General features: G+C 46.0%; 56 protein-coding genes and 2 pseudogenes (1 of these 58 running past the window's edge). 52 read left to right on the forward strand and 6 right to left on the reverse strand.

Annotated features, from left to right (window positions below; genetic code table 11):
* From Q0339_RS02690 to Q0339_RS02920, 47 genes and pseudogenes are all read left to right on the forward strand, one after another.
* Positions 1 to 475 (forward strand): annotated as a pseudogene (locus Q0339_RS02690) (restriction endonuclease); the annotation flags it as partial.
* Positions 476 to 683: 208 nt separating this feature from the next.
* The gene (locus Q0339_RS02695; RefSeq protein WP_246269769.1) at positions 684 to 788 is read left to right on the forward strand and encodes a putative holin-like toxin; all 105 of its coding nucleotides are present in this window, start codon (positions 684 to 686) and stop codon (positions 786 to 788) included.
* A 369-nt stretch (positions 789 to 1,157) separates the two neighbouring features.
* Positions 1,158 to 1,868 carry a hypothetical protein gene (locus Q0339_RS02700; RefSeq protein WP_298077251.1) on the forward strand — a complete coding sequence of 237 codons (711 nt, stop codon included), beginning with the start codon at positions 1,158 to 1,160 and terminating at the stop codon, positions 1,866 to 1,868.
* Positions 1,869 to 2,094: 226 nt separating this feature from the next.
* The gene (locus Q0339_RS02705; protein WP_298077252.1) at positions 2,095 to 3,942 is read left to right on the forward strand and encodes a PTS sugar transporter subunit IIA; all 1,848 of its coding nucleotides are present in this window, start codon (positions 2,095 to 2,097) and stop codon (positions 3,940 to 3,942) included.
* A 12-nt stretch (positions 3,943 to 3,954) separates the two neighbouring features.
* Complete coding sequence (gene ypdE, locus Q0339_RS02710; protein WP_298077253.1) at positions 3,955 to 4,995, forward strand: aminopeptidase; 1,041 nt, start codon at positions 3,955 to 3,957, stop codon at positions 4,993 to 4,995.
* Between the two features lie 13 nt (positions 4,996 to 5,008).
* Positions 5,009 to 5,314, forward strand: coding sequence for a PTS lactose/cellobiose transporter subunit IIA (locus tag Q0339_RS02715; protein ID WP_298077254.1), 306 nt, complete (start codon positions 5,009 to 5,011; stop codon positions 5,312 to 5,314).
* Positions 5,315 to 5,336: 22 nt separating this feature from the next.
* Positions 5,337 to 5,675, forward strand: a complete 339-nt coding sequence (locus Q0339_RS02720) for a PTS sugar transporter subunit IIB (RefSeq protein ID WP_298077256.1) — start codon at positions 5,337 to 5,339, stop codon at positions 5,673 to 5,675.
* A gap of 30 nt (positions 5,676 to 5,705) precedes the next feature.
* Positions 5,706 to 7,031 carry a PTS transporter subunit EIIC gene (locus Q0339_RS02725; protein ID WP_298077257.1) on the forward strand — a complete coding sequence of 442 codons (1,326 nt, stop codon included), beginning with the start codon at positions 5,706 to 5,708 and terminating at the stop codon, positions 7,029 to 7,031.
* Positions 7,032 to 7,040: 9 nt separating this feature from the next.
* Positions 7,041 to 8,096, forward strand: a complete 1,056-nt coding sequence (locus Q0339_RS02730; protein WP_298077259.1) for a Xaa-Pro peptidase family protein — start codon at positions 7,041 to 7,043, stop codon at positions 8,094 to 8,096.
* A 3-nt stretch (positions 8,097 to 8,099) separates the two neighbouring features.
* Positions 8,100 to 9,281 carry a PatB family C-S lyase gene (locus tag Q0339_RS02735; RefSeq protein WP_298077261.1) on the forward strand — a complete coding sequence of 394 codons (1,182 nt, stop codon included), beginning with the start codon at positions 8,100 to 8,102 and terminating at the stop codon, positions 9,279 to 9,281.
* Between the two features lie 494 nt (positions 9,282 to 9,775).
* The gene (locus Q0339_RS02740; RefSeq protein ID WP_298077262.1) at positions 9,776 to 10,567 is read left to right on the forward strand and encodes a hypothetical protein; all 792 of its coding nucleotides are present in this window, start codon (positions 9,776 to 9,778) and stop codon (positions 10,565 to 10,567) included.
* Positions 10,568 to 10,607: 40 nt separating this feature from the next.
* Positions 10,608 to 11,171, forward strand: a complete 564-nt coding sequence (locus Q0339_RS02745; protein ID WP_298077263.1) for an SLATT domain-containing protein — start codon at positions 10,608 to 10,610, stop codon at positions 11,169 to 11,171.
* Position 11,172: 1 nt separating this feature from the next.
* Positions 11,173 to 12,474 carry a nucleotidyltransferase gene (locus Q0339_RS02750; RefSeq protein ID WP_298077264.1) on the forward strand — a complete coding sequence of 434 codons (1,302 nt, stop codon included), beginning with the start codon at positions 11,173 to 11,175 and terminating at the stop codon, positions 12,472 to 12,474.
* Positions 12,475 to 13,048: 574 nt separating this feature from the next.
* Complete coding sequence (locus tag Q0339_RS02755; protein ID WP_268445280.1) at positions 13,049 to 13,354, forward strand: helix-turn-helix transcriptional regulator; 306 nt, start codon at positions 13,049 to 13,051, stop codon at positions 13,352 to 13,354.
* A gap of 169 nt (positions 13,355 to 13,523) precedes the next feature.
* Positions 13,524 to 14,681 (forward strand): hypothetical protein, encoded by a 1,158-nt coding sequence (locus Q0339_RS02760; RefSeq protein ID WP_298077265.1) that lies wholly within the window; start codon positions 13,524 to 13,526, stop codon positions 14,679 to 14,681.
* A gap of 17 nt (positions 14,682 to 14,698) precedes the next feature.
* On the forward strand, positions 14,699 to 15,142 hold the full coding sequence (locus Q0339_RS02765) for an ORF6C domain-containing protein (RefSeq protein ID WP_298077267.1): 444 nt from the start codon (positions 14,699 to 14,701) through the stop codon (positions 15,140 to 15,142).
* A gap of 24 nt (positions 15,143 to 15,166) precedes the next feature.
* The gene (locus Q0339_RS02770) at positions 15,167 to 15,700 is read left to right on the forward strand and encodes a hypothetical protein (protein ID WP_298077268.1); all 534 of its coding nucleotides are present in this window, start codon (positions 15,167 to 15,169) and stop codon (positions 15,698 to 15,700) included.
* A 156-nt stretch (positions 15,701 to 15,856) separates the two neighbouring features.
* Positions 15,857 to 16,054: a hypothetical protein gene (locus Q0339_RS02775; RefSeq protein WP_070755734.1), complete on the forward strand. Its 198-nt coding sequence runs from the start codon at positions 15,857 to 15,859 to the stop codon at positions 16,052 to 16,054.
* A gap of 42 nt (positions 16,055 to 16,096) precedes the next feature.
* Positions 16,097 to 16,336: a DUF2922 domain-containing protein gene (locus Q0339_RS02780; RefSeq protein ID WP_291431321.1), complete on the forward strand. Its 240-nt coding sequence runs from the start codon at positions 16,097 to 16,099 to the stop codon at positions 16,334 to 16,336.
* 572 nt (positions 16,337 to 16,908) lie between these two features.
* Positions 16,909 to 17,394, forward strand: coding sequence for a hypothetical protein (locus Q0339_RS02785; protein WP_298077269.1), 486 nt, complete (start codon positions 16,909 to 16,911; stop codon positions 17,392 to 17,394).
* Between the two features lie 40 nt (positions 17,395 to 17,434).
* Positions 17,435 to 17,668, forward strand: a complete 234-nt coding sequence (locus Q0339_RS02790; protein ID WP_298077270.1) for a phage holin — start codon at positions 17,435 to 17,437, stop codon at positions 17,666 to 17,668.
* A gap of 71 nt (positions 17,669 to 17,739) precedes the next feature.
* A complete protein-coding gene (locus Q0339_RS02795) occupies positions 17,740 to 18,420 on the forward strand; it encodes a CHAP domain-containing protein (RefSeq protein ID WP_298077271.1) in 681 nt (226 codons plus the stop codon).
* 1,248 nt (positions 18,421 to 19,668) lie between these two features.
* Positions 19,669 to 20,274, forward strand: coding sequence for a DUF488 domain-containing protein (locus Q0339_RS02800; protein WP_298077272.1), 606 nt, complete (start codon positions 19,669 to 19,671; stop codon positions 20,272 to 20,274).
* Complete coding sequence (locus Q0339_RS02805; RefSeq protein WP_298077274.1) at positions 20,271 to 20,708, forward strand: DUF488 domain-containing protein; 438 nt, start codon at positions 20,271 to 20,273, stop codon at positions 20,706 to 20,708. Before Q0339_RS02800 ends, Q0339_RS02805 begins: the two co-directional genes overlap by 4 nt.
* Positions 20,709 to 20,718: 10 nt before the next feature.
* Positions 20,719 to 21,039 (forward strand): hypothetical protein, encoded by a 321-nt coding sequence (locus tag Q0339_RS02810; RefSeq protein WP_298077275.1) that lies wholly within the window; start codon positions 20,719 to 20,721, stop codon positions 21,037 to 21,039.
* 65 nt (positions 21,040 to 21,104) lie between these two features.
* A complete protein-coding gene (locus Q0339_RS02815; RefSeq protein WP_298077277.1) occupies positions 21,105 to 21,377 on the forward strand; it encodes a hypothetical protein in 273 nt (90 codons plus the stop codon).
* Positions 21,378 to 21,458: 81 nt separating this feature from the next.
* Positions 21,459 to 24,440, forward strand: a complete 2,982-nt coding sequence (locus Q0339_RS02820) for a DEAD/DEAH box helicase (RefSeq protein ID WP_298077278.1) — start codon at positions 21,459 to 21,461, stop codon at positions 24,438 to 24,440.
* 437 nt (positions 24,441 to 24,877) lie between these two features.
* On the forward strand, positions 24,878 to 25,864 hold the full coding sequence (locus Q0339_RS02825) for an NERD domain-containing protein (protein ID WP_298077279.1): 987 nt from the start codon (positions 24,878 to 24,880) through the stop codon (positions 25,862 to 25,864).
* Between the two features lie 190 nt (positions 25,865 to 26,054).
* Positions 26,055 to 26,306 (forward strand): annotated as a pseudogene (locus Q0339_RS02830) (replisome organizer); the annotation flags it as partial.
* Between the two features lie 229 nt (positions 26,307 to 26,535).
* The gene (locus Q0339_RS02835) at positions 26,536 to 26,979 is read left to right on the forward strand and encodes a GNAT family N-acetyltransferase (protein ID WP_291454584.1); all 444 of its coding nucleotides are present in this window, start codon (positions 26,536 to 26,538) and stop codon (positions 26,977 to 26,979) included.
* 26 nt (positions 26,980 to 27,005) lie between these two features.
* Positions 27,006 to 27,410 (forward strand): nuclear transport factor 2 family protein, encoded by a 405-nt coding sequence (locus tag Q0339_RS02840; RefSeq protein ID WP_070755722.1) that lies wholly within the window; start codon positions 27,006 to 27,008, stop codon positions 27,408 to 27,410.
* A 99-nt stretch (positions 27,411 to 27,509) separates the two neighbouring features.
* Complete coding sequence (locus Q0339_RS02845; RefSeq protein ID WP_268445227.1) at positions 27,510 to 27,695, forward strand: transposon-encoded TnpW family protein; 186 nt, start codon at positions 27,510 to 27,512, stop codon at positions 27,693 to 27,695.
* Between the two features lie 224 nt (positions 27,696 to 27,919).
* Positions 27,920 to 28,375, forward strand: a complete 456-nt coding sequence (locus tag Q0339_RS02850; protein WP_291454663.1) for a hypothetical protein — start codon at positions 27,920 to 27,922, stop codon at positions 28,373 to 28,375.
* A gap of 421 nt (positions 28,376 to 28,796) precedes the next feature.
* On the forward strand, positions 28,797 to 30,125 hold the full coding sequence (locus Q0339_RS02855; protein ID WP_298077282.1) for an extracellular solute-binding protein: 1,329 nt from the start codon (positions 28,797 to 28,799) through the stop codon (positions 30,123 to 30,125).
* 115 nt (positions 30,126 to 30,240) lie between these two features.
* The gene (locus Q0339_RS02860) at positions 30,241 to 31,110 is read left to right on the forward strand and encodes a sugar ABC transporter permease (RefSeq protein ID WP_298077283.1); all 870 of its coding nucleotides are present in this window, start codon (positions 30,241 to 30,243) and stop codon (positions 31,108 to 31,110) included.
* Positions 31,107 to 31,928, forward strand: coding sequence for a carbohydrate ABC transporter permease (locus Q0339_RS02865; protein ID WP_023392404.1), 822 nt, complete (start codon positions 31,107 to 31,109; stop codon positions 31,926 to 31,928). Before Q0339_RS02860 ends, Q0339_RS02865 begins: the two co-directional genes overlap by 4 nt.
* Before the next feature lie 23 nt (positions 31,929 to 31,951).
* Complete coding sequence (locus Q0339_RS02870) at positions 31,952 to 32,992, forward strand: LacI family DNA-binding transcriptional regulator (RefSeq protein WP_298077284.1); 1,041 nt, start codon at positions 31,952 to 31,954, stop codon at positions 32,990 to 32,992.
* Complete coding sequence (locus Q0339_RS02875; protein WP_298077285.1) at positions 32,985 to 35,321, forward strand: glycoside hydrolase family 31 protein; 2,337 nt, start codon at positions 32,985 to 32,987, stop codon at positions 35,319 to 35,321. Before Q0339_RS02870 ends, Q0339_RS02875 begins: the two co-directional genes overlap by 8 nt.
* A gap of 89 nt (positions 35,322 to 35,410) precedes the next feature.
* Positions 35,411 to 35,725 (forward strand): hypothetical protein, encoded by a 315-nt coding sequence (locus Q0339_RS02880; RefSeq protein ID WP_298077286.1) that lies wholly within the window; start codon positions 35,411 to 35,413, stop codon positions 35,723 to 35,725.
* A 418-nt stretch (positions 35,726 to 36,143) separates the two neighbouring features.
* Positions 36,144 to 36,278: a hypothetical protein gene (locus Q0339_RS02885; protein WP_291429361.1), complete on the forward strand. Its 135-nt coding sequence runs from the start codon at positions 36,144 to 36,146 to the stop codon at positions 36,276 to 36,278.
* Positions 36,279 to 36,539: 261 nt separating this feature from the next.
* Positions 36,540 to 38,873, forward strand: coding sequence for a glycosyl hydrolase family 65 protein (locus Q0339_RS02890; RefSeq protein ID WP_298077287.1), 2,334 nt, complete (start codon positions 36,540 to 36,542; stop codon positions 38,871 to 38,873).
* Position 38,874: 1 nt separating this feature from the next.
* Positions 38,875 to 40,152: an extracellular solute-binding protein gene (locus Q0339_RS02895; protein ID WP_298077289.1), complete on the forward strand. Its 1,278-nt coding sequence runs from the start codon at positions 38,875 to 38,877 to the stop codon at positions 40,150 to 40,152.
* Positions 40,153 to 40,224: 72 nt separating this feature from the next.
* The gene (locus Q0339_RS02900) at positions 40,225 to 41,133 is read left to right on the forward strand and encodes a sugar ABC transporter permease (RefSeq protein ID WP_298077329.1); all 909 of its coding nucleotides are present in this window, start codon (positions 40,225 to 40,227) and stop codon (positions 41,131 to 41,133) included.
* Between the two features lie 12 nt (positions 41,134 to 41,145).
* On the forward strand, positions 41,146 to 41,973 hold the full coding sequence (locus Q0339_RS02905; protein ID WP_298077290.1) for a carbohydrate ABC transporter permease: 828 nt from the start codon (positions 41,146 to 41,148) through the stop codon (positions 41,971 to 41,973).
* Between the two features lie 60 nt (positions 41,974 to 42,033).
* The gene (locus tag Q0339_RS02910; protein ID WP_298077291.1) at positions 42,034 to 43,038 is read left to right on the forward strand and encodes a LacI family DNA-binding transcriptional regulator; all 1,005 of its coding nucleotides are present in this window, start codon (positions 42,034 to 42,036) and stop codon (positions 43,036 to 43,038) included.
* A gap of 17 nt (positions 43,039 to 43,055) precedes the next feature.
* Entirely contained in the window at positions 43,056 to 43,721 is a 666-nt protein-coding gene (gene pgmB / locus Q0339_RS02915) for a beta-phosphoglucomutase (RefSeq protein WP_298077292.1), read from the forward strand.
* Between the two features lie 6 nt (positions 43,722 to 43,727).
* Positions 43,728 to 45,401 (forward strand): alpha-glucosidase, encoded by a 1,674-nt coding sequence (locus tag Q0339_RS02920; RefSeq protein ID WP_298077294.1) that lies wholly within the window; start codon positions 43,728 to 43,730, stop codon positions 45,399 to 45,401.
* Between the two features lie 422 nt (positions 45,402 to 45,823).
* Here Q0339_RS02920 and Q0339_RS02925 read toward each other — a convergent pair whose 3' ends face one another.
* A complete protein-coding gene (locus tag Q0339_RS02925) occupies positions 45,824 to 47,263 on the reverse strand; it encodes an aspartate kinase (protein WP_298077295.1) in 1,440 nt (479 codons plus the stop codon).
* Between the two features lie 160 nt (positions 47,264 to 47,423).
* Between Q0339_RS02925 and Q0339_RS02930 the strand changes: the two genes are divergently transcribed.
* Positions 47,424 to 48,620 carry a homoserine dehydrogenase gene (locus tag Q0339_RS02930; RefSeq protein WP_298077296.1) on the forward strand — a complete coding sequence of 399 codons (1,197 nt, stop codon included), beginning with the start codon at positions 47,424 to 47,426 and terminating at the stop codon, positions 48,618 to 48,620.
* Positions 48,621 to 48,632: 12 nt separating this feature from the next.
* The gene (gene thrB / locus Q0339_RS02935) at positions 48,633 to 49,517 is read left to right on the forward strand and encodes a homoserine kinase (RefSeq protein WP_298077297.1); all 885 of its coding nucleotides are present in this window, start codon (positions 48,633 to 48,635) and stop codon (positions 49,515 to 49,517) included.
* A gap of 45 nt (positions 49,518 to 49,562) precedes the next feature.
* Here the strand turns inward: thrB and Q0339_RS02940 are convergent, their stop codons facing one another.
* Positions 49,563 to 50,150 carry a hypothetical protein gene (locus Q0339_RS02940; protein ID WP_298077298.1) on the reverse strand — a complete coding sequence of 196 codons (588 nt, stop codon included), beginning with the start codon at positions 50,148 to 50,150 and terminating at the stop codon, positions 49,563 to 49,565.
* Positions 50,151 to 50,175: 25 nt separating this feature from the next.
* Positions 50,176 to 51,195, reverse strand: coding sequence for a putative sulfate exporter family transporter (locus tag Q0339_RS02945; protein ID WP_298077299.1), 1,020 nt, complete (start codon positions 51,193 to 51,195; stop codon positions 50,176 to 50,178).
* A 146-nt stretch (positions 51,196 to 51,341) separates the two neighbouring features.
* On the opposite strand from Q0339_RS02945, the gene Q0339_RS02950 reads away from it, so the two are divergent.
* From Q0339_RS02950 to Q0339_RS02960, 3 genes are all read left to right on the forward strand, one after another.
* Positions 51,342 to 52,025 carry an NAD(P)H-dependent oxidoreductase gene (locus tag Q0339_RS02950; RefSeq protein ID WP_298077300.1) on the forward strand — a complete coding sequence of 228 codons (684 nt, stop codon included), beginning with the start codon at positions 51,342 to 51,344 and terminating at the stop codon, positions 52,023 to 52,025.
* A gap of 51 nt (positions 52,026 to 52,076) precedes the next feature.
* On the forward strand, positions 52,077 to 53,834 hold the full coding sequence (locus Q0339_RS02955) for a tannase (protein WP_298077301.1): 1,758 nt from the start codon (positions 52,077 to 52,079) through the stop codon (positions 53,832 to 53,834).
* Between the two features lie 122 nt (positions 53,835 to 53,956).
* Positions 53,957 to 55,048, forward strand: coding sequence for a hypothetical protein (locus tag Q0339_RS02960; protein ID WP_298077302.1), 1,092 nt, complete (start codon positions 53,957 to 53,959; stop codon positions 55,046 to 55,048).
* Between the two features lie 37 nt (positions 55,049 to 55,085).
* Here the strand turns inward: Q0339_RS02960 and Q0339_RS02965 are convergent, their stop codons facing one another.
* From Q0339_RS02965 to Q0339_RS02975, 3 genes are all read right to left on the reverse strand, one after another.
* Positions 55,086 to 56,123, reverse strand: a complete 1,038-nt coding sequence (locus tag Q0339_RS02965) for a HAMP domain-containing sensor histidine kinase (RefSeq protein WP_298077303.1) — start codon at positions 56,121 to 56,123, stop codon at positions 55,086 to 55,088.
* Complete coding sequence (locus Q0339_RS02970) at positions 56,120 to 56,815, reverse strand: response regulator transcription factor (protein ID WP_298077304.1); 696 nt, start codon at positions 56,813 to 56,815, stop codon at positions 56,120 to 56,122. Before Q0339_RS02970 ends, Q0339_RS02965 begins: the two co-directional genes overlap by 4 nt.
* A 162-nt stretch (positions 56,816 to 56,977) precedes the next feature.
* Positions 56,978 to 57,671 carry the 3' portion of a DM13 domain-containing protein gene (locus Q0339_RS02975; RefSeq protein WP_298077305.1) on the reverse strand. It continues 74 nt past the right edge of the window, so only the last 694 of its 768 coding nucleotides appear in the window; its start codon lies off the right edge, out of view — the gene reads right to left on this strand; the stop codon is at positions 56,978 to 56,980.

Consider the following 57,671-nt stretch of genomic DNA (forward strand, 5'->3'; position numbering starts at 1 on the left):
GGTGCTCGGTCTGATAAAAAATATCCGGAAGTATAAGTATATTAACAATAAGTATATCGAAGCCCATTCAAATCTAAAGAAATATAAAATAATTTTGCCAAAATCTAATGGGAGTGGAGCAATTGGAGATGCAGGTCCTACTCCTCTAATTGGAGAACCCCTAATTGGAGAACCATTAACTGGATATACCCAATCATTTATTTCTTTTGGAGCATTTGAGAAGTCTATAGATGCTAGCAATTGTCTCAAATACATTAAAACAAAATTTGTAAGAGCTTTGTTAGGAACTTTGAAAATTACTCAAGACAATAATAAAGATACTTGGAAAAATGTTCCGACCCAAAACTTTACAGCTAATTCCGATATTGATTGGTCACAATCTATTGCTGATATAGATCAACAGCTCTATAAAAAGTATGGGTTGAGCGAGTCAGAGATTGCCTTCATTGAAGAAAAAGTCCAAGCGATGGAATAAACTTTATATACACTCAGAGAGCCCGCCAATTGGTGGGCTCTATCCATGACAAAAAGCGAACTAAAGTTCGCGTCAACTCTTCCATAATCCTCCTAATAGGCGTATAATAGAGATTGTAGAGAAGTGAAGACGGTGGTGACTCCCACTCAGGAGGAGGTGGTGCCCTATGTGCATCCATCAAAATCTAGAGGGAAGGAGGACACTGAATTTGTCAGCTGAAGCTGTGGTAAGGCTTATCTTGGAATTTGGTACTTTTGTCATTGCCTTGATTGGGCTCTGCCACAAACTCTTCAATAAACACGACAAAAAATAGCCGTCCCCACTTTGACTCGCGGGACGGCTATTTCTAGTCAAAACCGCATCACCGTCTTATACGGCTCTGCATGGGAGTCGAGGGCTAACTCGACTCCTTCTATGTTTATTATACTGTACAGGTTTGGAAGAAGTCAAATCTCTTTCTCGTTTCCACGTCAAAAGGGTAAAACTACAATAAATCCTAAGAGGAGGAGAGGTCCGAGATAAGGTTATTAATGTATAGATCGACTGCTGAATATCGAAATTAGTTGGAGGTCTAGAGAGGGGGATAAGAGTTACAAGGTAAATTATGGGTAGAAGTAGCGAACGGTCAAATCAAATATATAGGTCAGATGAAAAAGTTCAAAGTTAAGAGAGGAGATATTGCATGAGTTATTTATACTATGAAATACGTAAGTTGTTCAAATGGGAAATGTTAGGGGCAGGAGTATTTTCTGCGATTTTTAAAATTGTTTCTCTAGCACTTGTATATTATTGTTTTTTTGATTTGAATAACCCCAAGGGTTTTGGATTTTTGCTAGTGCTCCTCATTGCATATACCATGTATTTCGGTGCAGATAATTTTTTTCTTGATAAGAGGAAGCGTGTAGTAACTGAATTGATGGAAAAAGAGCTAATTAATGAGCCTAATATAAGCAATCTCATTGATGAGATTGATAGTTCATTAGCTAAAACAACAAAATTTGCGCAATGGGTGTGTGGTTTCGTTGCGTCTATCACTCTTTTAATAGGAACAGGTATTGGTAGTGCAATCACCTTGTATACGGAAAAGAGATATAAATTATTGAGCTCTACTTCAGAAAAAATGAGAGCATTAGATGATTTCCAGAGACTTTTTGACACATTACTTGGGGAAACTGGACTTCAGCAAGTAGTCGCTATAATTTTACTTCTTATTTTACCTGTTACTATTAGCTATATTCTAATTCAGGGCTTCAGTTTTAGGAGAAGACAAATAAGACTCTATCTTTTAGACTGCAAATATGAATTAGATAGAAAAAATACCTATAAGCAATGTGGGCAAAATGAATGCGTTGAGGATGCTTCAAATAATGTCAGATCCATAGAGAAAATATAGTAGTGCTAGTCGTCTATATGAATCAGTATATTAGAGCTCGAGGTAGATAGTACCTCGAGCTCTTTCTATTATTGCATTCTCTCGGGGGGAGGAGTCCAAGTCTATTAGACTTTCTTATCCAACACTTTTTTCCACAAAAAAAGAAAAAGATAATCTTTTCCCTAAGAAAGCGCTGTTATATAATGAAGATAGATGATAGGACAGTTAATAAGAAGGGGGAGAATATATGAGGCGTAAGGAATTATTGAAGAAATTGAAGCAGGAAAGCTTCATTAAATTAGATGACTTAGCACAGACCTTTGATGTATCGACTCGGACCATTCGTGATGACGTGAAAGCACTAAACGATGAGTCGACTTCTTTCAGAATCGAACTGTCCCGTAAACGCGGCTATTATTTAGTTATTAGTGACGCTAATCAGTTTGAGGATTTCTTATCAGATTGGACAGAGGATGGCTACGAGACCAAGAACAAGCGAATGGAGACGCTCTTAGTTCATCTTCTATTACATTCCCAATATATCACTTACCGTCAACTAGCTGATTTATGCGGGATTAGTATTGCCCAGGTTAAGTTAGACTGTGGAGCTTTATCCAAGTTGCTTGAAGGCAGTGAAATTAAATTAGAAACGAAAGCTCATCACGGGATTCGGCTGCAAGGCAATCTTTACGATAAGATTAAACTGATTGACGCTTACTATATCAAAGGACAGCATTTAATATTGGATTACATTAGCCATTTGGTGACTAATCCAGACGATATCAGCCAAGGGGTGAGACTCATTTGTCAGGAGTATCGCCTAAGACCTGATGGTGATTCTGCGCGGATTTTACGGAGATGGCTAGAATTATTAATCTGCTACCATATATTGAATGTAGAGACTCAGTATCAGAGTCTTAATCTGTCCGATATGGAGCCTCTAAAAAAGATTCTTAACCAGTATGAGATAACGAGGGCTTGTCTTCCACATGCTCAAGTCATTTATCAGTTACTCTTAGAACACCAATCGATTAACTTAGTAACCCAGACTGCGTTGCGTAAATTTCTCTATCAAGTTTATACAGAGATTGATCAACAGTTCGATACACGATTTGTTGAAGATGTTGATTTCATGCGGATGATTCAGCTCCACGTTGCCGTGATGATGGAGAGTAATCATCTATCGGATAGTAGTAAGAGTAGTCTAATTGATTCGCTCTGCCGGGAGTTTCCGGCAATTATGAACTGTGCGCTACATCTAGTTAAGCGTCTCGAGCAAGAGTATCATATGACCATTACGGAAGAGGAAATCGTCTACCTCACTTCCCATATGGCGGTTTCTTATGAGCGTCAGAGCGATCGTAAGATACGGAGCTACTACCATATCGCCTTAGTTTCAAGTTCCGGTGGGGGATTGGCACAACTCATGGAGATGCGATTCTCTAAGATATTCCCATCTGCTAGAATCAAACTTTTTTCACTAGACCAGAAGACAGAGCTCTTAGCCTTTCGACCGAATCTAGTCTTTTCCATTAAACTTCTAGATTATCCGGTTGATTGTCCTGTAGTTCTAGTTAAGGAAGTTTTGGAGGAGCTAGATTATTTTAGTATCCAGAACAATTTGGAGTACTTAACTGAGATGGGGACACTCTTAGACGCCAATAAGGGTTTGTTGGAAATGATATCTCCCGATCTCTTCTCTATAGGTGACTATAATCAGTATCTAGATTTATTAGAAGACGTCGCGACTAAACTAGAGTCGTATACGCATAGTGAGAACTATGTCACCTCTATCTTGGAGCGGGAGTCTTATGTCTCAACCGTGTATGACAATGGCTTAGCCATTCCCCATCCCATGGAAATGAAACATTCAGAAAATTTAATTAGTGTTACCTTACTTCCTAAGGGGATCATCCACCAGGGGAAGACGGTCAAATTAGTCTTTATGTTAGCTCTTAAACCCAACCAAGTTGAAGTTCATCAGCATATCTCTAAGAAGCTATATGGGCTAATGCAACAAGCTTCAGTGGTTCAGGAATTAGCTAATTGTCAAAATTATCAAGAATTCATCAACTTATTAAGAATCTGCTTATAGGAGGCGAGGAAGATGGATTATGAATTGCTAGGGGCACTCTGCAATGCGGATGCTCTGGCTGCAGATGAGGAGGAAGTCCGACATGTGATTCGCTCGGAGCTTAGCCAGTTAGGTTGGGTAGAGCGAACGGACGGCTTAGGTAGCTTAATCTACAGCAAAGAGAGTCTGCAAAATAGTCAGAGTGTGATGCTATGTGGACATATGGATGAGGTAGGCTTCATGGTTCGGACAATTGATGAACTAGGCTTGATTCATCTCATGAAGGTAGGGGGTGTACAGACCTACGGGCAGTGCTATCAACATGTGCGTGTTACAACTCAAGACGGGCGAAAAGTGAAGGGTATGGCAATTGCTCAGTACCAAAATGAGACAGTGCAACGAGTGTTCTGCGATATTGGTGCTCAGTCGCGCGAAGAAGTTGAAGCTTTAGGCATTCAGACTGGCGACATGGTGACCTTCGATACAGACTTCAAGGCCTACCAAGTAGCCAATATCTATGCCGGTAAGGCTATGGATAATCGACTAGCCTGTTATATAATGTGTCAGTTAGCCAAGCGCTTGGATCAAGTTGATTTACCTTATAATTTACACCTAGCCTTCACTAGTAGTGAAGAAGTTGGCATTCGTGGCGCTCGGACAGCTGCCCAGATGATCGATCCCGATTCAGTCTTCGTTATTGATGTTGCGACTGCTCCTAACCAGTTGATTCGGGACCATACCAATCAGCGCCAAATGGGGCAAGGTCCTATCCTGACCTTCTTCGATCGAACACTGTCACCAAACCGCAAGATGACGCGATACATTCGTGACATCGCCAAGGATAAAGGCATCAAAATTCAGTGTGATATGTTTAATTCTGGTGGTACGGATGGTGGTGAAGCACATAAGGTCCATGACGGTAAGCCTACAGTCGTGACCATTGTGCCTGTTCGCTACGGTCACTGTACAGCTTCCTTAGTGAATAGCCGAGATGTGGACCAGATGACCGATATATTCCAAGCAATTCTCGAGTCCTTAGACTCAGCGAGATTGACACAATTCAGACAATTTTAGAGGGGGTGACAAGATGTCAGTGAAGGAACAAGATATTGTCAAGATCATTGCCAACTCAGGTGAAGGCAAAATGAAGGCCTTTGAAGCGCTCAAGTGTATCAAGACGAAGGACTTCAAGAAGGCCCGTGAACTACTGAAAGAATCGCGCCAGGTAGAGGTGGATGCCCATAATGCGCAGACCCAAATCATTGCTGACGCGCTAGATCCTGATAACAAAGAAGCTGTGACTTTACTCATGGTTCACGCGCAGGATCATTATATGACTTGTCAGTTAGCTCGCGATTTAATTGAGGCTTTAATTGATATATTTGAGGAATAAATAGAATAGAGGAGGAAGTATCATGAAAATTCTATTATGTTGTGCGGGTGGTTTCTCAACCAATATGCTGATGCAGAACATGAAGAAGGTTGTGAAGCAGAGTGAAAAACTGAATGAAGCAGATTTTGACTTCACTGCCATTCCCGCTGATTCACTTGAAGGAACTGTTGAGAATTGGGACATTGTTTTGGTAGGACCACAAATTGCGCATAAGATTGATTTTATCAAATCCATTCTAACCCCTCTCGATATACCCTATGCCATCATAGATAAGGACGTATATGGTGAGATGGATGGGGCGACAGTCATGAAGTTGGCCCTCGTGACCTATAAGAAACATCAACTCAGTAAACAAAAATAATGAGGACAAAGATTTAAAGGAGTGAGTAAAATGTTTGATAAGTTTGCCGAATTTATGAACCGTTTTTTCCTACCTTTAGCTCGTAAGGTAGATAACCAACGACACTTAAGTGCGATTAAGGCGGGTATGATGGCCCTAACCCCTTTCACGATTTTAGGGAGTTTTTTCGCCGTTATTCCAGCAATTCCCAATATGCTATCAGCAACTAACCCGGTAGCAGTTTTCATTAATGATAATGCGACTCTAATCGATTTGCCGGTGACTCTATCCATCGGCTTGATTGGCATGTATGCCTGTATGGCAATCTCCTATAACTTGGGGAAATATTATAAGCTCTATATCCCGGGTTGTGTTACCTTGTCGACTTTCTCCTTCCTCTTCATGGTAGCGACCTTTAATGATGAGGGACAGCTAATCTTGAAGAACCTAGGGGCACGCGGCCTCTTCACAGCCATGATCGTTGGCTTACTGACTGTAGAACTCTATAACTTCTGTAAAAAACGTAATATCACCATACGGATGCCAGAAGGGGTACCAGACTTTGTATCTCAATCCTTCGAGTTAATTCCAGTTACGCTGATTGTTGGGGGGACTTTTATCGTCCTGCGCTTTATCTTCCTTAACATTATTGGAGAATTACCACCAAGCTTATTAACTCGTTTCTTGACCCCGTTAGTAGGGAGTATGGATAACCCATGGGCTGTACTTATGCTTAACTTCGCTATCTGTACCATCTTCTTCTTCGGGATTCACTCATCCGTCTTCAGTCCAATTACGCGACCTATTATGGTGGCCTTCATTGCAGAAAACATTGCAGCCTTTCAAGCCGGAGAACCATTACCACACTTCTATACCGCAGGGACATCTAGCGCCTTCTTTGGATTTACAGGTTGTGGTATTAGTATTGGCTGTATTATCGCCTGCATGATGTCTAAGAACCAACGCTACAAACAAATTGGTCGGGTCTCTCTCTTCCCAGCCTTATTCGGGATTAATGAACCTATCTTGTTCGGGGCACCCATTATCTTGAACCCTATTATGTTTATCCCGCATGTTTTTGGGGGTGCCATTATTGGGACCTTCCCAATGTTCCTCATGCACTGGGGCTTGCTGAATAAGCCGGTTTTTGATCCGCCATATGTCGGGATTTTCTTAGAAGGATTCCTTACTAATGGGGACTGGCGGACTATTATCGCTTGCGCCATTCAATTGATTGCTTCCGTGGCAATTTACTGGCCATTCTTCAAAATTATGGAACGAAATGATGAATTACAAGCTGCACAAGCCAAGGCTGATAAGGCAATCTTCAATGCGGAAGATGAGGCTTTGTTAGCGGATCTAGACTTAGACTTCTAGGTGATTCTTATGGAACGAATTGAGAGATTGCAAGCCATGATGAGGGATCAAGGATTGGATGCCATCGTGGTAACTAACAAGATTACTAAGCAATACCTTGGTTTAGTAACAGGGAGTGGCTGTGTGCCGGTTGTCTTAGGTGATCGCGTCGTCCAATTTATGGACGGACGCTATCAGAACGAAAGCTATCGATTAAAGAGCGCAGAAAAAAAGGTCCTAGACAATCGGGACTACTATGGGGCCATTATCCCATTTTTAAAGGAGATGGGGTCTAAGGTTGTTGGTCTTGAAGATGAAGGAATCTCTGTAGCAAAATACCTAGAGATGAGAGAATTCTTCGAGATTCGTTCGGTAGGCGAATTGATTGTGACCATGAGAAGTATCAAAGATCAAGACGAGATTGCAAAGATTCGCACAGCTTGTCAGATGACTGATGAAATCTTCAATCGCCTACTTCCATGTATCCGAGCTGGTATGACGGAGAAGGAACTAGTAGCTTATCTCTACTTCGAATGCTTCAAGGCGGGAGCGGATCGAATGTCCTTTGAGCCAATCATAGCAAGTGGCTGGCGGGGCTCCTTACCTCATGGGCGTCCAAGTAACAAGGTGATTCAGGAAGGTGAGCTTGTAACCATTGACTTCGGGATTGTTTTCGAAGATTATATGTCAGATATGACACGGACTGTCGGTATCGGCCAGATTAAGCAAGAACTCTTGGATATTTATGAGGCCGTCCAACTCTCTCAGCAAGCAGCAGTAGAGGCCGTTCGGCCCCGTCTCATGGGCCAGGAAGTAGATGCTGTTGCTCGTCAAATCATCGAAGACAAGGGCTACGGCGCCTATTTCACGCATGGCCTAGGGCATGGAATTGGGATAGGAGGCGATTATCCTATGCTTAATCCGACCAGTAAGTTCTGCTTGGAGGCGAATATGGTCCTGACTTGCGAACCAGGTATTTATGTCCCGGAAGTTGGTGGCGTGCGAATTGAAGATGTCGTGCTAGTCACGTCGGTTGGCGGCGAAGCGCTGACCAAGACCGATAAGTCATTAATACTGGTGGGATGATTTATGGATAAATTTGATAAAGCATTCGACAGAAGCGCTATTGGAACACGCAAATGGGATCCAATCTTGTTGGAAGAGAAGATGCCAGGAGCGAAGGACGTGATTGCGATGGACTTAGCTGATATCGACTTCGAGTGTGCCCCGGCCATTCAACAAGCCCTTGTGGAGCGCGCTATGCAGGCCGATTATAGCTATACTTATGTGCCCGATAGCTTCTATCAAGCCGTTATCGATTGGAATCGTCGCTACTATGGGCTGGAGATAGAGAAGGATTGGATTCGATTAGTGTTTGGGACCGTCTCAGCCCTTCATAATATTGTGCAAGCTCTGACAGAAGAGAGCGAAGCCGTAATGATTCAGACACCGGCTTATGCCCCCTTTGCTGAAGCTGTGCAGCATAATGGGCGACGCTTAATCTGTAATGACCTTGAGATTCGAGACAATCGCTACTACATGAACTTTGAGCGTATGGAACGTGACATCCAACAAGAGGGCGTGAAATTATTCATCCTCTGTAATCCGCAGAACCCCTCAGGAAGGGTTTGGACCAAGGAGGAATTGTATCGACTCGCTCAAATCTGTCAACGCCATCAGGTCTGCCTTGTGTCAGATGAGATTCATCGCGATATCGTTTTTAGGAGTCAACACTTTACTAGCATATGGCAGGCTAATGAAGCCATTATGCAGAATAGTGTTTTATGCGTCTCTCCCAATAAGGGATTCAACCTTGGGGGGCTTAAGACCTCTTATATTGTCGTGCCTAATCCTCAAATAAGGGCTCAAATCTATGAGCGCCTATCAGCTAACTATGTCACTTCCCCCCATGTTTTTGCGGTGCCAGCTATTGTAGCCGCCTATAACAAGGAAAGACAGTGGCTAGAGGACATGGTAGCATATATTGAGGAAAATCATCGACTAGTAGAAACTTACGTCAAGGAGCATATGCCGAGATTCGAAGTAATGCCTGCCGAATCATCCTTCCTAGTTTGGGTGTGGGTTGGAGATCTACTTAAGGCAGAAAGTGAAGTGAAGGCATTCTTCAATGCTTGTTCACTTACGGTAGTGCTAGGGAGTTACTTCGTTCAGAATGGCGAAGGCTATGTCCGCTTGAATATAGGCATGCAGCGTGATAAGGTATCAGAGGCGCTAAGACGAATGCTTAGGGAATATAAATTGAGAACATAAGATACTATCAGCCACCTGTAATGGGTGGCTGATTTTTAATATGGGGAAGTGAGGTGAGGGGATATTGCCATATTAGATAGAGGCACGTCGTGTTGGGAGGCAGCCACGTCGCGTTGGAGGTCCAAAGCGACGTGGCTCGGTAAGGAAGCGAGTATTTTGAGGCAAAAAGTAAGAAAAAACGTGAGCCACGTCGTATTGGGAGGTAGCGATGACGCATTGGACCTCCAACACGACGTAGCTCAAAATGTAAGCTGGGCTTAAGCTGAAAAAGGTGAGGAAGAAACCCCAAAGTCGCGAATGGCGTGCTTTTTGGCGTATATAGGTGCAAGAAGGGGTCAAATTACTAAAATAGATAAACTATTGTTTAAAAATAATACTGTGCCATTATTGGAGAAGACAAAAGGCAAGAGTATAATGGAGTTAGTGGATTAATGCACAGGTTGGCGGTAACTTATGCAACCCCAAAATACCAAGAGAATGTTAGGAGTTTAAGTATGAAGTTTGGTTTACGAACCCCAAGTTTAAAAAAACGCCTCTCGGCCCGAACAAGTGGTGCGGCGAAACGAAAAATTAAAAGAGCTTTGATTCCCGGCTATGGGCGTAGGGGGAGAGGGTGGCTTACCAACCCTCGGAAAGCACTGTATAACAAAATCTATCGTAAAACGACATTTGGCTGCCTTTTACCTTTCCTGATTAGCGCTAGCCTAGTAATTGGTGGCACATCATTTATTGCTGCAACACCATCATCAGTGACCATAGAGGAACGTAGTAAACAATGGATAGATGAGCATCTAAAAGATCGAACACTCTCAGAATTTACGCAAGATTTAATTAAGCTAGAAGACGAGAAGCTCAAGGAAATAATCTTATTTGGGCACAAAAAAGGAACGCAATTGAAAGATGACTTCGATATCATTGGACGTGATGTAACAATCAAAGGGAAAGTGGTTGATATAGCGCGTCCACCTCAAAAACAGATGGATGGCAAGTATTTTGGCACCTATCTTGTCTATCTAGGAGATAAGCCAATTGAAGATTACCAGATTATTGAAGACCGCAGTAGTACTCGTAAAGATATGTCAAAAGAAGATTTCTTTCTAGGAAAATACCCGGAGGAGAAGATTCAATTGGTACTAATCGAGCATAAGTCTGATCAACCAATAGAAAAGGGAACAGAGCTAGAGGTATCCGGTATTTTGACTAACTATGTATTGAGAGCCAAGTTTGATGGGACAGTAGAGGAATTCTCTGCGCTAATAGTAACCAAAGATATGGCGAGTAGGTAAAAGATAAGATTAAGGAAGGATTAAAGGAGAGATAAATAGCATGTCACAGAGACAAAGGCAGCTTCACGAAGAAATTAAAAAGTTTATAGTTAATGTTTCTTGGACCCATAAAATCCAAGTTGTATATTCAGACATACTGGCTAGCTATGCGAAATGGGTTCGAGTAGGGGGGATAATACTTTCTGCTTTAGTTTCATCAGGCTTAATTTATATTTTGTTGAGTGATAAATACTGGGCAAAAGTCGTGACGGCAATAGCATCTATATTCGTTACCGTTCTAACTGCTCTAAGGAAAGAATTTGACTTTGAGGGAGCTAGTGAAAGAACAAAACGGGATGCAAATATGTTCTGGGAGCTTAGAGAAAAAGCTACACATTTGCTGTACATTTTAACCTATAACACAGCTAATTCTGAATCTGTAGCGACAGAATTTAATGAACTAGTTGAAACTCGCAATAAGAAAATGCCTGATCTTATTAACGCTCCACAAAAAGCGGTTAGGAAAGCTAGTGAGCTCCTGAAGTTGAGAAAAGACGATGATTATGAGGAAGATTATAAATATTTAATACCGTACAATCTAAAGGACATATTAGAGGAGGAATAGTGTGAATTTAGTTGAGCACTTTAGAGATTTTTGTGAAGATGAGCTTCCCGTTGAGAAACAGGAGCTTAATAGATGGCAAGACCGATTAAAAAAAATTACTAAGAAACTAAATAGAGAGTACTATCCTAATAACGATTTTGAGGATATAGAGAGCGATAACTGTTATATTGTTGGAAGTGTTGGCCGCGGGACAGCCATTGCAAAGACAAGTGATTTCGACTGTATTTTTAAGTTGCCTCAAACAGTCTATGATAGGTTCAATAAGCATTCTGGAAATGGGCAGTCTAAGCTTTTGCAAGAAGTTAAAGAGGTGATAGCTCAGACTTATCCGTCAACTAAAATAAAAGGTGATGGTCAAGTAGTCTCTATTACTTTTACAGCTTGTCCAGCTGGTATAATTGAATTAGTTCCAGCATTCGAACAATATAATGGGGATTTCAAATATCCTAACACGAATAACGGTGGGTCTTGGAAGATAACAAAACCAACTCCTGAAATAACTGAATGTTGTCGATTAAGTGATGAAACAAATGGTCATTTTATAAATTTCTGTATGCTTTTGAGAAAATGGAAAAACACAAATGGTTTTGCATTTAAAGGTCTACTTATCGATACTATGGTTTCAGACTATCTCGAAGATGAAGGAATAAGTTCATTTGGTTACTCTGACTATGAGAAACTCATACCAAATTTATTTAAGTATTTGTCTAAGCAAAATAAGGAGAGAAGCTACTGGCTAGCACTAGGTAGCAATCAACAGATAGAAAATAATGATAACGGAAAATTTGTAGATAAGGCTAAAGAGACATATAATCTGCTTAAAAACTCAAGTGATATTATTAAAGATTATAGGGCTACATTCGGAAATCGATTCGCTAAATCGGATCCTTCCATATCCAATATAAGAGCTCCCAAAGAACAATTCATCGAGGAAATGTTTCCAATTTACATACAGTATAATTTGGAGTTAGATTGCGACATAACTCAAAAAGGATTTCGAAAGAATTCATTGCGCCACTTTCTAAGTCGGGGATTTTGGCTAAATACTAGAAAGAGTTTGGATTTTTACATATTAAATATGAATACACTTAGTACTCTCAAGGGTGTTGAATATTTCTGGAAAGTAAGAAATGTAGGGGACGAGGCAATTAGGCGAAACTGTGAACGAGGGCAGATAATAAAAGGTAGTGCTAGAAAGCATGAAAATACGGATTTTAAAGGGTTGCATTATGTTGAGTGTTATGCTGTTCATGAAGGGATAGTTATTGCGAGAGGAAGAATTGAAGTTCCTATCGCCCCCTAGTCGAGTGTAATCTGAGGATATATCGTTTTTGGAGACATGAGTTAATTGACTATAAAAAAAATCACGACCAATAATCGCTATTTTCTGTTTGGTTTATAGAATTGCAAAAAATTTGATAGCTCAGACCGATATCCAATATTCAATCTGATGATTAAAAATCAGATTAGAGATATACAAAGATGCATCCCCTATATGAAACAATATATAGGTTCAGATACGCTAGCTTTGACTAGCGTTCTTTTGCTATTACTAAATTCCCCTATATCTCCGACGTCCTTATTGCTACTATAATCCATCAACACAACACCGTAATGTGCACAACCTCATTAGCATCTTCAATTGACAACAGCCCATCCCTAAGCTATTTCTTAGACTATAATATTGCTCAAAATGAATTTTGTTGCAAATTATGAAATCATTTAGTGAAGGGCTTTCTAGAATTTACAGGCGTATAATATAACTATAGTAAGTTAAGGCGGATTCTCTCTCTCGTTTGGCTCCATGGTTAAGCAGTTAGGTAGAAGTCGTCTTTTTGCTATATCAAGACAAATTCTATAAGAAAGGAGGGTTACTTATGAGAGAGATGCAGCAAATTCAGATCAGCTACCAATATGATCATGAACGTCTTTATGAGGCACTTAAGCGGAGAGGCATGACCGAACGTGCGCTGGCAGAGAAAATCTATTGCTCGCCCGCTACGGTTTCTCGAATCTTCAATGGTTGTGGCCGTCTAAGCATTGAGACCATCATTATGGTCTGTCTAGCTTTGGAACTGACGGTTGAAGAGCAGCTTGAGATTTTCTATTTCTCTTGTATGGGTATCTTGCGTCATTTAGGGGTGAGTATGGGCGATACCCAAGACATTAAATTCGACATATGACATCAGGAGGCGTAGTTTAATACAATTCACTATATTGCCACAATATAAATACTCAATTTCTGGTTAACTAAAAATCGCTAAAAAATCGTGACCCATCAAGAACATTACATTAAATATTAGAAAATGTTATTGCATAGGGGTTTATAACTAATTGGAAGGAAGAAAAACCATGAAATTCGATGATTTAAACACCTTGGATTTATCCAAGGTGAGGGATCAGATTTTAGCTTATTCGATTCAGCTAAGTCGCTCCTATTGGGAAGTTGGCCGGCGTTTACACTATGCTAAGTTATTTTTGTTGCCAGAGGGAAGTTTTCTCCCTTGGCTTGAGACGCTTTATATAGATTATGACGAGGCTAATCGCATGATGTATGTATCCAAGAATTTACCTAAGATGGAGTGCTACGAGCATCTAGGCTTATCGCTACTTTATCTTATCGCAACCATTCCCGAGGAACATCGCCAGAAGGTCTATAGCTTACCTTCAGGCAAACGTAAGTACCTACATCAAATGTCTCAATTGGAACTTAGGACTGTTAAGCGCCTATTGAAGGCGGGTCAGCTAGAGTCTTGTTTACAAGGAGATAGTCAGTTACAAGTTGACTGTCAAGAGGTGAAGAAGGAGCCGCAGTATGCCGTTGCGCCTGAAGCGAGCCAGGCTAGCGCACCGCAAGCTCCTGCTACCAACCAAGCTGCTACGCAACAGGCCCCAACCAGCCCTCAAGCTAACGGGCTCCAGTCTGACGCCCAATCGGACAATGCTACGCACCAAGCGAGGCAGGCTCAGACTAACTTGCTTACCCCAAGTCAAGATCTCAAGTCCAACCCACTAGCCCCCAAGCTAGCTGAGGCGGAGGCCACTAACCAACGTCTACGGGAGTCGCTTAAGCAGGCTAATGCTAAGTACCAAGAAGACCTACAATCTATCGAGGAGCGCTACCGTTATCTCAAGCGATTCCGTGAGGGATTATCGCATTTTGCTAATCGGTCCACGACCTTCATTCCGGACTTGGAGGGCCTCAATCGGATCATCGCCTTTAGCCATGAGATTGATCACTGGCTAGCCAAGCTAGCGCCTATGCGCTATATCGATGACTTTAAGGCTATTCAGAATCAAGTCATGGTCGATCATTACCTTAAGCAGATTGACCGAGTAGACGACTGGGTCCAATCCATGCGTGCCAGCATCCATCAGGCCCAAGCCCTAGGCCGGCGAGATGTGACATCTGAGGGGGCTAAGACACAAGCTAAGCAGGCAAGCCCTGGCGCTAACGCATCTAAAAACAACTTCACTAGCCCAACCCAAGAAAATCAAGCAGCTGCATAATATAAGGAGGAACTACCATGGAAACAGCAAGCCCAAGTACATTGAACAATCAAATGACTAGCCTAGAAGCCCAAGTCCAAGCTCAACACCAGTTGCTGGGGCAGATTAACAGCCATCTCCAAGTTTTAACGACTCTCTTAGATCGGCAACCTCTGTCACCTGAAGCCACTTATGCCCTAACGCGCTTGCGCCGCCATGAGATTCACCAACGACTAGGGGACAAGGACCGCTTACTAATAGCTCGGCGTCCGGAACTGGTGCGTCTAGTCTATCGGACGGCTCGCCTGGCCTTCCTCAGTCAATTTAGCTTATCCAGCTATGGCCATCTGCCACAGGAGCGTTATGAAGCTGCTGTGAGTTTTTGGAAGGAATGGAAGGTCCCGGTCGACTTGCAGGCACAGCTGGACCAAGCCTATAAGGACTTGGCCCAAGACCGGCCTCAACTCCATGCCGTCGCCTAGACTAGGGTTAAGGAGGGAACAGCTATGACTTCCGGCCATTATGCCTTGGACCAGGAGCAACTCCTGGCCCGCTATCGGCTCTTGTTGCATCATGTCTTGCACCAATACCATCTCTTGGCTAAGGACCAAGACTATGAAGATTACTTCAACGAACTCTATCTACACCTTGTCCGCCTAGCCCGCGACTTCGATGGGGACGCGCTCAGCGAGTCTGACCGCTTCCGCTTCGTGGGCTATGCTCAGCGGGGCCTAAGTTGGCATCTGGGTCAACTCCTAGCCAAACGATCACGTCAGGCGCAAGGCCTGATTGGCAATCAGAAGGTCCTGCATTTTGCCGAACAGGTTGGTGCCAGTCGCCCGCCTTTGGATGACCTGGTCAACTCGCTGCTGCTGTCGCAAGTCTTGTCGCCAGCAGACTATCATTTCCTCTGTGTGGCCCAGAACGAGCAACTCTCGCTTAGGGCCAAATGCCAAGAGCTAGGCATCTGTAAGAATACCTACTATGCCCGCCTCAAGCGCCTACGCCAGACCCTGCAAGCCAGTGACTGGTCGGCTTGAGTGCTTTGTTCAGCTCTTTTTCTCCAGCTCCCGCAGAGGGGGCTTTTTTATTTTGCAGAAAAATAAATTTTGAGGGCTGACTTGGGCATGAGGCGGGGGCTTAATTCTTTTTAAGTATGTAACGTTACAAGAAACTATCTTAAGGAGTGATTCATTATGGCACGATCATATGTTAAGGGTATCCTCAAGTTCAAGTCCCTAGATGAGAACAAGAAGGCGGAGAACGTCTCCATGCCTAACTTAGTAGAGAACGCCAGCGCCGAGGACATCAAGTCCGTGCGCGACGCCATCGGCACCCTGGTTGAGCATCCCATTACTGAGACCCAGGTGACCGAGGTCTTCAGCGTCAACTAGTCAGCTTGTTGAGTAGAGTAGATAATTTAGGAGGAACCCATCATGGCTAACAAAACAATTAAGACATTTGAGATGAATTTCGCGACTGCAGACGGCAAGTCTAAGAAGATTAGCCTGCGCCACGCCAAGGCAGATATTACCAAGGACCAGGCCAAAGCCGCCATGGCCACCATTGTCGGCAAGGACATCTTCACCAAGGACGCCGTCGACCAGTTCGCCAAGGAGAAGACCGCCAACTACGTCACCCGCACCGTAGAGGAAGTTTATAAGGCTGAGGCTTAGGGGTGAGTTGGGCGCCCGCCACGTCGCGTTGGAGGAGTGCCACGTCGCATTGGGCGTCCAACGCGACATGGCTACGACATAACACCCTCTTTTAGCCTGGAAAAGGGCAAAAAAGCCCCCGCCACGTCGTGTTGGGCGTGAGCCACGTCGCATTGGGCGTCCAACGCGACATGGCTGCGGCAACACTCCCTCTTTTAGCTCGAAAAAGGGCGAAAAGACGCCCGCCACGTCGTGTTGGGAGAGCGCCACGTCGCATTGGGCTTTCAACGCGACGTGGCTGCGGCAAGACACCCTCTTTTGGCTCGGAAAAGGGCGAAAAAACACCCGCCACGTCGTGTTGGGCAGGATCCACGTCGCATTGGACCTCCAACGTGACGTGGCTTAGCCAAAAACACCTAGTATCTCACGAGCCAGTCCATAGATAGGGGGAACAGTGGACTGGCTCGGTCGCTAGGTGGCGAAAACCGGGCATTTTGCTGGATTTGCGACAAGCTAGTCCATAGATAGCTAGAACAATGGACTGGCGCCAGCCACGCAGCCCCCCCATCATCATTCAGAAAGGAGCCTTCATCATGACATGGCTACAGCTTACGACGCTGGCGTCCGGTCTAGTCGCGGGCGCGACCCTCCTGGGCAAGTTGGTGCGCCTGATCGCGGCGATTCAGACGCTGATTCTTCGGATTGAGCGTATGCAGACGGACTTGGCTAACACGCAAATTAATCTGCAAGGCGCGCAAGCCAATCTTGCGACGACCCAGGATAACTTACATATCACGCAAAATGACTTAGTCACGACCCAAGCCAACCTGCATGCCACACAAACAGACTTAGCCACGACTCAAGCCAATCTGCATGCCACGCAAACAGACCTAGTCACGACCCAGTCCAACCTGCATGCTACCCAAACAGACCTAGCCGCCACCCAAGCCCAGCTCCAGATCACTCAGACCGACCTAGGCGCGACCCAGGCTCAAGTCACAACGGTGGCTCAGGACCTGTCCCGTGTCCGCCAACGCCTGGGGCGTCTGGAGGACAGGCGGGCCCACAGTCTGGCCTGACGCACTTCTATCTCTAAGCAAAGAAAGCGAGGTAGTCATTATGCATCTTCCCACTAGTCGCAAGGCTTATACGACGGTCCAATGGATGGCACTCATCCTGATTCCGGCGCTAGCGGTCTTAGTCCAAGGTCTAGCCGAACTCTATGCCTGGCCCGAACCCTGGGCTCGTCGCCTAGTTGGCACCCTCAACCTAGTTGGCGTCTTCCTAGGGGCGCTGCTTCAAGGCTGGCATTATGGCCGACGTAAGACTAAGAGCAAGGCAAAGACCGCTTAGGCCCACCGCTCACGCCCAAAGCCACCCATACCACGCTCCAATCCCATCTCATCCAAAGGAGGAACCCACCCATGAAGCCACAAATTCAAGCACTTCTATCCAAGGCTCAAGCCTACCTAGGCGTCCAAGGCGGAAGTCCCGCCCATCAGGCCCTCATTGATGCCTATAACGCTGTCCAGCCCCTGCCGGTCGGCTACGCCGTGACCTACAGCGACGACTGGTGTGATGTCTTCGTCACCGTTATGGGCGACCAGGCCGGCATCGCTCATCTGATTGGCCGCGAATGTGGGGTGCCTCGCCATCTGACCTGGTGCCAGGAGCAGGGCATTTGGCTAGGGCATGCCTGGCCTCAAGCTGGTGACCTCATCTTCTTCGATTTTGGAGGTGGTCCTGCTTCCCATATCGGCATCGTGGAAAGTGTGGACGGCGACAGCGAGACCATCAATACTATTGAGGGTAACTGGCTCAATCAGGTTGTTCGCCGTCATTATGCTAGTGACGACTGGCGCATCCTAGGCTATGCCCGGCCTCGCTATGATGCGAGGACTGGGAGTGTAGCCAATGGGAATGAAGCGAGGGGAGCTAATCATCCTAATGGCTGTTCAGATACAAGTAGCTCCCTAGACGATTTAGCTCTATCGGTCATCCGAGGTGATTGGGGCAATGGACAGGAACGAGCGGACCGCTTGACTGATGCGGGTTATGATGCGCAAGTTGTGCAGGAATTGGTGAATGAGAAGTTGGCAAGTTAAAGAAGATAAAAAGCGCCGGTAGGGCGCTTTTTTATATGGATAGATAATATTTACACAACTTGTCTACTAATATCCGTCATAGTTCAGCAAGAATCATAAATGTTATCGCAAGAATAGGCAAGATATATTGATCCAGCTTAGTTACTATTAAAATAGACTACCTAATTATGGGCAGGTATTAATGGTGAACTCTAATTACTCAATGTATTTGAGTAAATTAAGTTTCATTTAAATATTACTCTCATGAGCAATTTATGTGGCTGATTCTTCGAGCTTATAAGGAACTTGAAGAGGCAATTGATAGTTAAGACTTAAAGGAGCATGGAATCCATTTAATGGCTACAAGTAGAAGAGGTAGTGAAAATTATTTTTGAGGGAGGACAAAATTCAATAGACTTTAAATTGGCTGCTTAGATAAAGGGGTATTTGTAAAAAAAATAGTTTGTTGGCATGCCGATAAAGAACTAAACCGTTTTTATTAATATTAGGGGGATACTACTTGGAAATTGTTGTCGAAATGACTGATCATATATTCTATATATGAAGTCTCGTTTCGTCAATCTATTAAATATGGGATAACTCTAAAATTGATATAAAGGTGCATAAAATTCGAATATTCTATTTGTCTAGGTTAAATACAGATAGCACGATAGTTGTCGGTACGCTCATAATATCTATGCAATTTTACATAGGAAGCTTATGTTTTCATATCGCTAAAAGCGAATACAGCTTTAAGTTGCATATAGGTGTGGCGTTTTATTAAATGAGAACAACGGACTAAAGGTACGTATGATGTGAAGTGGTAAAGGTGGATACTTTCTGAACTTCTTGGATTGTAGGATTTTATATGATTTTAATTTCTAAACAAGATGACGAATTCTCTGAAGTATGTATGCAACTTAAAATTGGGAAGAGTGTCGTTTAAAGCTTCATATGATTGATTGAAATTATAAATTAATGGTATACTTTTCTAGTGGATATAAAAGCTATAAAAGGAAAGCATCGGATTTAGGCCTATTATAGATATACTTCTCCTTTGTTTCTAACTCTCTCAATTATGTATAAAAATCCCATTGAGATATGCAATTTGAGAATAGATAGAGTAGGATATAAAAAGGCATTTATTTTTCCCTATAGATGGCGTACCCACTTCCATCTGTTATCCCCATATTTAAGGGAAAGATAGATAATTCAATATGACATATATGCATGAGGAAACAAATCACTATATCTGAGGAAGGTAATAACATGGGAATCTTGTACACAATTGGTCATTCGACTTTTGAAATATCTAACCTAGTAAACAATCTAAAAAAGTATAACATTAATTATCTATTGGACGTTCGAAGCATGCCATACTCGAGATTTGCACCTCAATACAATAAATCAGAATTAGAGAGAGAACTAAAAAAGCACAATATCAAATATTTTTATATGGGAAAATTTTTTGGTGCAAGACAGCTAGATAGAACTTTTTACCCCAATGGTTATATAGACTTTTCAGTTTATAGAAAATCAGATTTATTTCTCAAGGGGAAGACTAGTGTTTTGAGGGGATTAAAAGAATATAATATTGCATTAATGTGTACTGAAAAAAATCCAATAGAGTGCCATAGAACTATAATGATTGCACGAGATTTTGAGGTTAGCGATGTGAAGGTTATGCATATTTTACACGATGGAAAGTTAAAATCTCAAGAAGAGATTAGCAATGAATTATTAGAACGATTCTTTCCTGATAGGCATCAGGTATCGTTATTTAATGAGGAAAATAAAGATATTAATTGGTATTTAGACGAAGCATATAAAAAACAAAATGAACTCATAGGCTATAGAATAGGGGAAGAAGAATGATAATATACACGATTGGGTTTACTAAAAAAACTGCAGAAGATTTCTTCTCGAAAATTAAAAAAGAGGGTGTTGAAATATTAATAGACACTAGATTAAATAATCGTTCTCAGTTATCAGGCTTTGCCAAAGGAAGTGATTTACCATATTTTCTACGAAATTTATCTGAGTGCGAGTATTCGTATGAAGACTGTTATGCCCCAACTAAAGAAATCTTAGATGATTACAAGAATAAACGTATATCTTGGAGTCAATATGAGGAAAAATACAGGGAGATGCTTCATTCGAGAAAAGCAGTAGAAGTTTTCTATGAGAAATACGGGAAATATAAAAAAGTTGTACTGTTATGTTCAGAGCATGATGCAGACTTTTGCCATAGACGATTACTAGCTGAAGAGATCCAGAACGCATATGGCTATTCAGTTAAGCATATATAGGAGAGCTAGTATGACTAATAAAGTTCGAATGGTAATAATGACTATGTCAGATAAGCATAATGGATACTGTGTTGCTGGTATGGACCTAGAATCATCAAAATGGGTGCGACTTATAAACGAGGAGAACTCACATTTCCAGTTATGTGACAGAGATTTAAAATACGAAGATAATACTCAATGTTCAATTTTAGATGTGGTTGAAGTAACGTGTGTGCAAGGAAGAACGCAGTTGATTCATCAACCAGAAAATATTTGCATAAGCAATGAGGAGCCATTAAAAAAATTAGTAGCATGTCTTGGAAGGATGCTCTTAGAGGATGTGATGTTGTGAGAGAGGAGTATATATTGGGAGTGCCTCCACGTCCACCATTTGTCCACTGTGAGGAAAGAAGGCTTATGTCACGGCCTAAACAAAAGTCTTTAGCTTTAGTTTGTGCAAAAAAAACATATATTATACCACCCGATGAAGGGAAATTCCATTCTAAAATTATATTTGATTATCACAATTCTCAGGGGTGTGTTTTACGCTATAAATTAACTTTAACAGACCCTGACTTTCAAGTAGATTCTAATCTCTTTTTAGGAGACATACTGCTTATTGTAAGTTTAGGGGAAGAATATGAAAGTAAATACTTCCTTCTTGCAGCTAAGGTAATACAAAAGGTGTGATGTAATCATTGAAAATCCTATTAAGTTGGGAAAATTTGGAAGTGATTTGCTTCCTAGATACCTACAAAAGGAGCCCTCACCGTGTCCAATTATTTTCAATCGCAACTTACTAAATCTCTCCAGCATGGCTTCATTCATCGACATGACTATCCAGATGGCAACTTTGCCCCGCAGATTCTCATTAATAAGCCGGCCAAGGGGGCCCATGTCCTCACCGCTATTCAAGACGAACTGCTTAAGTGTGATCGTTTCTACTTCTCTGTGGCCTTTATCTCCAAGGCTGGGATTGCCATGCTTAAGACCCAGTTATCGGATCTGGCTGATCGCGGGGTAGAAGGTTATATTCTCATTTCGCCTTATCTAGGTTTCAATGATCCGGATGCTATGCGGGAATTGCTCAAGCTATCCAATGTTCAGGTGCGGCTGACCCGTGAGGAGCTTAATATGCATGCTAAGTGTTATCTCTTCCAACAGGGGGAGCGGCATGTAGTCATACTAGGTTCCTCTAACTTAACCTATACGGCCTTGAAGAAAAACTATGAATGGAACATTAAGTTGACCTCGGCTGAGAGTGGGGACTTCATCCAGAAGATGTACCAGGAATACGACCAGCTTTGGCAGGAGTCGCTGCCCTTGGACGAGCTCATCATTAATCAATATGATCTGGCTCGTCAGAAAGAGCTGACAGTGCTTGGCGAGACGCCAGGACGCGATCATCTGCCTGAACGGGATTGGCAGCGGCCACTCTTCCAACAGACGCCTCATGCCCAGGAGTCCATTGCGCCACTGACCAAAGAGCCGCTAGCGCCTTATGAGACGCAAGTCATTCGACCTAATAAGATGCAGGTCAAAGCCCTAGCCTCGCTTCAACAAGTTCGTGATCAGGGCGCCCGTCGTGCCCTAGTGGTCAGTGCGACGGGGACAGGGAAGACTTATTTGTCAGCCTTCGATGTGGAGCAATACAAGCCCCGTCGTATGCTCTTCGTGGTTCACCGCGAGCAGATTCTGCGTAAGGCTCAGTCGGACTTCCAACGGGTCATTGGTTTCCAGATGGACAAGTCCTGCATCTACCGGCCTGGTATGGACCTGGCAGGCAAGCAATATGTCTTCGTTACCATTCAGACCTTGTCGCGGGATGTTAACTTGGCGGCATTGACGCCTGATTTATTCGACTATATGCTGATTGATGAGGTCCATAAGGCAGGGGCGGCTACCTATCAGAAGGTGATCGATCACTTCAAGCCGGACTTTCTTCTAGGTATGACGGCAACGCCGGAGCGGACGGATGGTTTCAATATCTATGAGTTGTTCGACTATAACGTGGCCTATGAGATTCGACTGCAAGAAGCTCTGGACGAAGATATGCTTTGTCCCTTTATGTATTATGGGGTTAAAGATATTGAACTAGACGGCCAGCTGCTAGATGAGACCAGCGACTTCTCCCAATTAGTGGCGGATAATCGGGTCAATCACCTGATTGAGAAGGTCACCTATTACGGTGTCAGTGGCCAGACTGTCAAGGGGCTTATCTTCTGTTCGCGTAAGGACGAAGCCCATGAGCTGTCACATAAGCTTAATGAACGTGGTTACCGGACCCAAGCCCTGACCGGGGAAGATTCCCAGGAAGTCCGCCAAGATGTGGTGGCAAGATTGGAAGCGGGAGACTTGGATTATATTTTGACCGTGGACATCTTCAATGAAGGGATCGATATTCCAAGTGTCAACCAGGTTATTATGTTACGCAATACTGAGTCCAGTATCATCTTCATCCAGCAACTGGGACGTGGTCTGCGTAAGCATGACAGCAAGGAATTTGTGACCATTATTGACTTCATCGGTAATTACAAGAACAATTACCTAATCCCAATCGCCCTCTATGGCGACCGGTCTATGAACAAGGATGAGTATCGTCGTAAGCTGGTCAACCGCCAGCAGTTGAGCGGTATGACCACCATTAACTTTGAGGCCGTGGCTCGGGAGCAGATTTTCTCTTCTATTAAGCAAACCAGGTTATCCAGCATGAAGAACCTCAAGGAGGCCTATATTGAGATGCGTAATCGCAAGGGCCGGACGCCTCGTCTCATGGACTTTCTCTTGGAAGACAGCCTGGATCCTATTATTTTCTTCGAAGGAAGTCTCAAGCATTATGGGCAGGTCATTGATAAGTTTGAAGAAGATGTCGATTTTCCAAGTTCAAAAGAACTGGACCAATTCCTGCAATTTATCTGCGAAGAACTCTTGCCAGGCAAGCGGCCGCATGAAATCTGGCTTATGAAGCGCTTAGTGGAAGGGCAAGGCGATCTTGATAAGGAAGCCTTCTATGACTTTCTAGCGCAAATGAACCTGGATGTGTCGCCGGCCATTCGGCGGTCGATTGAAGGCTTCTTAGATTTGTCCTTCTTCGCTCAGACAGCCGCAGGCAGGTATGGGGAGCCCATTATTGTACCAGGGCTGCCAGTATTCCGTCTGAATGCGACCATACAGAATTTCTTACGCCATGCCTCAATTAAGGAGCTGACGCTGGATATGCTGGAGACGGCCTTGAAGCGCTCAGAGCGCTATGCTGACGACAGCCAAGACTCGCCTTTCAAGTTGGGTGAACGCTATAGCCGGAAGGATGTCTGCCACCTCCTTAATTGGAAGATTAATGTGGTGCCGCAGAATATCGGGGGCTACTTCATCGATGCCGAGACCAATACCATGCCGATTTACGTGACTTATCACAAGAGTGATGAGATCAGCGATACGACTAAGTATGAAGATGCCTTCATCAATGAGAAGATGCTGCATTATTTCTCCAAGAGCAAGCGACGCCTGGAATCCAATGACGTTCAACAAATGATGAATGCGGATGAAACGGGCCTGGCCATGCACCTCTTCATTAAGAAGGACAATAGCGAAGGGACCGACTTCTATTATCTGGGGCGGGTGCATTATCAGAAAGGATCGGCTCTTCAAGAGGTCATGGAAAATGGCGGGCAATCTGTTACAGTCGTCTCCATGAACTTAGAGTTAGAGCACGAAGTCCCTTATTCGCTCTACCATTATCTCAATAATAACTAGACAGCTAGTTTTACGAGAGCCCAGCGCAAGTCAATTGCACTGGGCTTCTCTATTTAATGGGGTAGGCAGCATCTATTTTTAAGCCAGTCCATAGATAGTCGGAATAATGGACTGGCTGCATGAAGAAGCGAGCAAATCGCGCTAATTTCCCCGAAATCTTTAGAGCCAGTCCATAGATAGCCAGAACAATGGACTGGCTGCATGGAGAAGCGAGCAAATCGCGCAAGTTTCCTCGAAATGTCTAGAGCCAGTCCATAGATAGCCAGATCAATGGACTGGCCCTAATAAAAAATGATAGCAAGGTAGAATTTTCAATTTTCCATTAGCTAGTAGCTCTCATCAAACTTTTATCCAAGAGACTAGTGCAAAATCAACTAGTTTGGGTATATATAGAGGGAGGGTATTTCCTCTGTAGACTTGATTAGAAAGAAGGATTAATGATGAGGGCAGCTTCTCTTGATTTAGCATTTTTGCGCTTGCTTAAAGAACGCTATGTATTAAGTGATGATGAGTCCATGCGCCTGTCTCGATTGGAAAAAGGCTATGCGGGCGAATGTCGATTAGATGCTAGTATTGAAAAGTTTGGGTTAGGACCCTTTTTGCTGAAAGACTTGTGGATTACGGAAGGTAAGCTACCAGCGACTGGTTGTCAAATAGACGCCATCCTAGCGGTAAATAATCAATTAGTGATAATTGAATGTAAAGATTTTTCAGGACGCTTCTCTTATTCCCCCTATCATAGTAAATTAAATGGCTATCCTTATGACAATGATTTACAAGGTCAAGCGCAACGACAGCGCCAGTATATCCGGAAGTTCTTTCAGTCCAAGGGGCTTGCGCCAATGCCAATTAAGGCCCTTGTAGTATTCATAAATCCTGACATAGTATTAGAAAATAGACCTGGCAATTTTCTGACTTTAGCAGATTGGCAAGAGTTCTTGGCTCGTTTGTCATCCTATCAACCGCAGGTAATTTCACCTGAGTATTGGCAAGTGCTACGAGCATGCCAATACCAAAATCCATATCGGCCACGTCGTCTGTCTTCTGTTGAACAAGCAGGGGTGGCTACTGGAATTTTTTGCCAAAATTGTGGGAAACGAATGACAGAGCAGTCACGCTATAAATGTCATTGTCTACACTGTGGCCATCGTGAGGGGAAATCTCACGCATATTTGCGAACCATCTATGAATTTGCAATTCTCTACCATGGCGCCGATCTTACCTTAAAAGAAATAATCAAATTTTTTGGAGATAAGGCAAATAGAGATTTGATAGCGAAGCTGCTAGTACACCATGCTGAGAGCCTAGGGCGAGGCCGTAATGCTAAGCATCGCATAGTAAATCCTCATCTGAAATGGCACGACCTTAAGGAGAATCCACTGAAGAAGCTACCCTTACATGGCAGTTCGGAGAAAGAGGGCTAGTCAGGGGTAGTTTAACCGGAGTGCTATCGTGCCTCCAGTCCATAGATAGGCAGAACGATGGACTGGGGCGGTTATAAAGTGCGGAAAACCCTCGAAATGGGCTTTGCCTCGTGTAGCCAGTCCATAGATAGGCGGAACAATGGACTGGCTCCGCCCATGAACAAGCCCCCCACCCCCAAACTCAAAAACCTACGGGGAATTTCATAATGTCAACTTAAGCGATGAAGAATATCAAAGACTAAAGTAAAAGTTAAAAAGCCACACAAATACAATGATTGAAAAGCTATCAAGGTATATGCAAAGCAGTGGTAAAACCTATCAAGACCATTATGCAACCTTGCTTCATTGGTATGAGAAAGATGAGGAAGAATTGCGAAAGAAAACAAATGATAGAAGCAAAGCTCCGACGATTGAAGAATATATGATAGGAGATCATCTTTAAGATATGCTTAAAAGACGGTGCAAGCACTCTATTTTGTTTCTAAATGCAAAATAGGTAAAAAGGATAAGCCGAGAGAGAAAAAGAGCCTTAAAACGATTGCCACCGTTTTGTAGTGGGTTTACTAAAAATATTCCTTTATGGTATTTGGAAATGGAAAGGCTTGGAATTTATTGGTATAATAAAATTTAGGAGAAATAAAACATCATTGATTTGAAAGGTATTCACATTGATAGAAATAAGAGAAGTTGTAGGAAATAAGAAGCGGTTTTTATCGCTTTTATTATTGGCAGATGAACAAGAAGATATGATCGACAGATATATAGCAGATGGCACAATGTATGTTTTAGACGATAATGGAGTAAAGGGCGGGTGTGTTGTCCTAAATGTGGGGAATAATACTCTCGAAATTAAAAATATCGCCATTCATCCGGATTATCAAAGAAAAGGATACGGACAGGCTTTCATTGATTTTATTATAGAGAAATACAAAGGGGAATATTCCGTATTGCAAGTGGGAACGGGAGAAAGTCAGACTACCATCCCTTTTTATGAAAAATGTGGCTTTATTCGTTCTCATATCATCAAGAATTTTTTTATAGATAATTATGAACATCCGATTTACGAAGAAGGTGTCCAATTAGTAGATAGGATTTATCTAAAAATGGATTTATAAGTCCGAGCATTAGGAGCGTGATAAATATGAAAAACCGAGAGAAGATCATTAGCTTATGGTTTGATATGTGGCTCAAACAACAAGATTTAGGAATAGACGATATATTTGCGGAAGATGTTGTTTATACTGAAAGTTGGTGTCCTAAATATGAAAATCGAGCAACTGTAAAGCATTGGTTTAATGAGTGGAATACAAGAGGAAAAGTGCTTGCGTGGGATATAAAGCAGTTTTTCCATAGTGAACATCAAACAGTTGTTGAATGGTACTTCAAAAGTAAGATGAATGATGGAAGAATAGAAGGATTTGATGGTATATCGTTGGTTGAGTGGACAAAGGAGAATAAAATCAAGAAACTAAAAGAATTTGGCTGCAACATCAATCATTATAATCCATATGAAAATAGTGAGAAACCTCAATTTAGAGATGATTGAGCTTCTTGGTTTTAGAACTAATTTCAAAATATTGGTAAGAGCGATTAGAAAATAAAAAATCTAATCGCTTTTTTTATTTCAACGAGGAAAGGAGAATTTATGGAAGAACTGAAAAACACAGATAAAAAAGGCATTAGCACAAAGAGAAAGATTGGAAAGACCACCTATGAGGTTGTTGTCCATTTCGATGAAAATGCAACTGAAACAATGCAAGATAAACTTACAAGAATAATGCTGAGGGAGCTTAGGAGAAAATCGAATGAAAAAAAAGATGATTTTGATTAAAAAGTCCTTTACAAGTGGCAATAGGTGTAACTAGCTCAAGCGACTTCATCGTAGACGGTGACGGCATCGCGGCGGATGCCAGAGCAACTTCTCGCTTAATAAAGCACCTCTCCATTTACCTCTTGTGCTAAGATTTGCTATAATCAGATTAGTAATTACTTAAGCGGTGTTAGCGGTAAGGATTTTAGAGTACACCCTAGCCACCTTAACAAAGGAGTAATATCATGACCGACCAATTTTCTTCCATTCAAGAGCAAGGGCGCAAGCAACGTGCGCGCTATAAGTCCTTCTACCTACTCACAAGAATCCTACTGCTTGCTGGACTCGTTTTGCTGAGATTCCTACAGATGCAGGCTTCGATTAAGCCTACCAGCCTCAATTCAATCCTAGTCTTCGTAGTATATTTCGCCATTCAAGTCGTCCTATTATCAGAGCGCTTTGCTCACAAGTCGCAAGGGCTAATCATTGCCGTGCTCATTCTGGAAGTCCTCTATGTCATTCATCTATTGGCGCATGTGATTTTTGACTGGCTAAATTCCGCCCTAGTCAGAAGTGCCAACTTCCAAGCTGACCTATTAGTGCCACAAGTCGTCCTGCCGACCTTATTTTGCTTGATAGGCTTATTCTCCCTAGTCCTAGTCTGGCGCTGGTGGCGCTCCTTCCGCAAGTCCCAAGCCTAGCTCCTCAGATTTATCCAGGAAACCGGGTAAAAGCCCCGATTCCGTGTGAGCCAGTGGTCCACTTTCCAGAGTGGACCACTGGCTCCATTGATTTGGCCGAGAAACAGGGGAAATCGCCGATTTCGTATGAGCTAGTGGTCCACTTTCCAGAGTGGACCACTAGCTCCGTTGATTTGGCCATAAACGGGGTGAAATCGCCGATTTTGTGCGAGCTAGTGGACCACTTTCCAGAGTGGACCACTAGCTCCTCAGTTTTAGCCTGAAACCAAAGAAAAGTCTGGCCCACTAGCTCGGCGGTTTTAGACAGAAAAGAGGAATTTCCTCTAAAACAAAAAGAAAGCGCTTGACAAAGTCTAAGCCGAGTGCTACACTCAAGTAAAGGTTAAACGTTTAACCTAAACACGAGAAAGGACTGTTCCCTATGAAAAAACCGTTGATGAAGTCACTGCTTGTGGCCTTTTCTGCTTTGTTAGCTACCAGTGTGGTGCCCCTCAGCTCTGCTCAGGCTAACGACACGCTCGGCCAGAAAGTCCAATATGATACCAAGGCGCCTGTCAATGATGGCAAGGATGTCAGCATTCAGTATTGGACCTGGAATGACGGCGACCCAGCTATCAAGTTAGCGGAGTCCTACCAAAAGTTACACCCTAATGTCAAAATTGAAGTGGTTAACCATCCTTGGGATGATTACTGGACCAAGTTGCCATTGGCCTTACAAGGTTCGGATGGTCCAGCCATTTTCAATATTCATAACTCCCAAGACAAGTTGCTATCAAGCTACCTAGAAGCTTATGATATTCCAACCGAAGATCTCAAGGCAGACTTCACCGGGGTAGAGCCTCATGTCGTAGACGGTAAGGTTAACTATATCGATATTGTCATGAATACGGGCAATATCTACTATAACAAGAAGATGTGGCAAGCAGCCGGTTTAACGGACAAGGACATTCCTAAGACCTGGGATGAGTTCCGCCAAGTGGCTAAGAAATTAACCATCAAGGAAGGCGACAACCTAGTTCAAGCCGGCTTCAACTGGAATGGCTCCTATGCTGGCCTCTATCAAGGCCTCAACTATCAAAAGGGGACCCTACTCTTCCAAGAAGATGGCACCACCCCTAACTATAATAACGAGACAACCAAAGAAAACCTCAAGTTCCTCGTGGACCTCTATGAGGTGGATGGCGTGGGTTCCAAGGACTTCGGGACCGACGATACCCAAAGTTTCGGTAACCAGCAATCTGCTATGGTTTACAAATGGGGTTGGTTCGCTAACGAGCTCAAGACCAAGTATCCAGATGTGGAATACGGCGTCTTCGCGACTCCAACCTTCAGCAAGGATCAGCCTTTTGCTTATGACCGCTACAACGGCGAAAGCACCCCAGGTATTAACAAGAACCAATCAGAAGAACAAAGAAAAGTGGCCCAAGACTTCCTCAAGTATCTCTTGGCTAACGACCAATACTCACTAGAAGCAGCTAAAGCCTATGCTTCTTATCCAACCAAGAATAGCGTCCAAGAAGATCAATCACTCAAGTCAGACCCTGTCTTATCTGTGATTGCGCCACGTATCAAGAAGTTGATTTGGCCTGGCCCATTCCCTGCTACCATGGAAACCAGTGCCAAGAAGGCAGCCGAAGAAGTACTCTATAATGGCGTGGATTTGGATTCAGCCTTAGAAAATGCGCAACGTCAAATGGAACGCGACATGCGCAATGAGTCCTTCAAGTCGCTAGAATCAGCTTATCAATAAGAATAGAGAATAGCAGATCTGCCCTAGGCCACTCGGCATGAGGCAGCATCTCAATCTGAGAGTGAGGGGGTAGTCAGCTACTCACTCACTCTCGTTGTTAAAAGGAGTTAAAATCATGAATATCCTGAAAAAACAACTCAACTTTCGTAATGTGTCGGTCCTCTTCCTGATAGTTTATTTTGCCGTCTTCCTCTTCTATCCCATTTATAAGGCCTTTGCCGGGAGTCTGCATGACTGGAATCCGCTGACCCAGAAGTACAACTATATTGGTTGGGAGAACTATCGCTTCGTATTAGGGGATAAGCTCTTTTGGAAGTCGCTGACTAATACCTTGTTCTTTACCGCTATCTCGACCGTCTTGCGGTTGGCAGTGGGCTTGGCCTTGGCTCTCATGCTCTTCTCGCGCATGACCAAGATGCGGACCTTCTTCCAAGGCCTCTTCTATATGCCGACTGTCACCCCAATGGTGGCTGTCTCCTTCGTCTGGATGTGGATGTTTAATCCTCAGTTTGGGCTCATTAATCGCTTCTTCCATCTGGACATCAACTGGCTTAAGAACTCTAACTGGGCCATGATTGCTATTATCATCATGACCGTCTGGAAAGATTTTGGCTATGCGACGGTCCTCTTCCTAGCGGGGCTCATGGGCCTACCGGAAGAGGTCTATGAAGCCAGTCGCATTGATGGGGCCAATGCTTGGCAGACCTTCAAGAATATTACTCTGCCCTTGCTCAAGCCAGTGACTCTCTTCGTCACCATCACCTCCCTCATTTCCTACTTCCAAACCTATATTCAAATTCTGATTATGACGGATGGGGGACCGGGGACTTCGACCTTTGTCATTTCCTACTTAATCTATGATGAGGCCTTCGTCAACTATAACTTTGGGACGGCTTCGGCCATTGCGGTCATTCTCTTCGTCGTCATTGCCATTCTAACGCTCTTAATGTTCCGTTATATGGATATGGGAGGTGACCAACAATGAAATCAAAAGGTATCTTAAGCCTGATTTTGAATCTGATTTTGGCGGCTTTGGCCATTATCACCATTATTCCCTTTATCTGGATGCTGGTGTCTTCCTTTGCACCTAATAGTGAGATTGTCAAGTTAGGTGGGGGTCTCTTCCCAGGCATGTCCACCTTCAACAACTACACCAATATCCAGGAAAAATTCAATTTCATGGGCATGTTCTGGAATAGCTTGATGATTTCGGTGACCATTACGGCCATTATTATCTATACTTCCGCGCTCTTTGGCTTTATCTTCGCCAAGTTCACCTTCAAAGGCAAATCCTTGCTCTTTGCGGTGGTCATGAGTACTATGATGTTGCCATGGGCCGTGACCATTATTCCTAAATATGAGATGATGGTTAAGTTCGGTTGGCTGGATTCCTATAAGTCTCTGATTATCCCAAGTATGGTCAGCGGCTTCGGGATTTTCATGTTCAAACAAAGTATCTCAGGCATCTCCAATGAGCTGATTGAAGCGGCACGGGTCGATGGGGGTTCGGATTTCTACATCTTCCATCGCCTGATCTTGCCGATGTCACGTAACACCATTTCCAGTTTAGCCATTTTCCAATTCCTATGGAGTTGGGAAGATTTCCTCTGGCCTTACTTGATGATTAACACCAAGTCCAAGCAACTCTTGGCGGTAGGTTTACGTCAATTCAATGGCCAGTATGGCACCGACTACGGCGGCCTCTTCGCTGCCACGACTATTTCAATCATTCCGATTGTCATTGTCTATATTATTTTCCAAAAACGATTTATTGCCGGGATTGCGACAGGTTCCAGCAAATAATCGTCAGATTTGAGGCGACCCCAATGAAAAAAGCAACCCTAAAAGACATTGCCCAAGCCGCCAATGTCAGTATCGCGACCGTATCCAATGTCTTGAATGACCGCCACCACAAGGTTTCTCAGGAGACGGTGGTCCAGATTCAAGCCCTGGCACAGGAGCTGCAATACACGCCCAACCTCAATGCCAAAGCCCTAGTAACTAAGGCTTCGCGCTTGGTCAGCGTCTTGTTCTATAGTGGCGGACGGGATTTTAATTATTCCGACCCTTTTGTGGCCTCCCTCCTAGAGGGCATTGAGCGCATTGCCAGGCAAGAAAACTACTACATCCTGCTTCATAATATAGAGAGCCTAGAGGCCGTCCACCAAGTCAGACGCCAGTGGGCCTTTGCAGGTCATATCGTGGTGGGCTGTGATGCTCATATGGCAGCGGCTATGATAGAAAGTGTCAGTGAGCCCTTGGTCTTCATTGATACTTATTTGACGGCGCAAGGCCAGGCCCTAGTAGAGGCTTCTGACCATGTGCAGCTGCTCAACTCCAAGGACTATGACCTAGCCTATGCCGGGGTGGAATTGCTAGCCCGCAGCCAGGGCTTGGACCTAGCCTTCTTAAGCTATCCATTTGACCCTGACCAAGTAGGGGTTATTCAGGCCCGCTATGCGGGGGCCAATGCGGCCTATCAGGCGGCTGGCGGGCAGGGGGATTTGCCCATCTACCTCAACACTAAATTGGATGACTTGATTAAGGACCTGTCTAACTACCAGGGCCTGATGGTGACCGCCGATGTCTTGGCTATGGAATTAGTCAAGGTCAGCCAAAGCCAGCTAGGGCAGTGGGACCCAAATCGGCGCCTCATGAGTTTTGATAACATTCCTTATCTTCAGTATTTGGCGACCGAGGTCAATACTATTGACCTCAATCAGGTTCACAAGGGGGAAGAGGCCATGGCTAGCTTGAGTCGCGTCTTGCCGTCAGGTCAGACCGCTCACGACCAGCGCCAGCAATATATCCCCGCCAACCTCATTAACAAGAATTTATCCTTAGAAGGGAGTACTAGCCATGATTAAAGCTGTCTATGGAGACTATCAGCCTTTGGCGGCGCCGGGGGCCATTATTCAGGGCTCCAATTATCGCTTCACCATCTTAACTTCCCGCCTGATTCGGGCCGAGTATAGTCCAACCGGGACCTTCTATGATGGCCAGACCCAGACGGTCTTGAACCGGGACTTTCCTGTGCCCCATTATGAAATCCGGGAGCGGGAGGACCTCCTGGAAATTATCACCGACCATGTGCTCATTCAATATGACAAGCAGGCCTTCTCGAGAGAGGGCTTGGTCTTCAAGCTACGGGGTTACTTCAGTATCTACCACAGTGATTGGCATTACGGCGACCCTATCCAAGACTTGGGTGGGACGGCTCAAACCTTGGACCACGCCAATGGGGCGATACCGCTGGAGCGGGGGCTTATGTCCCGCTTTGGCTTCAGTGTTCTGGATGACAGCCAGAGTCTGCAACTGACTCAGGATGGTTGGTACCAGGTCAAGCAAGGCGACAGCCAAGACTTCTATTACTTTGGCTATGGCCATGACTACCGGGCTTGCTTGGCCGACTTCTATCGCTTGACTGGGCCCCAGCCCCTCCTGCCTAAGTATGCCTTGGGCAACTGGTGGAGTCGCTTCTATCGCTATAGCGAGGCGACCTATCGCCAGCTGATTGAACGTTTTGAAGCCGAGGGCCTGCCCTTCACCGTGGCGGTCATCGACATGGACTGGCATGTGGTCTCCGTTCCGCCTCAATATGGCAGCGGCTGGACCGGCTACACCTGGAATGAGGAACTCTTCCCGGACCCTGCTGGCTTTATGGCCTGGCTCCACCAGCATGGGCTACGCATCACTCTTAATGTCCATCCGTCTGATGGAGTGCGGCCTTTTGAGTCCATGTACGAGCAAATGGCCCAAGAGCTGGGCCTGGACTGGGAGGGTGGCGAATATGTGGTCTTCGACCCGACCTCAGCTCGCTTCCTAGAAGCTTATTTCAAACACCTGCACCATCCAAAAGAAGAGCAGGGGGTAGACTTCTGGTGGATTGACTGGCAACAAGGCCAGACCGTCAAGGGCGTGGACCCACTCTGGGTGCTCAACCACTATCACTACCACGATATTCAAGCCCGTGGCCCTCAAGGCATTACCTTCTCGCGTTATGCCGGACCGGGTAGCCACCGCTATCCAGTGGGCTTCTCGGGCGACAGCCACATGACCTGGGAATCGCTGGACTTCCAGCCTTATTTCACGGCGACGGCCAGCAATATCGGCTATGGTTGGTGGAGTCATGATATCGGCGGCCACATCTTCGGCTACCGCGACAATGAGCTGGCCTTGCGCTGGTACCAGCTGGGTGTCTTTTCTCCGATTATGCGTCTGCATAGCTCGTCTTCAGAATTCCTAGGCAAAGAACCCTGGCGCTATCCGGAGCCATATGCTAGCAGCATGAAGGACTACTTGCGCCTGCGACACCGGCTCCTGCCTTACCTCTATAGCATGAACTACCGGGCGGCCTATCAGGCTCAGCCCCTGATTGAGCCGCTCTACTATCAGCACCCTGAAGAGGAGGCGGCCTATGAGATTGCGAATCAATATTATTTTGGTAGCCAAATCATGGTCATGCCTCTGACCCAGCCGCGTCATCAGCGCAGTCTCTGTTCCCGCTTCGATGGCTGGTTGCCGGAAGGGACCTGGTATGATATTCAGACTGGCTTGCGCTATAGTGGGGGCCGGCGCTTATCGATTTATCGGCCGCTGGAACGCATGGGGCTCTTCGCCAAGGCGGGCGCCATCCTGCCTCTGTCTGGGGAGGATGGGACTGACAATTCGCTAGCTAATCCAAGCGTCTTGGACATCAAGGTCTTCACTGGTGCCGATGGCCATTTCGACTTGGTGGAAGAGGCTGAAGCTGTAGCTGATGGCACAGCCTTCCTCACGACTGGGCTGACCTTTGTCGATGGCAAAGCATTCAAGCTTGAGCCTCAAGGGACTGGGCTTCGGACCTATGAGCTAACCTTTATAGGGGCTTGTTTGACGGACCTAGAGCTAGCGGGCCAGGGTCGCCTAGTTGATGTTAGCCACAATGACCAGGGCGACAGCCTGGTGCGCCTTGAAGCTGATGGGCCTGCCAGCCTCTCCTTCAAGCAAACGCCGCGTGAATCGCAGCAAGTGCGTTTAGAGGTCATTTTCTCTTATATCGAGCAAGCCCAAATGGAAAACCAGGCCAAGGACCAAATCTGGGCCCTGGTCAAGAAGGACATGCCGCTAGCCTATAAGATGCTAGAACTCCAAGGATTAGGCTTAGAGCCGGAGCTTGTGGAGCCCGTTATTGAGTTGCTAGTGACGGAGCCTTAGCCCTCGCCCCGAGCTAGTGGTCCACTCCGTCGAGTGGACCACTAGCTCAGGCTTTTAGGCCAGAAAAGGGCGGTTTGCGCCGAAATTAGATGAGCCAGTGGTCCACTTTGTCGAGTGGACCACTAGCTAAAGGCTTTAGTCCGGAAAAAGGGTGGTTTAGGCTGAAATTGAACGGGTCGGTGACCCTCTCCTTCAAGCATACGTCGCGAGACTTGCAGCAAGTCCGTTTAGAGGTCATTTTCGCCTATATTGAGCAAGCCCAAATGGAGAACCAGGCCAAGGACCAAATCTGGGCCCTGGTTAAAAAGGACATGCCGCTCGCCTATAAGATGCTAGAACTCCAAGGCCTAGGCTTAGAGCCGGAGGTAATTGAGCCCGTTATTGAGTTGCTGGTGACGGAGTGAGTTAATAGTGATTAATTAGCTTATAGTGTGGATGAAGATCTTACTTCACCCACACTATTTTTTTCTGCAGAACTAAAACGTTTTAGGAAAACGCTTGCTTTTTGCTTCTGATGATGCTATGATAGGTTTAACGAAAACGTTTTAGTGGGGTGGGTTTATGGTTAAAGTCATTAGAATCCTCACGGGCTTAATTGATTTAATCATTGCCTATCTCGCTCTATATCTTGTGATGACTCTGCTTGGAGTTCAGGAGACTAGTCGTGACTTGTTGGCGCAAGTCCTCTATATACTTTACGGTGTAATCTTCTCATCCTCTTTTTCTGGGAAGACGATTGGTCGATTTTTTGCTCATTTACACTTGGACTATTATCGTTCGGATCAATCCTTCCTGTGTTTAATCTCAAGGGAAGTGAGTAAAATGTTATACTTTTTGCCTGCTTGGATTGGTTGGTTCTTTATTGCAGTGACGCTAGTCCTCTTTGCCAAGCAAGGACGCTATTTGCACGATATCATTGGACAGACCTATGTTAAGGTGGATGAAGCATATGAATGAGCCAATCGAAACATCTCCATTAGCGCATATACCAACACTCCCTTTGCTCTTATTGGTCATTATTTCATATCTAGGTATGACCTATCTCGCGAAAATTTCTGATGGCTACTTTAAATGGCGGTCTTTTCTGCTTATGCAAGTAGGACTTAGTCTGGTAGCTTTATTTCTCAAACTAAACTTGGTGTTAGTTCTAGGCTTAGTTTTTTTTGACGCTGTCCTCTATATTTTTAAGTTGTCTAAGTATTGATGAAGGAGGTCGCTATGGAAAATATTGAATACTTGACTGGGAAAGTAAAAGGAATAAGAGAGTCCAGATTCCAATCAAAATGGATTCGAAAATTTGAGACCATTTTCGCGCAAGGTAATGGCTATATGGGGATACGCGCGTCAACTGAGGAACGATATATCAATGAAAAGCGAGGTGCTTTCATTGCAGGAAATTTCAATCAGTTTGATGAGAATGAAGTGACTGAATTAGCCAACTGTCCTGATATGACTGCAGTGGAGATTAAGGTTAATGGCAACAGAATTAACCTAGATTCGGGCCAAGTTGAAGATTATAGGCGACAAATAGACTTAATGACGGGTGAGGTTACACGCCACTTTAAGTGGGGACTAGATGAAGTTAGACTAGAATGGTCCTCCAAGCGCTTCGTTTCACTAAAAGATCTTCATGCTTTTTGTCATCACATTGAGTTAAGGAATTGTTCCAACAAGTCAGTGACAGTCGAGATAGTATCCGGGATTGATGGGCAAATCACTAATAGTGGGGCCCAGCACTTTACAGAAGGTGAGAAGCGACTACGCGACAATGTTTTTCTGCAGATGCTAGCCACAACAAGCCAATCCAAGAAAAGCCTAGTGACGACCTTATCCCATCGATTAAAAATTGAGGGAGAAGAGGCAAGTGTTGACCAGAGGTTCGATATACAGCGTCGACGTCTTCTAATGAACTATAAGCTAACCTTAGAACCTAATAGTCGTCTGGAACTTGAGAGATACGGGACCTATCATACGGATTTTGATTTAGATCGAGATTCCAATCTCTCGCTAGAAGATTGGGCTTGGGAAGATAATCGATGTATCTATCAAATTGGCTATGATCAATTGTTAGACCAATCTCGAGCAAAATGGCATCGCGATGTTTGGCAATCGACACCTATTCACATTCAATCAAGCAGGGCTATGGACGACCTAGCTCTTTACTTCGCTAAATATCATCTTCAAATTATGACGCCAGCACATGATGAAAGGATGAATATTGGGGCTAAAGGTTTAAGTGGAGAGGGATACAAGGGACATACTTTCTGGGATACTGAATTATTCATGTTGCCTTACTTCACTTATTCGCAACCTACTACAGCAAGAAGTCTCTTAAAATATCGTTACCTTGGATTAGAAGGTGCGCATGTCAAGGCACGAGATAATGGCTACCAGGGTGCCCAATATCCTTGGGAGGCTGCCTGGCCAAGTGATGGCGAGACAACCCCAGTCTGGGGAGCGGCAGATATTATTAAGGGCACCGCAACCAAAATCTGGTCGGGATTCATCGAGCAACACATTACTGGTGATGTGGCCTTTGCTGTTCAACAGTATGTTGATATTACGGATGATCAAGACTTCATGAAACAATATGGTTATGAAATTATCTTGGATACGGCTAAGTTTTGGGCCTCACGCTTAAACTATAACGATCAAGCTAATCGCTATGAAATCTGGGATGTCATCGGCCCCGATGAATACAAAGAGCATGTTAACAACAATGCCTTTACTAATTATATTGCGCATTGGAATATGCAGCGTGCCTTAAGTCTGATTGCCGAACTCAGAGCGGAGCAAGAGCAAGTTTATCAAGAGCTAGATCGAGCTTTAGATTTAGAGCATTTAGAGACAGAGCTCAGTGATAAATTAAAACTCTTTTACCTACCTCAGCTTAACCAAGCAGGGATTTTACCTCAAGATGATAGCTATCTTGATAAGCAGGTAATTGACCTAAGTCCCTATAAGAATCAACTAGAAGTAGGCAGTCTCTTTAAGGTATATAATTTAGAGCAAGTTAATCAGATGCAGGTTTCTAAGCAAGCGGATGTCCTCTTATTAATCTTCTTGTTTGAACACTTGTTTGATAGGGAGGCTAAGCTAGCCAATTGGCACTATTATGAACCCAAAACAACACATGATTCCTCACTATCGCTGTCCACTCATAGCATCTTAGCATCGGACTTGGGGGACCAGGCACTCGCCTATAGGCTTTTTAATGAGGCGATTAGCATCGATATGGGTAGCTTAATGACGTCATCAGATGATGGCATTCATGCTGCATCCCTTGGAGGAATATGGCAAATGGTAGTGTTTGGTTTTGGTGGTCTACGTTGCATTGATGGGAAGTTGCGCATTCAACCGCATTTGCCAGCAGAGTGGCACCATTTGCACTACACTATTTTCTGGAAAGGAGTGAAGCTAGAAGTTAATGTGCAACCCAAGTCCTTTAGTGTGACTAATTATTCGGAATCAAAGTCAGTCAATTTCTTACATCATAATCGTGAGATTGAAATCGCACCGCAAACTACAATCGAGTTACAGGAGGAAAACTAGTATGAAACCCGTATTCAAAAAAGTAGCAGCAACCCTTATGGCGACACTTGGCTTATTATCAGCGACAGTACCTTTTCAAAAAGTAGTTGGAGCACAGGAAAATTTAGGAGATTTTTCAGGACAGACCTTAAAAGTCGGGCTCTGGGGAGGTAGTGATCAGGAAGAAAAGACCCTAGATGCATTGATTAAGAAGTTCGAAGAGAAGACACATGCCACTGTAGAGAAAAAAGTCTACACAGACTATAATACGCAAATTCAAGCAGATATGGTTGGGCGGACTGCACCAGATGTTTATTATGTAGATATGTCTATGTTGCCATTCTTCGTTGAACAAGGTGGTTTGGCTGAGCTAGATGCAAGTAAGTTTCAAACTGATAAATTCTATTCCTCAATCATTGATGCTTTCTCAAGGGATGGAAAACTCTATGCTGTTCCAAAGGACTTTTCAACCTTAGCTATGTACCTAAACACTGGTATGTTTGAGAAAGCTGGTGTATCAGTAGATGAGGTTCCTGATAGTTTTGAAGAACTCTTAAAATGGTTGCCAGAATTTCAAGCTAAACTAGATAAAGCCTATGGGCCTGGTAAGGTCAAAGCAATTAGCTATAACCAAGACTTAGCTCGTAACCTTCACATTGCTGAACGTGGTGGTGCAAATCCAGTCACAGAGGACAACCGTTCCAATTTGCAAGACACTGCAGTTGTTGAGAACCTTAATTTCTACAAACAGTTAGTCGATACAGGGGCCGCTGCTACACCAAAAGAAGTTGGGACTGGTTGGAATGGTGAGGCCTTCGGTACAGAAAAAGTGGCCATCATGGATGAAGGGAACTGGGTCTACCAGTTGTTGAAACAACAATATTCTGATGTCAAGTTCAAAGTAAAAGAGATGCCAACTTACAAAGGGCAAAAAGGCTCCATGATGTTCTCAGTAGGTTGGGGTAAATACTCTGGAACTAAGAACAGTGAACTAGCAGATGCTTGGATTCGCTATATCACTGGCGCCGAAGCTATGAAGGAATGGGTTGAGGGTACTGGGACCCTACCATCAAGACAAGACGTTGCTGAAGATGCCAAAATCACGGGTAACCAAGATTTAAATATGCACATTAAGGCCTGGGAATATGCTACCCCATGGCAAAAAGGACCTTCACTCTCTACCATTGCCAATGCCTATATGAACTTCTTACCTAAAGCCTTAGATGGTTCAGAAACACTGGAAGATGCGATGAAACACGCAGACGAACAGGCCAATACCGATATTGACGCAGGTAACTAAGAAGAATGGGGCTGAGGGTCAACCTTAGCCCTATTTATGGTTAATATCGATGTCGAAAGGAATGATGAGAGAATGGCCGGGAAGATCAAGCAGAAAATGACCAAGCGACAGCGGGAAGAAATGCTACAGGCCTATACATTTCTATCTCCAACCTTTGTTATTGTGGGGATATTCTTCTTAATCTCCATTGTATTCGCTATATATTTATCTTTTAATAGTGTCAATCTATTCAACAACCAATTTACCTTCAAGGGCCTGGCCAACTATCAGCGTATGTTAAGTGACAAGCGGGCAATGATTGCCTTAAAGAATACAGCTATTTTTGCCTTCGTGGTGGCACCTGTTCAGACGGTAGTGGCTTTGGTAGTGGCTTATGTATTAAACAACAAAGATTTGAAGGGGAGGAAGTTTTTTAAGTTAGTCTACTTTCTACCTACTCTAACATCTAGTTCTGCCCTGACGATGATTTTTATGTTTATCTTTAATGTTTATGGGCCTATCAATGAATTTATGTTAAGCACCGGCATGATTACGGAGCGTATAAATTTTTTACAAGAGCCTCAATATGCACTGAAAGTCATTATGGTTATGAATATTTGGTCGACTGTGCCTTACTTCATGACAATTTATCTAGCTTCCTTGGTTGATTTACCTAAGGCCCTTTATGAAGCTGCGGACATAGATGGGGCATCGTCATTTCAGAAATTTCGCTTTATTACGGTACCTTATTTACGCCCAGTCACTACATTTGTCCTTTTGTCTGGGTTAATTGGTACCTTCCAAATGTTTGACCAAGCCTACATTTTCTCTAATGGCTCTGGGGGACCAGCCAATTCGACCCTTACGCTAGCCTTGATGATTTATCAATATGCATTTGGGCAGATGAATACAATGGGCTATGCCGCCGCCTTAGCAATAGTATTGGCTATTGTAATCTTTTGTGTGTCACTATTGGCTGAGCAAGTAAACAGGGAAAGATAGGTGTCATGGCAAATGAAGCAGAAGAACTTTTTCAAATATTTACTTTACGGCATTTTGATAGTGTATGCGGTATTAACTTTGTATCCATTTATATGGGCCTTTACCGCTTCATTTAAGCCCTTGAAGGAAATTGTCAGTGGAGACTTGTCCTTTATTCCTAAGGAATTTACGACGGATGCCTACGCCTATATTTTTGGTAGGTCTTCCTTATTTAGCCAGTGGTTTATCAACTCGGTCATCATCTCGGTAATAGGGACAACCGTCAATATTTTCCTTAACACTATGGCGGGTTATGCATTAGCACGACTCAGTTTCCCAGGTAGACAGCGAATTTTTTATGGGCTCTTGGCCATGATGATGGTACCAAGTCAGGTTTTATTAATTCCCAACTATTTGATTTTGGTCAATCTAGGTTTACTAGATTCATTTGGGGCGCTGATTATACCTGCGGCCATCAATATTGGCAATATTTTTATGATGCGACAATTCTTTGTCTCCTTCCCTAAAGATATCGAAGAGGCAGCCTCAATTGATGGCCTAGGACGCTTCCAGACCTTCTTTAAAATTGTCATGCCGCTAGCCATGCCCTCTATCGCAACGCAAGCAGTCTTTACCTTTATGGGTTTCTGGAATGAGTTTATGAAACCTATGCTCTACATTTCAACGCCAAGTCGATACACGTTGACTTTGGGCTTACAAACCTTCCAAGCCAAGGATGGTGGCGTGCGATGGGATCATACGATGGCCGCTAGCATTATCACCATTATCCCGATTATTGCCATCTACTTAATCTTCAATAAATATTTCTTGAAAGGTATCCGAATGGATGGCGAAAAATAGTGTTATAGCGATATTTATGCTATGCTAGCACCAGTATTGTGTGAAAGTGGGTAAAGTTTTATGAAGGTGACAATAAAAGATGTGGCGCAAAAGGCGGGGGTCTCCATTGCCACAGTTTCGCGGGTCTTTAATGGCTATGATGATATTGGCCTAGCCACCAAGAATAAGGTAATAGAGGTAGCTAAGGAATTAGGCTATGTTCCTAATGCGGCGGCTAGAGCACTATCATCAAAGCAATATAAAAAGATTGCAATGGTCATCAATGACCTCAAGGTCTCCCGTACCAATACAATCCCCTTGGAAATTTTGACAGGGGTGTATGAGATGGCGGATATGCATGATGTGGATTACGTGCTACTGCTAACTAATAATCGCGACCAAGAGAAAAAGAGCCTATCCCAGTATTGCCTTGAGAATAATATTTCAGGATTAGTCTTGCATGGTTTCTCAACAGCTGATCCCTATCTATTAGAATTAGCCACGCTAAAGATTCCTAACCTACTAATAGATATACATCCAGAAGCGGCTGACTCCTATGGGATTGCGGTAAATAATGAAGTAGCAGCTTATCAGGCAACAGACTTCTTAATTAGTCGTGGACACCGGGCTATTGCCATGATTTCCGGGAAATCATGGGCGCAGGTCTCTAAGGACCGCGAGAGTGGCTATCAAAAATGTATGGCGGATCACCATCTTCCGACTTTTATCTATGAAGGGCTCTTCTCTGAAGAGTATTCGGAGGAACTAGTTAAGGATATTCTTAGCGATCATCCCGAGATAACTGCGCTTTTCTGCGCCAGTGATTTAATGGCTATTGGGGCGATGAAGGGCATTCAAGCCATGAATCTCAATGTGCCCCAAGATATTTCGGTCATCGGATTTGATGATATTGCCATTGCCAAGTACGTAACGCCAAGTCTCACCACAATCAAACAAGATATGCATGAGATAGGACGGAGATCCTGTGAGATATTGTTAGAGATTCTTGATAAGGGACAGATTGATCAGAAGCAATTTTATGTTAAACATAGCTTAATTGAACGGGAATCAGTCAGCAGTCGCTAAGACAAGGAGGACAGGCTATGGCTATTCAAGCGGTCATATTTGATTTAGATGGCGTTATAACAGATACAGCGCATTTGCATTTTTTGGCCTGGAAAGAACTTGGGGATTCTCTTGGTGTCGAAGTCAGCTTGGAGCTAAATGAGCTCTTAAAAGGCATTAGTCGCCAAGAATCCTTGGAAATCATTCTAAAAGAGACAGGGATTTTTGATAACTTTACTGATCTTGAACGTCTAGCGTTAGCCGACAGAAAAAACAGGGCATATGTGGCATCTCTTGAAAGTCTAAGCCCTCAAGACCTGCTACCAGGCATAGGAGATTGCCTAAAGGACTTAAAAAAACGAGGCATAAAAATCGGCTTAGCTTCTTCCAGTCAAAATGCTGGGCTGATTATCGAAAAATTAGGCCTTGAGCCTTATTTTGAGGCCATGGTAGATCCAAGGAGTTTGAGCAAGGGCAAGCCTGACCCAGAAATTTACCTTAAGGCGGCCGCTGCCCTGGGCCTGAGCCCAGCTAAGTGTGCAGGGGTAGAGGATGCGAGGGCAGGCATAGAAGCCATTCGGGCGGCCGGTATGACCGCGATTGCCCTTGGCCAATCGCTAGAGCATGTCCCAGCCGATTATCATTTCTTGTCTACAAAGGACTTAGTGAATTTCAATTGGGATGACATTGTAAGTAAGGAGTGACGAAGCATGGTCAAAACTAAATGGTGGCAAAATCGTGTTGCCTATCAGATTTACCCTAAGAGTTTCAAGGATAGTAATGGCGATGGGGTGGGCGATATCCGCGGTATTATTGAGAAGCTGGACTATCTCCAGTCGCTAGGAATCGGGATTATCTGGATTTCGCCTATTTATCAGTCGCCTTTTGTTGATCAAGGCTATGATATATCCGATTACTATGCCATTGACCCGATTTTTGGGACCATGGAGGATTTTGATGAATTGATTGCGCAAGCAGATAAACGAGACATTAAAATTGTCATGGACCTGGTCGTAAACCACTGTTCAGACCAGCACCCCTGGTTCCAGGCGGCGCTTAAGGACCTATCCAGCCACTATGCAGATTATTTCTACTTTGTGGAAAGTCCGGACGGTCCACCTAATAACTGGCGCAGCTACTTTGGTGGCAGTGTGTGGGAAAAGCTGCCAGGCACCAACACCTACTATCTGCATAGTTTCCACAAGACCCAGCCCGACTTAAATTGGCAGAATCCGCGCCTACGTCAGGAAATCTATCAGATGGTCAATTGGTGGCTGGACAAGGGCATTGCCGGCTTCCGCATTGATGCCATCATTAATATCAAGAAGAATCTGACTTGGCAATCTTATCCAGCCGATCGGCCAGATGGCCTAGTGGCGGTGCAGCGTTCACTGCAAGATGCCCAACCTATTGAGCCCTTCCTTAATGAACTTAAGGCGGAGTGTTTTGAGCCCCACCAGGCCTTTACGGTAGGGGAGGTCTTTGATGCATCGGAATCAGAGCTTCATGAGTTTATGGGCGATCAGGGCTACTTTTCTTCTATTTTTGACTTTGGTCAGACTGAATTAGGCAAGAGCCCTCTAGGTTGGTATGATCATCAGCCGGTAACAGCTGAAATGATTAAGGAGGCTATTTTCCAGACCCAAGCCAAAACGCAAGAGGCAGGCTACTGGTCGACCATTATTGAGAATCATGACGAGCCTCGCGGGGTGAATTTCTATCTGCAAGGCCAGGAAATTAATGATAACAGCAAAAAGTTATTAGCGACTATGATGATGATGCGCCGAGGATTGCCCTTTATCTATCAAGGCCAAGAGATCGGGACAGAAAATCGTCAGTTTGAAAGCTTAGCTCAAGTCAATGATATCGATTCAATTAATGAGTATCATAATGCCCTCGCAAATGGATTAACGGACCAGGAGGCACTTGAGGTTCTAAATCGCTACTCTCGGGATAATGCGCGGATTCCGCTGAGATGGAACAAGCACAAGTGGGGCGGTTTTACGACGGGCCAGCCTTGGTTACAGGGCGCCGTGAAAGGTAACTTGACAGATGTGGCCAGCCAACTTGAGGATAAGCAGTCCCTCTGGTATTGGTATCAGACCTTAATTCAACTCAGAACTCGCTCCATATACGGAGAGGTCATTGTGTCGGGAAGTTTCTTGCCGCTTTTCCGTGAAGTGAAGAACCTAATGGCTTACGAGCGCTCAGACCAGACACACTGCCTCTGGGTACTTTTGAATTATCAAAACCAAGAGCAGGTCCTTGATCTAGGGCGAAAATGGCAAAGTGTACTGCTCAATAATCTAGAGGAGCTAGACTCAACAGAAAATCAGGTCCTTAAGCTAGCGCCCTATCAAGCTCTTGTGCTAGTAATGGACTAGGTAAAAGGGTGAGCTGCCTCAAGCCCTTTGGCGCGAAAAAGGGTTTCTGCCCCGATTGTGGCCGAGCCAGTGGTCCACTCCGTCGAGTGGACCACTAGCTCGGGCTTATAGGCTGGAAAATGGCGGTTTGCGTCGAAACTAGATGAGCCAGTGGTCTACTCTTTCGAGTGGACCACTAGCTCGCGGCTTATAGGCCAGAAAATGGCGGTTTGCGCCGAAACTGAATGAGCCAGTGGACCACTTTTTCGAGTGGACCACTGGCTCGCGGCTTTAGGCCAGAAAAAAGGCGGTTTTGCGCCGAAACTGGCTCGAGCTTATAGGCCAGGAAAAAGGCTCTTAGGCCGAAATGGTATGCGAGCCACCAACCTCAACACAAACCAGCAGACAAAAAGTGCAGTTCAGGTCCTGAACTGCACTTTTCTTTATTCTCCTTGCGCGGCAGCGGCTAAGGTAGCTAGGGCTTCGCGTGGGAAGTAGGCTTGGTAGAGGCCTTGGAGGGCGATGTCTTCGTCCTCGGCCTTGATCATGAAGAGCATGCTGATTTCGGATGCCCCTTGGCTGATCATGCGGATGTTAATGTGGTTTTCAGCGAAAGTCCGGCTGGCTGCGGCCGCAACCCCGACATTTTCCCTCATGGCTTCCCCGACGATGGCGAAGATGCAGAGGTCGTCTTCCACTTGGATGGAGTCAGGATTGAGTTTGTCCTGAATGGTCTCTAGGATGCCGTCCAAATGCTCTGGCGATTGGATATTAGCGGAGCGAATTACCAGGGAAATGCTGTCGATGCCTGAAGGCACGTGTTCGACTGGAACGCCGGCTTCCTCGAAGAAGCGGATAGCGCGGCGCATGAAGCCCATTTCCCGGTTGAGTAGGTACTTGCTGATGGAGATGGCGGTGAAGCCAGTCGCCGAGCTGACCCCGGTGACTGGATAGCGAGGATCTAGCTCCTTCTTGGAGACAATCTTGGTGCCGGCGATTTCCGGCTGGTTGGTGTTGCGAATCATGACGGGAATGTCATTGCGGTAGACAGGTTCCAGGGCTTCTTCATGGAAAATCCCGAAGCCGGCATAGGATAGCTCCCGCATTTCGCTATAGGTAATCTCCTTAATGGGATGCGGTCGCGCAATTTTGCCCGGATGCATGGAGTAGATAAAGGACTCGTCTGTGTAGTTCTCGTAGAGGTCGGCGCCTAGGCCGTTGGCGATGATAGCCCCGGAAATATCAGAACCCCCACGGGAGAAGGTCACGATGTCGCCACCCTTGGAGTAGCCGAAGAAGCCTGGAATAATGAGGACGCCAGCCCGGTCACGCAGCTTGGCGATTTGGGCGTAGGACTCATCAAAGAGGCGGGCATTAGAGGGCTCATCCGTCACTAAAATGCCGGCTTCCTTAGGTGACACATAGTGGGCGTCAAGGCCCAGGCTGACTAGGTAGTGGCTAATGACTTGGGCGTTGAAGTCCTCGCCGCAAGCCTTGAGAGCATCGAGCAGGCGCTCAGGCTCCTGGATATCGGCCATGTAGCCATTTAGGGTATCTTCAAAATAAGCCAAAAGCTCTGTCGACAGGCCCAACTCGATTAGGATGCTGGCATAGCGGTCCAGCACCTTTTGACGGGCTTCCGCCACTGGCTCAGCCTGCAATAGGGCATCCGTCTGGTGACCTACTTGTCCAACTACTGCCTGCACCGCATCGAAGAGGGCGATGAGCAGGTCGGTGACCTTAATGTCCTCAGCGAAACGCTTGCCTGGGGCGCTGACTACGACGGCTTTAATTTCTGGTTTGCCTTGGATGATGGCGGCTACCTTCTTAATCTGGCCGGCGTTGGCCAGGGAGGAGCCTCCGAATTTTGCTACAATCATCATATCTAATCCATCCTTCTATCAGATTGGCGCTAGAGCCTAACAGTTACTATGATACACTATATTTTGCCCAAACGATATACTTTCTTATGAAATTTACTTGAAAAAACAGGCCATTCCCACTAAACTTAGAGGAGTAGAATTGAAATGGAGGCGAGCAGGAATGAAAATCGCATTATGTGGTATCGGTACGGTAGGTGGCGGGGTCGTGAAGGTCTTAGCTGAGAACCAAGCCCAATTCCAAGCAAAATATAAAGAAGACCTAGTCATCAGCCATGTTCTGACCCGGGATCCCGATAAGGTGGACCGTCTAGGCTTAGAATCAGCAGTCTTCACCGACCGGGTAGAAGATATTTATGAAGCGGACATCGACCTAGTGGTGGAAGTCATGGGGGGCGTGGACTTCGCCTATCAAGTCATCCGTCAGTCCCTGAGCCAAGGCCGTCACGTGGTCACTGCCAACAAGGATCTGCTAGCCCTCCACATTGATGAGCTACAAGCCCTAGCCAATGAAAAGGGCGTCAGCCTGCTCTATGAAGCCAGTGTAGCCGGTGGGATTCCCATTATTAACGGGGTCCAAGTGGGCTTGGCGGCCAACCAAATTTCGGGTGTCATGGGGATTCTGAATGGGACCACTAACTACATGCTTAGCCACATGACCCAAGATGGCTGGACCTATGACCATGCCCTGTCTGTTGCTCAAGAAAAGGGCTATGCCGAAGCCGACCCAACCAATGATGTGGGTGGTTTTGACGCAGCCCGTAAGATTACCCTCTTGTCTCGTCTAGCTTATGACACCCGCGTGGACTTCCATCAAGTCAGCGTCAAGGGGATTGACACAGTGGATGCCAGCGACATCGCTATTGCGGCGCAAGCGGGCTATACCATGAAACTCTTGGGTAAGAGCACCAAGACAGCTGCCGGCATTCAAGTCGGGGTTGAGCCTGTCCTCTTGCCAAATGCCCATCCTTTATCCGGTGTCTCTGAAGCCTTCAATGCCGTCTACGTAGAAGGCAATGCGGTAGGCCAAACCATGTTCTGGGGGCCAGGTGCCGGTAGTATGGAGACCGCTTCTGCCGTAGTGTCTGACATCTTGCAAATTGCCGACCGTGGCTTCATTCCGGCTGTCTTGCCAAGTCAAGAATTAGCCATTGTCAGCCAGGAAGCTCCGGCTTGCTACTACCTACGTTTTGATGCGCCAGCTAGCCATGTTCGCGCTGTCCTCCAAACCTTAGAAATCGGCTACTTGACCTTGGCTGAAGCGCCAGGCTTGACCATTAAGACCGAAGCCATCAGCCCAGCAGTCTTGGCCAAGTTAGAAGCCAATGCCACCGTGGTAGCCCGCTACCTCATGGTCTAGGAGGCGGAATTCATGGTATGGCAAAAGGATTTTCCTGCCTCTAGTGCCAACTTGGGTCCGGGATTTGACTCCATCGGGATTGCGGTTGACCGCTATCTGACGGTGATAGCTCGTCCGGCTGAGCGTTGGCAGGTGGATTTTGAGACTGACTTTATGGCTGGTCTGCCCCAGGATGAGACCAACCTAGTGGTGGCAGTCGCTCTGGAAACGGCAGCCCGCTATGGCAAGACCTTAGCGCCCCTGCATTTGACCATGAAGAGTCAGATTCCCCTGACTCATGGCATGGGTAGCTCAGCTTCAGCCATTGTGGCCGGTATTGAGCTAGCCAATGATTTTGCTGACCTGGGTCTGTCGACCTTCGAAAAGGTGCGCTTGGCCAGTGCCAAGGAAGGCCACCCCGACAATGTGGGGGCCTGCATCACCGGTGGCCTCTTCGTGGGCTACTATGAGCCGGAGACGGATCAACTCTTCTATCAAGTAGGCAACTTGGAAGGGGTCGGGGTCATTATTTCCACTCCAGCCTATGAGTTGTCGACGGCGGCAGCCCGCAGTGTCTTGCCTGAGGTCTACTCCAAGCCGGATTCCATTGGCCAGAATGCCCTGACCAGTGTCATGTTAATGGCCATGATGCAGGGCGATTACCCGACCATGGGTCAGCTCATGATGCAAGACAAGTTCCATGAACCTTACCGTCAGTCTCTAATTGCAGAGTTCCCGGCGGTTAAGGCCACGGCTCTTGAAAAGGGCGCCTATGCCACCGTCATTTCGGGGGCGGGGCCTAGCATTTTGACCCTGAGCCCTCAGGAGCGAGTGGCCGACATTCTCGCATCGCTTGAAGCTGCTGTAGACTGTCAGCACCAAGTGGTGTCGGTTCTGCCAGCCTTGGCAGACAAATAAGATGAAAAAAGAGTCCAGCTCAGCTGGGCTCTTTCTTGTGTGAACTTATTTTTTGTGACTGACATCTTGGACCTGGGGCGCAAGCGTCTTAAGGTCGGATAAGAAATGAGATAAGGCACGTTCGCGCTCGCCTGTCTGTCGGCCTAGGTCCCGCATTTCCTTCTGACCAGCCAGGTCGCGGCAGTAGACTAGGAGATGGGCTTCCTTGAGGTGGCGACTGACGGGGACCTTTTGCACCTGGTAGCCCACGGCGGCGATTTGCTTGAGAGGGCAAATATAGAGGCCTTGGGCGGTGATGACCAGGTGGTCCTTGTAACAATAGAGGCCTAGATCTTCATCCCCCACCTGAGCCTGGCGACTGAGTCGACTCCAGTCGTCAGCCAGTTCAGGATAGTGGTGGTAGAGGAAATCATAGTCGCTCAAGATGCGTCGTCTTTTGCGCCAAGCATAATAGCAGAAATAGCCCCCAATCCAAATGAGTAGGGCTGACATGGTCTGAGCAATCCAGAGGGCATGCTGATAGTCACTTAGCATGAGGCTAGTGACATAGCAAAGTCCGAATAGGCCGCTGGCCAGGAGGGGCAGGCCGGCCAGTAGGGTCAAGAAGAGATCGACTTTATCGCGATGCTTCAAGGTCCTCATCCTTTCGCCGCTAATCTTAATAGTAGAAGAAATGAATGGCTAGGCTAGCCGTGACAATGACCAGGGCCCAGCAGAGGCCACCCAAGATAATGGACTGGCTACCGGCCCGGCGCAACTGTCTGAGATCAACGGCCAAGCCCACCCCAGCTAGGGCTGCAATCATGGTCAGGCGGGCTAGCAACTTGAAGCCGTCTAGCAGCCAAGCAGGTAGAGGCAGGAGGGAGCTAGCCAGGACCGCCAAGAGGAAGTAGGCGATGAAGCTAGGAAAGAGGCGGCGGGCTTGTGCCCACAAGCTGACTTGTGCCCTTTGGCCGTCAACTAATTGAGCGCTTGCCTGCTTATAGCGGGCGCCAACCAGGCCTAGGCAAACCGGCACAATCAGTAGGGTCCGGGCCATCTTGACGATGGTGGCGGTGGTACCAGCGGCCTCACTAAAGTCGAAGCCAGCTGCCACGACCGAAGAGGTATCGTTAATGGCGGCCCCAGCGAAGATGCCGAAGCTTTGGTCGCCATAGCCCAACCAAGCCCCTAAGAGAGGGAAGAGAAAGAGGGCCAGGGTATTATAGAGGAAGATGGTGGTGATGGCGAAGGCAATCTCTGAGTCCTCAGCTTCCACAATGGGTGCAGCAGCGGCAATGGCCGAGCCCCCACAAATGGCCGTCCCCATACCCACTAAGAGGGCTGAACGCGACTCAATGCCCATCCAACGACCTAGGTAACGGGCGCTCAAGAGGGCCACCGCTATGACGGGAATCAAGACCAGGTAGACCTTGAGGCCCACTGCTTGTAACTTGGCAAAGGACAAGCCAAAGCCTAAAAAGACAATGCCGATTTTGAGTAGTTGGCCGCTGATTTGCTTGGCTGGCTTGGTCGAGGCAGGGGGACGCCAGGCGGACAGGGCCATGCCCAGCAGAATGGCCAGCATGGAAGCCCCCAGGGCTGGCACCAGGCTTTCAATGGCATAGGCCAGGGCAGTAATAATCAGAATCTTGGCCCAACTGGCCCACTTGCTGTCAGAAATCTTAGAAAATGTCATGGTTGATATCGCTCCTTTGTCATCCTCTAGTATAACAAAGTCCTGCCCCGAGCGCTAGTTGGGCTAGGGCTAGAAGAAAGCGTTTATCTAGACTTAAGGAGACCAGTAGACTATACTAAAACAAAAGCCTAGAGAGGATGTATGCCATGACACAAGAAGCCATTCAAGAACAAATTCGTCAAGCCCTAGACCACCGGGTAGCTGTCCGGGTCTATGATGCCAGTCGTCATATATCCCGCCAGGATATGGATGTCATCCTAGACGCTGCCTGGCTTAGCCCTTCTTCAGTTGGCCTGGAAGGTTGGCGCTTTTTGGTCTTAGACCGGGACCAAATTCAGGCCATCCGACCTGACCTCCAACCCCTAGCCTGGGGTGCCCAACCGCAATTGGATACCGCCAGCCACTTTGTTATCCTCCTGGCGGAGAAGAATGCCCGCTATGACGGTCCTTCTATGCGGGCCAGCCTGATTCGTCGAGGCCTGACTTCTGACCATGACCTTAATAGTCGTTTGACCCTCTATGAAACCTTCCAAACCCAACACATGCGTCTGGATAGTCCGCGGGCCCTCTTTGATTGGACGGGTAAGCAGACCTATATCGCCCTAGCTAATATGATGTTGACTGCTAGCTTGCTGGGCATTGATTCCTGCCCAATCGAAGGCTTCGATTATGAGGCGGTCAATGCCTTACTGGCTGCCAAAGGTTGGTTGGATCCGGAGCACGAAGGGGTGGCTAGCATGTTGTCCCTGGGCTACCGACTCAAGGACCCTAAACATCCCCGTAGCCGTAAGCCGCGCCAGGAAGTCATTTGCTGGCTAGACGACAAGTAAATCCCCCCATGAATTTTCTCCAGCCCTTAATAAGTGAAAGGACTGAATGATATGACCCTATCGAGAAAACTGAAACTAAGCGCCCTGACCTTGCTTTGTGCCAATCTGCTGGCTAGCCAAGTGCCTGTGCTAGCCCAAGAGGCCAATAACCAAGAAGCGTCGAGCCAAGAAAGGACCACCGTTGGCCAATACAGCTTGACTTTTGACAATGCGGCTTGGCAATACGATGAGGCTAATGATATCTACTGGCAAGTCGGCGTGGTCTATGTCGCCAACCCTGCTTCCTTGGACTATGAGACCCTGGGTATTTATGTGCCGGGTGCCTATTTAGAGGCAACTGCCAATGGCGATGGGACCTATACTGCCAGCGTCAAGTCTGACGCCCAAGTGGGCCAATTTACCGCTTCGACTGCTCCTTATGTCCTACCGGTTAACACGCCGGGTTTTAATGCCTCTCAGGCACCAACCTGGCTTGCTGACGGCATTGCCAACTATACCCAGGCCGGGATGATTTATCTGCAACCTGGTATTCGTGGCCGCGACAACACCACCGATAGCCAGGGCCAAGAAGTAGTGGGCGGTGCACCATGGGGCGTCACCGACCTTAAGGCCGCTATCCGTTATGTTCGTTATAACAAGGATGTTCTGCCAGGTGACACCGACAAGATTGTGAGTTTTGGCCATAGTGGCGGTGGGGCTCAGTCTGCTATCCTAGGGGCTAGTGGGGATTCGACCCTCTACAATCCTTACTTGGAAGCCTTAGGGGCAGCCATGAAGGACAAGGAAGGCAACCCAATTTCGGATGCACCTTATGGGACTATGACTTGGAGTCCCATTACCAGCTTGGATTATGCGGATGCTGCCTATGAATGGAACCTGGGTCAGTTCGCTGACAGCAATACGCGGGCAGAGGGTACCTTTACTCAGGCCTTATCCCAAGACTTGGCTAAGGAATATGCCAACTATATCAATCAGCTTGGCCTCAAACATGAAGGCCAAGCCTTGACCCTGACAGAATCTAGTGAGGGGAGTTATACCCAAGGCTCCTATGCCACTTATCTAGAAGGGGTCGTCAATCAATCCCTCAATAACTTCCTAGCCGATACCAGCTTCCCTTATACCAGCGATGGTGCTGGTCCGGGTGGATCGACAGAATCTGTCACCTATGAGACGGCTCAAGCCTATATTGATAGCTTGAATGCTGAGACCCAATGGGTGACCTATGATGCGGCCACTAATACCGCCAAGATTTCCAGCCTGGCGGATTTCGCCAAGTATGTTAAGACGGCCAGCAAGTCTGTGCCTGCCTTCGATGCCTTGGACCGTAGCCTAGCGGAGAATGCGGTCTTCGGGGTAGCGGAAGCCAATGAGCTTCACTTTGACCAGCTAGTGGCCCGCCTGCTCAAGAACAATCAGGCCAAGTATGAGAGCTTGACCGACTGGAACAGCCAGTATGTGACGGATTTTGAGTCTGACTTGGCTAAGACCGATAGTCTGGGTAAGACCATTGCAGAACGTCAGGACCTCTACAATCCAATGTTCTATCTGACGTCCGCTTATTCTGGCTACCAAACCTCTAAACCAGCCCCTCACTGGCGGATTCGTTCCGGCCTTAGCCAAGGAGACACGGCCTTGACGGTGGAAACCAACCTGGCTCTAGCCCTGGAGAATCAAGCCAATGGGGCTGTCAAATCAGTGGACTTTGCCACGGTTTGGGGGCAAGGTAATACCACAGCTGAACGGACCGGCCATGCGTCGGCTAACTTCATCCAATGGGTGCAAGAAATTGTAGCCCAAGACGCCAACTAAGTATTAAGCAAGCCCTCGGCCTAGTCTAGACTGGCCCGAGGGATTTGTTTGTTTTTGGCTACTTTGTTATAATAAGGGAGACAAGATAGCAGTCCAATGGATTAGATAGAGGAGGAAGTGACGTGAAGAAAAGTCTCAAATACTTACTTGTTTCTACCTTGCTAGCCAATAGCTTGGCCCTCAGTCTGCCCGGCTTCCAGAGTCAGGCCAGGACCCGCAGCCAATCGTCTACTAGTCAGCATTCCAACCTTGAGGAGAACTCGGAAGAATGGTCGGACCATGATTGTGACCAATTCTCTCGGGCGGACTTTCTAAAAGCCGTGCGCCAAAGTCGAGAGCATTTGACCTCGGTGGCTCTGAAAGGCTCTTCGGGGGATAAAAATGCCGCCTCTAATTATCAAGCAGCCTACCGTTATGATGCCAAGACTGGCAAGGACCTTCAGGGTTATTTGGATTATAGTCGGGGTATTGACCATATGGAGGTCTACTATCTGGGGGACAGCAATCAGAACTATTACCTCTATACAGAGCGGGCTAACAAATGGTCTGCTATCCAGATGCCCGCGGCTTTTCGCCTGCGACCTAACTACCGCCTCATGCTAGACTGGATCCTGGACCATGAAGCCGACTTCCAGTTTGAAGAAGGTCAGGATGATTATCGGCTCACAGTCCTAGAACGTAACTTTGACTTGTCAGACTTTACGTCTAAGACCTTGGGAATCACCTTAGAGCCTGAAGACACTCCGGTAGAAGATATCTATAACTATATGGAAGTCCGCTTCAGCAAGGAGGACTTCCAAATGACCAGTCTCAACTACCGTTGCCTGGATCCGTCCGGTGAGGTGCAGGGACAATTTGAATTCTTTGGCTACAATCAATTAAAGGCCTCAGATTTCCGATTGCCTGAGGGGGCTGAAGTGGACAGTGAGCTATCTGGTTCTAGCCAGCAAGATGGGTCTTCCTCCGATGAGACCGAATCCCGTCAGCAGCGGGAGTCCGAGTCTTCTGACCAAGGAGAAAACCGACCACTGCCACCTGGTGCTGTCTACAATGATTTAGACCAGGGGAGCTGGGGCTCAGTTGCTAAAGAGGCGCTTGCTTATGCGCAAGAGGGCCTCTATGAGCTAGTCTCACTTAAATGGCTCACTTGGGAGCCGGTTAGTCGCCTGTCTAGCCACTTGACCTGGCGGGCTTCTCAACTATTTAGACCATAAGAAAAAGGCCAGAATCTTTCTGGCCTTTTTGATATGCCTATATTGGTAGCCATAAGATGAAGTGGCTACCCTGGTTTACTTGACTAGTGACCGTAATATGGCCCCCTAATTGTTGCGCCAGGGTTTGGCTGATATAGAGTCCCAAGCCTGCGCCACCTGTTTCCCGGTTACGGGACTGCTCGACGCGGTAGAGGCGGTCGAAGATGTGGGGTAGGTCTTGGGCGGGAATGCCCATGCCTTGATCAATGACATGGAAGGCCGTCCCCTGGGCTTCTTTTTTGATCTGGAGTTGGATGCGACTATGCAGCGGCGAGTACTTGCTGGCGTTCTCTAAGAGATTGAGTAAGATTCGGGACAGTTTATCGCCATCTGTCTTAATGGTCTCTAGGTCAGGCGCTAGCTGGACGTCCAGTTCCTGTTCCCTCTGCTTACAATGGGGCTGGATACTGGTTAGCAACTGAATTAGGAAATCATCGAGTTGTAGGGTCTCTAGTTGACCTTCCGTCACATGCCGATTGGACTGGTTCTCCATGAGACCGACTTCCATAAGTTGCTGGGTGAGCGTCTTGAGTCTATCGACTTGGCAGGACATGGCCTGCCAGAGGGCTTCCATTTCATCTGCTGGAACCATCTGATCTTGCAGCGCCTCCACTTGATGCTGGAGAGCAGTTAGAGGCGTCTTGATATCGTGGCTTAGGCTAGCCATGAGACGGGTCTTGTCTTGCTCGCTTTGGCTTAGGGCCTGAAAACTTTGGTTGAGATCATGAATCATGAGGTTAATATTGGCAGCGAGTGAGGCCAATTCTGCCGGTGATTTGATGGCCTGGACCGGCTGGAAGTCCTGGTTAGCCACGCGACGGACGTCACGGCTCAGTTGCTGCAGGGATTTGACGCTGGGCTGCAGTAGGCAGAAGCCCACTAGGGCACCTAGCAAATTAGCCCCTAAGGTCATCCAGATAATGATGTAGGCCACGTTGGGGGAGACTAACATTTGTTGCAGTCCCCACCAGACAAGTAGGAGGGCACAGAGGGTGGAACTAAGAAAGGCGAGGAAGACTAGCGAACGGAGTTTCATGAGTCACCACCTCCTAAGCGGTAGCCCAGCCCCCAGACGGTTTCAATCTTAGGGTAGGGACGCTGTCCTGCTAACTTGGCTAATTTATCGCGCAAGGAATGGATATGGACATTGAGGGTGTTGGCATCTTCCATGTAGTCTGTCTCCCAAATCTTGAGGAAGAGCTCTGATTTGGCGAAGACCCGACCGGGATTTTTGAGGAAGAGGGCCAAAAGCTGGAATTCTTTGAGTGATAGCTGTAAGGCCTGGTCGTAGAGTGTGATGCGGTGTTGACCCTCGTCGATGGCAAAGGGAGCACAAGTTAAGACGGCTTGTACAGCTTGGCTTGGTTGAATGCGACGCATGAGATTTTTGACGCGCAAGGTCAGCTCCCGTGGGCTGAAGGGCTTAGTCACATAGTCGTCGGCCCCCAGGGTTAGAGAATAAATCCGGTCGACCGCTTGATCCTTGGCGGTGATGAAGATAAAAGGCTGATCTTCTCGTAACTGTAAGACGGCATCAATGAAGTCATAGCCATCCATTTGAGGCATCATAATATCCGTAATAATTAAATCCATGGCCTGGGCCTGATAGCGGGCCAGGGCTTCTTGACCGTTGGTGGCGGTCGTGACTTGATAGCCTTCCTTATTTAAGTAGCGGGTGACGATATCCAGGATGGCTGGCTCATCGTCAACTAGGAGGATGTGGGTCATAGGGGACCCTCCTTTCGGTGTATGACTGAATTCAAATCCTGCCGCAAATAGCAGGGACAAGGCCATTATAGCACAGTTTGAGACGGGAAGTAGTAAGTCGCGCTTAAGCTAAAAGCAGTTTAACCACCTGACACTGGTTCAGGTGGTAGGCTGCTAGTAAGCTTATTTAAGGTCAGCATGACCGAAGACTTCATGCGCTTCAACACAGTAGATTAAGACTTTGTTGTAGCCGTCGGCCTTCAAACCATTGAGGTCATAGCTTTGTTCCATCATGTCAGCATCTACAGCGCCGACTTCAACTGCTGTTTCCAACTTACCGTCTTTGCTGAGGAGAACATGGAGGTCAGGGGCTTTGTCGGATTTGAAGTTGCTGAGCTTGAGTTGGTTCTTCTCGATGCTAACAGAACCCATGACCATCTTGCCATTGGCGCCCATGAGTTCGCCCATACGTTTCATGGCTTGGTCCATCGCTCCGTCAGAAAACTTGGTCAACATAGCAGAACCGAAGGTTTCATTGACTTGGTCGCAGTGGATGGTGAGGGTGTTGTATTGACTGAGGTCGACTTTGTCCAGTTTGTAACCTTGGATGGCACCCTTAGCATCGACCTTACCTAATTTGAGGCCATGTTCTACATCGCCATCCTTGGTTAGGTAAGCGTGGAGGTCAGGTGCTTCATCGCTGGAGAAGCCAGTCAGGACTACTTCTTTGCTGGTGACCTTAGCCATCCCCATGACCTTGTGTTTTTCTTGACCCATCAATTGGCCGACAAGATCTTGACTCATTTCATCTTTTTTCTTATCATCTGGCATTTGGCTGGATGATGCGCTGCTTTCTTCCGCTAAGACGACTTGGGAT

The organism is uncultured Abiotrophia sp., from assembly GCF_938010525.1.
Classification (GTDB): domain Bacteria; phylum Bacillota; class Bacilli; order Lactobacillales; family Aerococcaceae; genus Abiotrophia.

Excerpts from the sequence above, each read along its gene's own strand:
- Q0339_RS02700 (WP_298077251.1), top strand. The coding sequence starts at position 1,158 with ATGAGTTATTTATACTATGAAATACGTAAGTTGTTCAAATGGGAAATG.
- Q0339_RS02920 (WP_298077294.1), top strand. The coding sequence starts at position 43,728 with ATGGTCAAAACTAAATGGTGGCAAAATCGTGTTGCCTATCAGATTTAC.
- Q0339_RS02855 (WP_298077282.1), top strand. The coding sequence starts at position 28,797 with ATGAAAAAACCGTTGATGAAGTCACTGCTTGTGGCCTTTTCTGCTTTG.
- Q0339_RS02785 (WP_298077269.1), top strand. The coding sequence starts at position 16,909 with ATGACATGGCTACAGCTTACGACGCTGGCGTCCGGTCTAGTCGCGGGC.
- Q0339_RS02810 (WP_298077275.1), top strand. The coding sequence starts at position 20,719 with ATGACTAATAAAGTTCGAATGGTAATAATGACTATGTCAGATAAGCAT.
- ypdE (WP_298077253.1), top strand. The coding sequence starts at position 3,955 with ATGGATTATGAATTGCTAGGGGCACTCTGCAATGCGGATGCTCTGGCT.
- Q0339_RS02950 (WP_298077300.1), top strand. The coding sequence starts at position 51,342 with ATGACACAAGAAGCCATTCAAGAACAAATTCGTCAAGCCCTAGACCAC.
- Q0339_RS02715 (WP_298077254.1), top strand. The coding sequence starts at position 5,009 with ATGTCAGTGAAGGAACAAGATATTGTCAAGATCATTGCCAACTCAGGT.
- Q0339_RS02945 (WP_298077299.1), bottom strand. The coding sequence starts at position 51,195 with ATGACATTTTCTAAGATTTCTGACAGCAAGTGGGCCAGTTGGGCCAAG.
- Q0339_RS02740 (WP_298077262.1), top strand. The coding sequence starts at position 9,776 with ATGAAGTTTGGTTTACGAACCCCAAGTTTAAAAAAACGCCTCTCGGCC.
- Q0339_RS02760 (WP_298077265.1), top strand. The coding sequence starts at position 13,524 with ATGAAATTCGATGATTTAAACACCTTGGATTTATCCAAGGTGAGGGAT.
- Q0339_RS02780 (WP_291431321.1), top strand. The coding sequence starts at position 16,097 with ATGGCTAACAAAACAATTAAGACATTTGAGATGAATTTCGCGACTGCA.
- Q0339_RS02705 (WP_298077252.1), top strand. The coding sequence starts at position 2,095 with ATGAGGCGTAAGGAATTATTGAAGAAATTGAAGCAGGAAAGCTTCATT.
- Q0339_RS02870 (WP_298077284.1), top strand. The coding sequence starts at position 31,952 with ATGAAAAAAGCAACCCTAAAAGACATTGCCCAAGCCGCCAATGTCAGT.
- Q0339_RS02755 (WP_268445280.1), top strand. The coding sequence starts at position 13,049 with ATGAGAGAGATGCAGCAAATTCAGATCAGCTACCAATATGATCATGAA.
- thrB (WP_298077297.1), top strand. The coding sequence starts at position 48,633 with ATGGTATGGCAAAAGGATTTTCCTGCCTCTAGTGCCAACTTGGGTCCG.
- Q0339_RS02800 (WP_298077272.1), top strand. The coding sequence starts at position 19,669 with ATGGGAATCTTGTACACAATTGGTCATTCGACTTTTGAAATATCTAAC.
- Q0339_RS02925 (WP_298077295.1), bottom strand. The coding sequence starts at position 47,263 with ATGATGATTGTAGCAAAATTCGGAGGCTCCTCCCTGGCCAACGCCGGC.
- Q0339_RS02825 (WP_298077279.1), top strand. The coding sequence starts at position 24,878 with ATGATGAGGGCAGCTTCTCTTGATTTAGCATTTTTGCGCTTGCTTAAA.
- Q0339_RS02725 (WP_298077257.1), top strand. The coding sequence starts at position 5,706 with ATGTTTGATAAGTTTGCCGAATTTATGAACCGTTTTTTCCTACCTTTA.
- Q0339_RS02840 (WP_070755722.1), top strand. The coding sequence starts at position 27,006 with ATGAAAAACCGAGAGAAGATCATTAGCTTATGGTTTGATATGTGGCTC.
- Q0339_RS02905 (WP_298077290.1), top strand. The coding sequence starts at position 41,146 with ATGAAGCAGAAGAACTTTTTCAAATATTTACTTTACGGCATTTTGATA.
- Q0339_RS02875 (WP_298077285.1), top strand. The coding sequence starts at position 32,985 with ATGATTAAAGCTGTCTATGGAGACTATCAGCCTTTGGCGGCGCCGGGG.
- Q0339_RS02890 (WP_298077287.1), top strand. The coding sequence starts at position 36,540 with ATGGAAAATATTGAATACTTGACTGGGAAAGTAAAAGGAATAAGAGAG.
- Q0339_RS02885 (WP_291429361.1), top strand. The coding sequence starts at position 36,144 with ATGTTATACTTTTTGCCTGCTTGGATTGGTTGGTTCTTTATTGCAGTG.
- Q0339_RS02965 (WP_298077303.1), bottom strand. The coding sequence starts at position 56,123 with ATGAAACTCCGTTCGCTAGTCTTCCTCGCCTTTCTTAGTTCCACCCTC.
- Q0339_RS02720 (WP_298077256.1), top strand. The coding sequence starts at position 5,337 with ATGAAAATTCTATTATGTTGTGCGGGTGGTTTCTCAACCAATATGCTG.
- Q0339_RS02930 (WP_298077296.1), top strand. The coding sequence starts at position 47,424 with ATGAAAATCGCATTATGTGGTATCGGTACGGTAGGTGGCGGGGTCGTG.
- Q0339_RS02895 (WP_298077289.1), top strand. The coding sequence starts at position 38,875 with ATGAAACCCGTATTCAAAAAAGTAGCAGCAACCCTTATGGCGACACTT.
- Q0339_RS02775 (WP_070755734.1), top strand. The coding sequence starts at position 15,857 with ATGGCACGATCATATGTTAAGGGTATCCTCAAGTTCAAGTCCCTAGAT.
- Q0339_RS02970 (WP_298077304.1), bottom strand. The coding sequence starts at position 56,815 with ATGACCCACATCCTCCTAGTTGACGATGAGCCAGCCATCCTGGATATC.
- Q0339_RS02850 (WP_291454663.1), top strand. The coding sequence starts at position 27,920 with ATGACCGACCAATTTTCTTCCATTCAAGAGCAAGGGCGCAAGCAACGT.
- Q0339_RS02860 (WP_298077283.1), top strand. The coding sequence starts at position 30,241 with ATGAATATCCTGAAAAAACAACTCAACTTTCGTAATGTGTCGGTCCTC.
- Q0339_RS02845 (WP_268445227.1), top strand. The coding sequence starts at position 27,510 with ATGGAAGAACTGAAAAACACAGATAAAAAAGGCATTAGCACAAAGAGA.
- Q0339_RS02955 (WP_298077301.1), top strand. The coding sequence starts at position 52,077 with ATGACCCTATCGAGAAAACTGAAACTAAGCGCCCTGACCTTGCTTTGT.
- Q0339_RS02770 (WP_298077268.1), top strand. The coding sequence starts at position 15,167 with ATGACTTCCGGCCATTATGCCTTGGACCAGGAGCAACTCCTGGCCCGC.
- Q0339_RS02910 (WP_298077291.1), top strand. The coding sequence starts at position 42,034 with ATGAAGGTGACAATAAAAGATGTGGCGCAAAAGGCGGGGGTCTCCATT.
- Q0339_RS02805 (WP_298077274.1), top strand. The coding sequence starts at position 20,271 with ATGATAATATACACGATTGGGTTTACTAAAAAAACTGCAGAAGATTTC.
- Q0339_RS02735 (WP_298077261.1), top strand. The coding sequence starts at position 8,100 with ATGGATAAATTTGATAAAGCATTCGACAGAAGCGCTATTGGAACACGC.
- Q0339_RS02865 (WP_023392404.1), top strand. The coding sequence starts at position 31,107 with ATGAAATCAAAAGGTATCTTAAGCCTGATTTTGAATCTGATTTTGGCG.
- Q0339_RS02745 (WP_298077263.1), top strand. The coding sequence starts at position 10,608 with ATGTCACAGAGACAAAGGCAGCTTCACGAAGAAATTAAAAAGTTTATA.
- Q0339_RS02790 (WP_298077270.1), top strand. The coding sequence starts at position 17,435 with ATGCATCTTCCCACTAGTCGCAAGGCTTATACGACGGTCCAATGGATG.
- pgmB (WP_298077292.1), top strand. The coding sequence starts at position 43,056 with ATGGCTATTCAAGCGGTCATATTTGATTTAGATGGCGTTATAACAGAT.
- Q0339_RS02795 (WP_298077271.1), top strand. The coding sequence starts at position 17,740 with ATGAAGCCACAAATTCAAGCACTTCTATCCAAGGCTCAAGCCTACCTA.
- Q0339_RS02880 (WP_298077286.1), top strand. The coding sequence starts at position 35,411 with ATGAGCCAGTGGTCCACTTTGTCGAGTGGACCACTAGCTAAAGGCTTT.
- Q0339_RS02900 (WP_298077329.1), top strand. The coding sequence starts at position 40,225 with ATGGCCGGGAAGATCAAGCAGAAAATGACCAAGCGACAGCGGGAAGAA.
- Q0339_RS02815 (WP_298077277.1), top strand. The coding sequence starts at position 21,105 with ATGTCACGGCCTAAACAAAAGTCTTTAGCTTTAGTTTGTGCAAAAAAA.
- Q0339_RS02730 (WP_298077259.1), top strand. The coding sequence starts at position 7,041 with ATGGAACGAATTGAGAGATTGCAAGCCATGATGAGGGATCAAGGATTG.
- Q0339_RS02765 (WP_298077267.1), top strand. The coding sequence starts at position 14,699 with ATGGAAACAGCAAGCCCAAGTACATTGAACAATCAAATGACTAGCCTA.